Source organism: Nocardia flavorosea NBRC 108225, assembly GCF_001613385.1.
Taxonomy (GTDB): domain Bacteria; phylum Actinomycetota; class Actinomycetes; order Mycobacteriales; family Mycobacteriaceae; genus Nocardia; species Nocardia flavorosea.
The window spans coordinates 1-57,671 of the sequence record NZ_BDCG01000020.1 but is presented as its reverse complement, the minus strand read 5'-3'; the positions used below and the strand labels follow the sequence as shown (position 1 = coordinate 57,671).

At 68.1% G+C, this 57,671-nt stretch carries 45 protein-coding genes and 1 pseudogene (1 of these 46 running past the window's edge); 22 read left to right on the top strand and 24 right to left on the bottom strand.

Going from position 1 to position 57,671, the window contains the following annotated elements:
* Nucleotides 1–862, bottom strand: partial view of a cell envelope lipid trafficking protein PgfA gene (gene pgfA / locus NFL01S_RS26545; protein ID WP_157116961.1) — the 5' portion only. 311 nt of this gene lie to the left of the window's left edge; 862 of the gene's 1,173 nt are visible here — the first part of the coding sequence; it begins with the start codon at nt 860–862; its stop codon lies off the left edge, out of view.
* Between the two features lie 292 nt (nt 863–1,154).
* Between pgfA and NFL01S_RS26540 the strand changes: the two genes are divergently transcribed.
* The gene (locus NFL01S_RS26540) at nt 1,155–2,309 is read left to right on the top strand and encodes an acyltransferase family protein (RefSeq protein WP_062979068.1); all 1,155 of its coding nucleotides are present in this window, start codon (nt 1,155–1,157) and stop codon (nt 2,307–2,309) included.
* Nucleotides 2,310–2,845: 536 nt separating this feature from the next.
* Here the strand turns inward: NFL01S_RS26540 and NFL01S_RS26535 are convergent.
* Together NFL01S_RS26535 and NFL01S_RS26530 are read right to left on the bottom strand one after the other, a co-directional pair.
* Nucleotides 2,846–3,463: a TetR/AcrR family transcriptional regulator gene (locus NFL01S_RS26535; protein WP_062979039.1), complete on the bottom strand. Its 618-nt coding sequence runs from the start codon at nt 3,461–3,463 to the stop codon at nt 2,846–2,848.
* A 215-nt stretch (nt 3,464–3,678) separates the two neighbouring features.
* On the bottom strand, nt 3,679–4,848 hold the full coding sequence (locus tag NFL01S_RS26530; RefSeq protein ID WP_062979038.1) for a glycoside hydrolase family 3 N-terminal domain-containing protein: 1,170 nt from the start codon (nt 4,846–4,848) through the stop codon (nt 3,679–3,681).
* Between the two features lie 104 nt (nt 4,849–4,952).
* Between NFL01S_RS26530 and NFL01S_RS26525 the strand changes: the two genes are divergently transcribed.
* The 4 genes from NFL01S_RS26525 to NFL01S_RS26515 all read left to right on the top strand — a co-directional run bounded on the left by NFL01S_RS26525 (nt 4,953) and on the right by NFL01S_RS26515 (nt 11,724).
* On the top strand, nt 4,953–5,465 hold the full coding sequence (locus tag NFL01S_RS26525; RefSeq protein WP_062979067.1) for a universal stress protein: 513 nt from the start codon (nt 4,953–4,955) through the stop codon (nt 5,463–5,465).
* 331 nt (nt 5,466–5,796) lie between these two features.
* The gene (locus NFL01S_RS26520; RefSeq protein WP_062979037.1) at nt 5,797–6,888 is read left to right on the top strand and encodes an isochorismate synthase; all 1,092 of its coding nucleotides are present in this window, start codon (nt 5,797–5,799) and stop codon (nt 6,886–6,888) included.
* A gap of 328 nt (nt 6,889–7,216) precedes the next feature.
* Nucleotides 7,217–7,387 carry a DUF2613 domain-containing protein gene (locus NFL01S_RS34795; protein WP_084493275.1) on the top strand — a complete coding sequence of 57 codons (171 nt, stop codon included), beginning with the start codon at nt 7,217–7,219 and terminating at the stop codon, nt 7,385–7,387.
* A gap of 68 nt (nt 7,388–7,455) precedes the next feature.
* Nucleotides 7,456–11,724, top strand: coding sequence for an alpha-(1->3)-arabinofuranosyltransferase (locus tag NFL01S_RS26515; protein ID WP_084493274.1), 4,269 nt, complete (start codon nt 7,456–7,458; stop codon nt 11,722–11,724).
* On the opposite strand, the gene NFL01S_RS26510 is transcribed toward NFL01S_RS26515, so the two are convergent.
* Complete coding sequence (locus NFL01S_RS26510; RefSeq protein WP_371851862.1) at nt 11,681–13,033, bottom strand: polysaccharide biosynthesis protein; 1,353 nt, start codon at nt 13,031–13,033, stop codon at nt 11,681–11,683. The genes NFL01S_RS26515 and NFL01S_RS26510 overlap by 44 nt on opposite strands.
* A gap of 77 nt (nt 13,034–13,110) precedes the next feature.
* On the opposite strand from NFL01S_RS26510, the gene NFL01S_RS37150 reads away from it, so the two are divergent.
* Nucleotides 13,111–15,492, top strand: coding sequence for an MmpA family trehalose lipid delivery protein (locus NFL01S_RS37150; protein WP_062979036.1), 2,382 nt, complete (start codon nt 13,111–13,113; stop codon nt 15,490–15,492).
* 344 nt (nt 15,493–15,836) lie between these two features.
* On the opposite strand, the gene NFL01S_RS26500 is transcribed toward NFL01S_RS37150, so the two are convergent.
* On the bottom strand, nt 15,837–17,036 hold the full coding sequence (locus tag NFL01S_RS26500; protein WP_062979035.1) for a glycosyltransferase family 4 protein: 1,200 nt from the start codon (nt 17,034–17,036) through the stop codon (nt 15,837–15,839).
* Between the two features lie 248 nt (nt 17,037–17,284).
* Here NFL01S_RS26500 and NFL01S_RS26495 point away from each other — a divergent pair, with 248 nt between their 5' ends.
* Nucleotides 17,285–18,181, top strand: a complete 897-nt coding sequence (locus tag NFL01S_RS26495) for a class I SAM-dependent methyltransferase (RefSeq protein ID WP_245670896.1) — start codon at nt 17,285–17,287, stop codon at nt 18,179–18,181.
* On the opposite strand, the gene NFL01S_RS26490 is transcribed toward NFL01S_RS26495, so the two are convergent.
* From NFL01S_RS26490 to NFL01S_RS26465, 5 genes are all read right to left on the bottom strand, one after another.
* Complete coding sequence (locus NFL01S_RS26490) at nt 18,178–18,492, bottom strand: hypothetical protein (protein ID WP_062979034.1); 315 nt, start codon at nt 18,490–18,492, stop codon at nt 18,178–18,180. The genes NFL01S_RS26495 and NFL01S_RS26490 overlap by 4 nt on opposite strands.
* A 323-nt stretch (nt 18,493–18,815) precedes the next feature.
* The gene (locus tag NFL01S_RS26485; protein ID WP_062979033.1) at nt 18,816–18,998 is read right to left on the bottom strand and encodes a hypothetical protein; all 183 of its coding nucleotides are present in this window, start codon (nt 18,996–18,998) and stop codon (nt 18,816–18,818) included.
* Between the two features lie 534 nt (nt 18,999–19,532).
* Nucleotides 19,533–21,365: a phosphoenolpyruvate carboxykinase (GTP) gene (locus NFL01S_RS26475; RefSeq protein ID WP_062979031.1), complete on the bottom strand. Its 1,833-nt coding sequence runs from the start codon at nt 21,363–21,365 to the stop codon at nt 19,533–19,535.
* A 243-nt stretch (nt 21,366–21,608) separates the two neighbouring features.
* Complete coding sequence (locus NFL01S_RS26470; RefSeq protein WP_245670895.1) at nt 21,609–23,156, bottom strand: hypothetical protein; 1,548 nt, start codon at nt 23,154–23,156, stop codon at nt 21,609–21,611.
* The gene (locus tag NFL01S_RS26465) at nt 23,143–24,201 is read right to left on the bottom strand and encodes a hypothetical protein (RefSeq protein ID WP_245670894.1); all 1,059 of its coding nucleotides are present in this window, start codon (nt 24,199–24,201) and stop codon (nt 23,143–23,145) included. Before NFL01S_RS26465 ends, NFL01S_RS26470 begins: the two co-directional genes overlap by 14 nt.
* Nucleotides 24,202–24,387: 186 nt before the next feature.
* On the opposite strand from NFL01S_RS26465, the gene trmB reads away from it, so the two are divergent.
* The 3 genes from trmB to NFL01S_RS37685 are packed head-to-tail and all read left to right on the top strand — an operon-like array spanning nt 24,388 to nt 29,691.
* Nucleotides 24,388–25,206, top strand: coding sequence for a tRNA (guanosine(46)-N7)-methyltransferase TrmB (trmB, locus tag NFL01S_RS26460; protein WP_062979028.1), 819 nt, complete (start codon nt 24,388–24,390; stop codon nt 25,204–25,206).
* Nucleotides 25,206–25,934, top strand: coding sequence for an NYN domain-containing protein (locus NFL01S_RS26455; RefSeq protein WP_062979027.1), 729 nt, complete (start codon nt 25,206–25,208; stop codon nt 25,932–25,934). The genes trmB and NFL01S_RS26455 overlap by 1 nt, the downstream gene beginning before the upstream one ends.
* A 1-nt stretch (nt 25,935) precedes the next feature.
* Nucleotides 25,936–29,691: an MMPL family transporter gene (locus NFL01S_RS37685; protein ID WP_062979026.1), complete on the top strand. Its 3,756-nt coding sequence runs from the start codon at nt 25,936–25,938 to the stop codon at nt 29,689–29,691.
* A gap of 231 nt (nt 29,692–29,922) precedes the next feature.
* Here the strand turns inward: NFL01S_RS37685 and NFL01S_RS26445 are convergent, their stop codons facing one another.
* A complete protein-coding gene (locus NFL01S_RS26445; RefSeq protein ID WP_062979025.1) occupies nt 29,923–30,621 on the bottom strand; it encodes a DUF1707 SHOCT-like domain-containing protein in 699 nt (232 codons plus the stop codon).
* A 75-nt stretch (nt 30,622–30,696) separates the two neighbouring features.
* Complete coding sequence (locus tag NFL01S_RS26440; protein WP_245670893.1) at nt 30,697–32,094, bottom strand: AI-2E family transporter; 1,398 nt, start codon at nt 32,092–32,094, stop codon at nt 30,697–30,699.
* A gap of 169 nt (nt 32,095–32,263) precedes the next feature.
* On the opposite strand from NFL01S_RS26440, the gene NFL01S_RS26435 reads away from it, so the two are divergent.
* The 3 genes from NFL01S_RS26435 to NFL01S_RS26425 all read left to right on the top strand — a co-directional run bounded on the left by NFL01S_RS26435 (nt 32,264) and on the right by NFL01S_RS26425 (nt 35,426).
* On the top strand, nt 32,264–33,811 hold the full coding sequence (locus tag NFL01S_RS26435) for an adenylate/guanylate cyclase domain-containing protein (RefSeq protein ID WP_210745227.1): 1,548 nt from the start codon (nt 32,264–32,266) through the stop codon (nt 33,809–33,811).
* Nucleotides 33,812–33,879: 68 nt separating this feature from the next.
* Nucleotides 33,880–34,983 (top strand): lysylphosphatidylglycerol synthase transmembrane domain-containing protein, encoded by a 1,104-nt coding sequence (locus tag NFL01S_RS26430; RefSeq protein WP_062979023.1) that lies wholly within the window; start codon nt 33,880–33,882, stop codon nt 34,981–34,983.
* Nucleotides 34,984–35,057: 74 nt separating this feature from the next.
* On the top strand, nt 35,058–35,426 hold the full coding sequence (locus NFL01S_RS26425) for a DUF3054 domain-containing protein (protein WP_371851861.1): 369 nt from the start codon (nt 35,058–35,060) through the stop codon (nt 35,424–35,426).
* 12 nt (nt 35,427–35,438) lie between these two features.
* Here NFL01S_RS26425 and NFL01S_RS26420 read toward each other — a convergent pair whose 3' ends face one another.
* Nucleotides 35,439–37,034 (bottom strand): NTF2-like N-terminal transpeptidase domain-containing protein, encoded by a 1,596-nt coding sequence (locus tag NFL01S_RS26420; protein WP_084493273.1) that lies wholly within the window; start codon nt 37,032–37,034, stop codon nt 35,439–35,441.
* Between the two features lie 388 nt (nt 37,035–37,422).
* Here NFL01S_RS26420 and aroQ point away from each other — a divergent pair, with 388 nt between their 5' ends.
* The gene (gene aroQ, locus NFL01S_RS26415; RefSeq protein WP_062979021.1) at nt 37,423–37,896 is read left to right on the top strand and encodes a type II 3-dehydroquinate dehydratase; all 474 of its coding nucleotides are present in this window, start codon (nt 37,423–37,425) and stop codon (nt 37,894–37,896) included.
* Here aroQ and NFL01S_RS26410 read toward each other — a convergent pair whose 3' ends face one another.
* Entirely contained in the window at nt 37,897–38,352 is a 456-nt protein-coding gene (locus tag NFL01S_RS26410) for a nitroreductase family deazaflavin-dependent oxidoreductase (protein WP_062979020.1), read from the bottom strand.
* Nucleotides 38,353–38,864: 512 nt separating this feature from the next.
* Between NFL01S_RS26410 and NFL01S_RS26405 the strand changes: the two genes are divergently transcribed.
* Entirely contained in the window at nt 38,865–39,962 is a 1,098-nt protein-coding gene (locus tag NFL01S_RS26405; protein WP_062979019.1) for a zinc-binding dehydrogenase, read from the top strand.
* Nucleotides 39,963–40,035: 73 nt separating this feature from the next.
* Nucleotides 40,036–40,347 carry a GNAT family N-acetyltransferase gene (locus NFL01S_RS26400; RefSeq protein ID WP_033246526.1) on the top strand — a complete coding sequence of 104 codons (312 nt, stop codon included), beginning with the start codon at nt 40,036–40,038 and terminating at the stop codon, nt 40,345–40,347.
* A 245-nt stretch (nt 40,348–40,592) separates the two neighbouring features.
* Here NFL01S_RS26400 and NFL01S_RS26395 read toward each other — a convergent pair whose 3' ends face one another.
* The gene (locus NFL01S_RS26395; protein ID WP_062979018.1) at nt 40,593–41,354 is read right to left on the bottom strand and encodes a lysophospholipid acyltransferase family protein; all 762 of its coding nucleotides are present in this window, start codon (nt 41,352–41,354) and stop codon (nt 40,593–40,595) included.
* Between the two features lie 260 nt (nt 41,355–41,614).
* Here NFL01S_RS26395 and NFL01S_RS26390 point away from each other — a divergent pair, with 260 nt between their 5' ends.
* On the top strand, nt 41,615–42,274 hold the full coding sequence (locus NFL01S_RS26390; RefSeq protein WP_084493283.1) for a YqgE/AlgH family protein: 660 nt from the start codon (nt 41,615–41,617) through the stop codon (nt 42,272–42,274).
* A 19-nt stretch (nt 42,275–42,293) separates the two neighbouring features.
* Here NFL01S_RS26390 and NFL01S_RS37145 read toward each other — a convergent pair.
* A pseudogene (locus tag NFL01S_RS37145) lies at nt 42,294–42,762 on the bottom strand (ATP-binding cassette domain-containing protein); the annotation flags it as partial.
* Between the two features lie 122 nt (nt 42,763–42,884).
* Nucleotides 42,885–43,397 (bottom strand): EXLDI protein, encoded by a 513-nt coding sequence (locus NFL01S_RS26380; protein ID WP_062979016.1) that lies wholly within the window; start codon nt 43,395–43,397, stop codon nt 42,885–42,887.
* Nucleotides 43,398–43,682: 285 nt separating this feature from the next.
* Here NFL01S_RS26380 and NFL01S_RS26375 point away from each other — a divergent pair, with 285 nt between their 5' ends.
* Entirely contained in the window at nt 43,683–44,477 is a 795-nt protein-coding gene (locus NFL01S_RS26375; RefSeq protein WP_280507302.1) for an SDR family oxidoreductase, read from the top strand.
* 246 nt (nt 44,478–44,723) lie between these two features.
* Here NFL01S_RS26375 and NFL01S_RS26370 read toward each other — a convergent pair whose 3' ends face one another.
* The 3 genes from NFL01S_RS26370 to NFL01S_RS26360 are packed head-to-tail and all read right to left on the bottom strand — an operon-like array spanning nt 44,724 to nt 46,861.
* A complete protein-coding gene (locus tag NFL01S_RS26370) occupies nt 44,724–45,092 on the bottom strand; it encodes an SCO6045 C-terminal-like domain-containing protein (RefSeq protein ID WP_062979014.1) in 369 nt (122 codons plus the stop codon).
* Nucleotides 45,089–45,958, bottom strand: a complete 870-nt coding sequence (locus tag NFL01S_RS26365; protein ID WP_062979013.1) for an MbnB/TglH/ChrH family RiPP precursor modification enzyme — start codon at nt 45,956–45,958, stop codon at nt 45,089–45,091. The genes NFL01S_RS26370 and NFL01S_RS26365 overlap by 4 nt, the downstream gene beginning before the upstream one ends.
* Before the next feature lie 3 nt (nt 45,959–45,961).
* Nucleotides 45,962–46,861, bottom strand: coding sequence for a TIGR04222 domain-containing membrane protein (locus NFL01S_RS26360; RefSeq protein ID WP_084493282.1), 900 nt, complete (start codon nt 46,859–46,861; stop codon nt 45,962–45,964).
* Nucleotides 46,862–47,263: 402 nt separating this feature from the next.
* On the opposite strand from NFL01S_RS26360, the gene NFL01S_RS26355 reads away from it, so the two are divergent.
* Nucleotides 47,264–48,022, top strand: a complete 759-nt coding sequence (locus NFL01S_RS26355) for a glycoside hydrolase family 25 protein (RefSeq protein ID WP_062979011.1) — start codon at nt 47,264–47,266, stop codon at nt 48,020–48,022.
* A 141-nt stretch (nt 48,023–48,163) separates the two neighbouring features.
* On the opposite strand, the gene NFL01S_RS26350 is transcribed toward NFL01S_RS26355, so the two are convergent.
* From NFL01S_RS26350 to leuS, 3 genes are all read right to left on the bottom strand, one after another.
* Nucleotides 48,164–48,400: a winged helix-turn-helix transcriptional regulator gene (locus tag NFL01S_RS26350; RefSeq protein ID WP_280507295.1), complete on the bottom strand. Its 237-nt coding sequence runs from the start codon at nt 48,398–48,400 to the stop codon at nt 48,164–48,166.
* A 71-nt stretch (nt 48,401–48,471) separates the two neighbouring features.
* Nucleotides 48,472–50,514, bottom strand: a complete 2,043-nt coding sequence (locus tag NFL01S_RS26345) for a PhoX family protein (RefSeq protein WP_062979061.1) — start codon at nt 50,512–50,514, stop codon at nt 48,472–48,474.
* Nucleotides 50,515–50,720: 206 nt separating this feature from the next.
* On the bottom strand, nt 50,721–53,612 hold the full coding sequence (gene leuS, locus NFL01S_RS26340) for a leucine--tRNA ligase (RefSeq protein WP_062979010.1): 2,892 nt from the start codon (nt 53,610–53,612) through the stop codon (nt 50,721–50,723).
* A 458-nt stretch (nt 53,613–54,070) separates the two neighbouring features.
* Between leuS and NFL01S_RS26335 the strand changes: the two genes are divergently transcribed.
* Nucleotides 54,071–54,493 (top strand): SdpI family protein, encoded by a 423-nt coding sequence (locus NFL01S_RS26335; protein WP_062979060.1) that lies wholly within the window; start codon nt 54,071–54,073, stop codon nt 54,491–54,493.
* A gap of 5 nt (nt 54,494–54,498) precedes the next feature.
* Here the strand turns inward: NFL01S_RS26335 and ggh are convergent, their stop codons facing one another.
* Nucleotides 54,499–55,839, bottom strand: a complete 1,341-nt coding sequence (gene ggh / locus NFL01S_RS26330) for a glucosylglycerate hydrolase (protein ID WP_062979009.1) — start codon at nt 55,837–55,839, stop codon at nt 54,499–54,501.
* Nucleotides 55,840–56,034: 195 nt separating this feature from the next.
* On the opposite strand from ggh, the gene NFL01S_RS26325 reads away from it, so the two are divergent.
* Both NFL01S_RS26325 and NFL01S_RS26315 read left to right on the top strand, forming a co-directional pair.
* Nucleotides 56,035–56,736: an SDR family oxidoreductase gene (locus tag NFL01S_RS26325; protein ID WP_062979008.1), complete on the top strand. Its 702-nt coding sequence runs from the start codon at nt 56,035–56,037 to the stop codon at nt 56,734–56,736.
* A 251-nt stretch (nt 56,737–56,987) separates the two neighbouring features.
* The gene (locus NFL01S_RS26315) at nt 56,988–57,635 is read left to right on the top strand and encodes a DUF8020 domain-containing protein (protein ID WP_062979006.1); all 648 of its coding nucleotides are present in this window, start codon (nt 56,988–56,990) and stop codon (nt 57,633–57,635) included.
* Nucleotides 57,636–57,671: the final 36 nt, after the last annotated feature.

The following is a 57,671-nucleotide window of genomic DNA, read 5'->3' as shown; positions in this document are numbered from 1 at the left end:
GCGATTTGAGTGCGGGCACCTCGGGCTTGTCGGCGGAGCGCCCGTAGAAGATGTTCAGCTGCTCGCCGCCCTTGACGACCGTGCCGGTCTGCGGCTCGACCCACAGGTCGCGGACGTTGCTGTAGAAGCGCGACATGGTGATCGGCTCTTCGCCGCCCTCGAGGCCCCACTTGGCGGCCGGCAGGCTCAGCTTGTTGGTGGGCAGGTTGGAGACCTTGGACAGATCGGTCACCGGGACGTTTTGCCGGAAGTGGTAGACCGTGGTGCCGTTGATCTCGGTCTCTTCGACGAACTCCATATCGGTGCTGGTCTCGGCGTAGACGTCGAAGTACGGGTAGTTCTTCTTTTCCGTGCCGATCGGGAATCGGTACTGCAGACCGGTGCGATGGACCGGTTCGGCGATACTCTCACCCTTGCTGTTGGTCGACATCGCGATCGACCCGTTGGGGTCGGTGGATACCGGTTCGCCGGTCTTGCGATCGATGGTGACCCGGTCGACGTAGGCCGACAGCACACCGGTATCGCCCCGCTTGTCGATCCGGCGCAGGGTGTTACCGGCCTGAATCGTCATCTGATCGGCATCGGACGGGTCTTCGATGGTGAGGAAACGCTGGGAGACGAGCGGAACGTTCTCGTTGACCTCTGCGCTGCGCCCCTCTTCGGTCAGCGAAGTCGAGTCCAGGACCAGGCTTTCCTCGTCCGGCTGGTTGACCGCGACGGTGGTGATCTCGAGATCGAGGGGAGTTTTGGCCATTTTGCCGACGGTGTAGGTAGGGATCATCAGCGCGGCAACGATCAGCAACGCGCCGAGACCCACGAGCACGCAGGCAACCGTCCTTCTGGTTCCGGCACTCAGTGCCATGCAATGTCTCCTCGTCGTAGAACACAGGTCGTTCCGCGGGTACAGCGGGGCGCCGCGGCACTCGTGAGCCCTGACACTAACAGCCACGGCGTTTCGTGGGCATTGGCGAGGCCGGAATCGGACCCAAATCGGCAGGAGTCTAGCGCGCATTGTGAAATGCCGCCTTCCCCGCAGCGCGAGCGGGCGGGCAGACTGGGAGCCGATGACCACCACCCCGACCACCGAACCCGGAGCTCAGCCCGATATCGGCCATACCGGACCGGGCGCCTTCAGCGGAGCACCCGCCGCTGTCATGGGGGCTTCCGGGCCCGGGACGACCGCGGCGTCCCCGGCCGCCGCCCGGCAGCGTTCCTTTCTCCCCGCACTGGAAGGTATGCGCGGGCTGGCGGCGCTCGGGGTGCTGGTCACCCATGTGGCGTTCCAGACCGGCGCCACCGCGATACCCGTTCTCGGCCGGCTGCTGGAACGTTTCGATATGGCGGTCGCCGTGTTCTTCGCCCTGTCGGGCTTCCTGCTGTGGCGGCCGCACGCACTGGCGGCCCGCGGTCTCGGCGACGCACCCACCCTCGGCTACTACCTACGTCACCGGGTAGCCCGGATCGTGCCCGCGTACTGGCTCGTTGTGTGTGCGGTGCTGATCCTGGTTCCGGCCGCCGCGGACACCGCCGGCGTGCAGGTGTGGTTGTCCAATCTGCTGCTCCTGCAGGTTTTCATTCCGCTCACACTGACCGATGGACTCACCCAGATGTGGAGTCTGTCGGTGGAGGTGGCCTTTTATCTGGTGCTGCCGCTGCTGGCCTGGCTGCTGCACGGTCTGCGTGGACGCGCGGCCACCGCGCGAGTACCGGCCGTGCTGCTGCTCGGCCTGGTGTTCCTGGGCTGGAACTTCATACCGGTGCCGACCCCGGGCGGCATCCACGCCGACAACTGGCTGCCCGCCTACATACCGTGGTTCGCGGGCGGCATGCTGCTGGCCGAACTGATCTGCGACGAGCCGCGGGCGAGAGGGCGGCGGATCCTCGGCAATCAGCGACTGATGTGGGCGATCGCCGGCGTGACGTTCGCACTCTCGGCCACCGACCTCGGCGGGGTCGCCGGATTGACCCGGGCCGAACCGTGGCAGTACGCGGCCAAAATGGCTCTCGGCACGGTGATCGGTTTCGCCCTGCTCGCGCCCCTGGTCCTCGGTCCGGCCGATAAGAGCCGCCGGTGGCTCACTTCGGCCCCCGCGGCCACGGTCGGCCGCTGGTCCTACGGCATCTTCATCTGGCATCTGGCCGTGCTGTCGGTGATCTTCCCGGTGTTCGGGATTCTGCCCTTCCACGGCGACTTCGTGAAGGTCCTGGTGCTCACGGTCGCGTTCACGCTGCCGATCGCCGCGGCGAGCCACGCGCTGGTGGAGGAACCCTGCCGGCAGTGGGCCCGGCGCTTCGACCGGCGGAGCTGAGTTACGCCGGGTCAGCAGGAACAGTCGCAGCACTCACAGCAGCAGCCGTCGCCACCGCAGCACCGACCGCAATCCCGACAGCAGCCGGCACAGTCACAGCAGCTGCCGCAATCACACCCCCGGGAGGCCCAGGACTTCCGCCGTTCACCGTTGCACGGATTGATGTGCTCGGCACAGCACGCATATCCGGTGCAGTACTGGGTGAGCAACAGCCGGATCGCCTCGCCGGGTCCGGGACGCCGGGGTTTCGGCCTGCGCTTCGGTCAGCAGACTCAGCACTATCGCATCGATCGGTGGCGGCACGGGCGATCTGTCCGCCACCGTCGCGCAGGCCCAGGCACAGGCCACACATATGGGACTGCCAAAGACCGGGATCGATACCGTATTTCGCTGCGCCGCGTCGGCACGGCCGCAATAACCCGAACACCTCGCCCTCCCCGCGGACGTCGTCCTCCGCAACGACCGCTGGCCCGAAACTACGGAGCGTCGGGATCGGTCGCAAGCCGCAGAAAACCACGGCTGCTGGGGAATTCGGACTATTCGCCCGATTCGCCGGCGGTATCGGGTTTGCGGCCGGACAGACCGCGCCAGGCCAGCGCGTCCAGCAGATCCACTGCCTCGGCCACATCGATCCGCCCGCCGGCGACCGTATCGGCGATCGCCTCTCCCGCACCGATCACGGCGACCGCGACGATATCGAAATTGGTACCGGGTTCGGCGTGCTTGGCGCTGGACTCCAGCAGTTTCGCGGTGAGTTCGATAACCCGCTGGCGGGCGTTCTCGATCTCGGAGGCGAACGCTTGCTGGCCGAGCGCCTGCCGGTAGAGGACCTGCCAGGAATTGCGGTGGGTATCGACGAATCCGAGGAACCCCTCGAGCGCGGTGCGCAATTGCTCGTGCGGACTGAGCAGCGGGTTACCGGCCGGGGCGACCGACTCCAGGAACCGCATACCCTCGCGTTGGATACACGCGCGGAACAATTCGTCCTTGGAGCCGTAGTAGAGGTAGAGCATCGGTTTGGAGATCTCGGCCTCGGCGGCGATGGCATCCATGGAGGTTTCGTGGAAGCCTTTGCGCGAGAAGACTTCGACCGCGGCATCGAGCATCTGCTGCTCGCGCACCGCTCTCGGAAGTCTTTTCGTACCGCCCGCCATCACGTCTCCTACCGCATCGAGCCCTTTATATTACTCCAAAGTAAGTTGCCCGGGCCCGGAAACCACCCGGCGGCGCACGTGCGCCGCTCGCGGATCGGAGACGGTCCCGGAACTCCGGGCGAAGGTCAGCACTGTACTCGGATAGCGGTCACCGGCGACGCGTACACCGGACAGCGGTGCGGGCCGGTCGGCACCGCGCGGCCCTCCCCCGGAAATCAGCAGGCGCGCGGGATCTGCTTGTAATCGGCCATCCGCAACACCGACTCGTCCACCCGGTCCATGGGCAGCCGGCCCGCGGCCACTGCCTCCTCCAGGCGGTCCAGCACCTGGCCCACAGCGTCGGTGCTGATCCACAGGGCGTTGTCGGCACCGGCGACCAGGGTTGCCTCGACCGCCTCCGGGATGGACATGCGGTCGGTGATGGCCGCCATACCACTGAGGTCGTCGGTGAAGATCACGCCGTCGAACGGGGCCGCGCCGTAGCCGGAGCCCTGCCGCAGCAGGCTCATGATCTCCGGGCTGATACTGGCGGGCACACCGGGCGTGGTCAGGCCGGGAACATCCAGATGCCCGACCATCACCGCCGAGCCGCTGTCGATCAATTCCCGGAATGGCACCAGATCACGGGCGGCCAGCTGCTCCAGTGGCGCCACCTGGACCGCGCCCAGGTGCGAATCGCCGGTACCGGCGCCGTGGCCGGGGAAATGCTTGAGCACCGTACCCAGCCCCATTTCGTGCATGGCCCGGATATAGGCATCGGCGTATTCGGTGACCACTGCCGGATCGTCGGAGAAGGAGCGGTCACCGATCACCGAATCGTCGGGCTGCGAGCTCACATCGATATCGGGCGCGAAATCGACGGTGATCCCCAGGTCACGCATGGCGCGGGCGCGGTCGAGGGTGGCGTTGTAGAACTGCTCGGCCGTCATCGTCTGCGCGGTCTCCCGGGCCGACGGCGCGGTACCGATGAGGCTGCCCAGCCGCGATACCCGGCCGCCCTCCTCATCAGTGGTGACCATCAGCGGCACCTTCGCCTCGGCCCGTACCTGTTCGAGTTCACCGCTGGTCAACAGCGACAGATCGGTCCAGCTGCCGACGAAGATCCCGCCGACCTGATGGTCGCGCACCACTGACAACGCGTCATCGGTACCGGTGACCCCGACGGTGAGCAGCTGCGCCAGCTTCTCCCGGGTGGTGAACTGGCCGAGGTACTCGGCGGCGCAATCGTCCGGGGTCGTGGTGGTGGGCGCGGGCGCGGCACTCGTCCCGCCCTCCGGGGAGCGCTCCCCGGGCGTGGGGGTTCCGGTGCCACCACCGTCGCCGCCGGCGCAGGCGGTCAGGATCATCGCGAGCACCGCGAGCAGGACGAACGGCAACTTCCGCATCGTTGCACGGTATCCCGAGCGCCACGTACGCAAAAGCTCGGCTCGGTTTCGGGACAGCGGTAATCTGGAATCATCTGCTCGCCGGCTCCGCCTCGGAGGTCGTCATGCCCTGCGATCTGATGCTCATCGCCTACGACGGGTCCGAACACGCCAAACGCGCGATCGAATACGCCGGGCGCTTCCTCACCGCGAACAGGGCGGTGGTGCTCACCGCGTGGGAGCCGATGGTCCGGCAGGCCGCCCGCATCTCGGGAATCTCCGGGATGGTGCAGCCGGAATGGGTGCCGGACGAGGATATGGAAGATATCGCCTATACGACCGCCCGCGAGATCAATGCCGAAGGTGTGCACCTCGCCGGGCTGGCGGGATTGAACGCCGAGGCCCGTACCCAGGAATCCACCGGCAGTATCTGGCACGCGATCGTCGAGGTCGCCGACGAACTCGATGTCGACATCGTCGTCGCCGGCACCCGCGGCGCAACCGGTCTGCGCGCCCTGGTGCACAGCAGTGTGGCGGACGCGGTCCTCAAGCACTGTCATCGACCGGTCTTCCTGGTACCACCGGTGCCGCGGGACCGCACGCTGGGCAACGGGCACAGCCGGCGCGCCGAAACCTGACGATCCGGGCGGCACCCCTGGCCACGGGTCCGGAAACGCATACGGTCGTCCGGCCACGATGGGCGACCACGCCGGACTTCGGCAGTGATCCCGTACCGGCACCGGTCCCGCGCTGTCGGCGATATCCGGATCCGGTGGACCAGCCACTCGGTGGAACAGCAGAGACCCGGTTCTCGTCGCCTTCCCCCGGCCGACGCTCGGCGATCAGACACCCGACCTCATCCGCGGCGGCGTGGAGCAACTTGCAGGCCCATCGGTCCACCGTTGCACGAGATCGGAACCTCGGTGTGGTCATGAGGCCGTGCCCTCTCGATGGAGTTACGGTCGGACCATGACCGGGTTCCTGCTGGCACGACCCGATAGCGTGGTCCGCGCAGACGGCGTGCGCACCACGTTCCGCGATCCGTGGCAGGCCGTCGACGCCCTGCACGGTGGCACCGCGGCGATCACCGGCGCGATCCCGTTCGACCCGCGCCGGGCGTCCGCGCTGGTCGAACCCGAGAAGTTCTCGCATACCGCGGGCCCGTGGCGACCTGCTGCGCTGCCGGAACTCCCCCGCATACGCGTGGTGAGCGAACAGCCCTCCCCGGACGAGCATCGCGAGCGGGTCGCACGGCTGGTCGGCATCCTCGCCGACCCGGCCCCGCCGCTGCGCAAGGTGGTCGCCGCGCGATCGGTGTCGGCCACGGCGGACACCGCCCTCGACCCGCAAACCCTCGCCGCCTACCTGCTCACCAGACATCCGCGCGCGAATGTTTTCGCTGTCGATCTCACCCCTGCCGGAGATACCGGCGCGATCCTGGTGGGTGCGACCCCGGAGACGCTGGTCCAGCGCACCGGGTCGTCGGTCACGGTGTATCCGCTGGCCGGAACGCTGCCACGACTGTCGGACCCCGGAGCTGACAACGCCCAGGCGCAGCGGCTGGCGTCGAGTACGAAGAACCGGGCCGAGCACGCGTTCGTCGTCGACTGGATCACCGAACGGCTGAACCCGGTCTGTGTCCGGCTCACCGTGCCGGCGCGCACACAATTGGTCAGCACCCGCGACGTATGGCATCTCGGCACCCCGATCCACGGTGTGCTGCGGGATCCGGCGCCCAGCGCCCTCGAACTCGCACTGCTCCTGCATCCGACGCCGGCGGTATGCGGCACTCCCACCGCCCAAGCACTCGAATACATCACCACTCACGAGGAAGACCGCGGGTTCTACGGCGGTGCGGTGGGCTGGTGCAATTCGAGCGGCGACGGGTGCTGGGTGGTCGCGATCCGCAGTGCACGGCTATCGGCCGACGGCCTTTCCCTGCGTGCCTGGGCCGGCGGCGGAATCGTCGCGGCCTCGGATCCACAGGCCGAACTCGACGAGACGACGAGCAAACTGCACACCCTGCTCGGCGCACTGGGCATCCCGGAGAAACGCGAGTGAGGGTGCAGATCTCGATGTGGGCCCGCCGCACCGTTCAGCGGGATCTGGATCGAATACTCCTACGTTCGGCACGGGCTCGCCCAGCGGACCGGCGCGGTCGTTGTTTCCCTCGCTGAAATACGGCCCGGCTGCGCGATCGCGTCCGGGCCGTGGTCCATGACGGTTCGGCCGCACAAAGGCCGCAGGTCGCCGCGGGGAGAACACGCCCGGCCGTCGCCGCCGGACGGTGGCACCCAGTAGGGTGAAACGCCGGACTGTACGTTTCCGGACCGGCGCGATACTGCTAGGTTGGCCCGGATACTGCCTGCATCTAGTTTGGAGTGCTGCGATGAAGTTTGCTGTCCCCGGTATTGCGAGTGCGGTGGGCGGTGCCCTGCTGGGCGCGATCGCGGTCTTCGCCATCACCGCCGCAGTACAGCAGAACACCCGCCCCGAGGTGGACCGCAGCGGTAACGCGGACAGTTCGCTGCTCAACAGCGTCGAATACGGCAAGCGCTGAGACCCCTCCCGACCCCGCCACGTCCCCGCCCGGTACTTGCGGCGGGGACGCCGAACGCCTGACCCACGGTGCCCGAGCAGTCCGAAACCGCAGCCTCGCCGCGCGCGGAAACCGGTAGCGAGCCGGAATCGGCCGACCGGCTGGGACCGCGGTGGTTCGCCGGATCGGCCGTTATCGCCTTCCTGCTCACCTTCCTGCAGGCCCCCGGGCTGACCGTCGCCGATACCAAATACGACCTGGCCGAAAACCCACTCGGCTTCCTGGGCCGGGCCGCGCATATGTGGAGCAGCCAAGCTCCGATGGGGCAGGTCCAGAACCAGGCCTACGGCTACTTCTTTCCGCACGGCGCGTTCTTCGCGCTGGGTGATCTCCTCTCGATTCCCGCCTGGGTGACCCAGCGGACCTGGTGGGCGCTGCTGCTGCTCGCCGGGTTCTGGGGTGTTGTCAAACTCTGCGAAACCCTGGGTATCGGCGGGCGCGGAGCGCGGATCATCGCCGCCATCGCGTACGCGCTGTCCCCGCGGGTGCTCACCACCCTCGGTTCCATCTCCTCCGAAACCCTGCCCATGATGCTGGCGCCGTGGGTACTGCTCGCACCCGCGGCCCTCGGTACGGCCTACCGGCGGCGCCGGCACGGCGGAGCGCGGTCGCCGGCCGGAAGTGCGCTGGCCCTGGCGCTGATGGGCGCGGTGAACGCGGTCGCGACGGTGGCGGCCTTCCTGCCCGCACTGTTGTGGTGGGCCAGTTACCGGCCCAACCGGGCCTGGTGGCGGTTCACCATGGCCTGGGTACCGCTGCTGGTGCTGGCGGTTGCGTGGTGGGCGGTGCCGCTACTGCTGCTCGGCCGGGTGAGCCCGCCGTTCCTCGACTACATCGAATCGTCCGGAGTCACCACACAGTGGGCGTCGCTGGGGGAAGTACTGCGCGGAACCGACAGCTGGACCCCGTTCGTCTCGCCGGAACGGATCGCGGGCGCGGTGCTGGTCACCCAGCCCGCCGCGGTCCTGGCCACCGGCCTGCTCGCCGCCGCGGGGATGGCGGGCCTGGCTATGCGTTCGATGCCCGGGCGCGGGCGGCTGGTGTTCATCCTGTGTGTGGGCCTCACCGGTATCTGCGCTGGGTATGTGGGCCAGCTCGGCGGGCCGTTCGCCGAAAACGTCCGCATCTTCCTCGATTCCGGCGGTGCGCCGCTGCGCAATGTGCACAAATTGGAACCGCTGATCCGGCTGCCGCTGGTGCTGGGGCTCGCGCAACTGCTGGCCCGGGTGCCACTGCCCGGTTCGGTACGCGCCGGGCAGTGGCGCAATGCGTTCGCCAACCCGCATCGCGACCGCAGGGTCGCGGTGGCGATGCTGATCCTGGCCGCGCTCGCACTGTCCACCTCGTTGGCCTGGACCGGCAAACTCGCGCCGCGCGGTGCCTACGACGAGGTGCCCGGCTACTGGCAGCAGACCGCCGAGTGGTTACGCGACAACGCCGCCGATACCCGGGCACTGGTGGTCCCGGGCGCGCCTTTCGGCAGCCAGGTCTGGGGTCTGACCAGGGACGAACCACTACAAGCACTGGCCGAGACCCCGTGGGCGGTCCGGGACGCGGTCCCGTTGAATCCGCCGGGAACCATCCGCGCCATGGATTCGGTGCAGCGGCTCATCGCCGACGGCCGGCCCTCGGACGGTCTGGCGGCCGCGCTGCGCGGACAAGGCATCGGAGTGCTGGTGCTGCGCAACGATCTGGATCCGGATACCTCCCGGTCGACCCGGCCGCTGCTGGCGCACAGCGCGGTGGAGGGGTCGCCGGGGCTGCGTAAGGTCGCGGAATTCGGTGAGCCGATCGAACACGGGTCCGGTAACGACGAATTCGTGGTCGACGCCGATCTCCGCCCGGAGTATCCGGCGGTGGAGATCTATCGCATCGAAACTCCGGTGCCGGGAACTCCCGCCGAGGTACGCAGTGGCACCGGTGCGCCCGCCGAATTCCCCGGGGCATACACCGTTCCGCTCGCCTCGGTCCCGAGGGTGCAGGGCGGATCGGAGGTCCTGGAACGGCTCCACCGCGACCCCGCGACCTCGCACGAGCCGACTCTGCTCGCCGCCGATGCCGCCGCCGCGGGCCTGCCGGTGGGCCCGGTGACGGTGACCGATACCCCGATGGACCGGGAAACCGATTTCGGCAAGGTCGACAATCACAACTCGGCCTTGCGCGCCCCCGGCGACGCCCGTCGCACGCACAACCTCGTACCGGATTACGCGGTCCCGGGTGCCGAACCGGTCCGCGGCGACTGGACCGGGGCCACCGTCACCGCGTCCAGTTCGGCCGCCGATGCCACCCAGATCGGTGGTGCCGCGCCGGGTAATTCGACCGCGGCGATCGTGGACGGCGACCCCACCACCGCCTGGATCAGCAATGCGGGGGAATACGCTGTCGGCCAATGGCTGCGGCTCGATATGGACGAACCGTTCAATTCCGGGCTGCTGCGTTTCACCAGCACTCCCGCCGCCATCGGCGACCCGGTGAAATGGGTGGAGGTGCGCACCGACAACGGCAGTGTCTCCGCCCGGATCGGTAAACCCGGCGAGCCGGTTTCGGTGCCGCTGCCGGTGGGTTCGACGGACTGGGTGAAGATCACGGCGCGATCGACCGAACGCGGCAGTACGGGTGGTCAGTTCGGGATCAGCGAACTGGCGGTCGAGGACTACTCGGTACCCGAATTTCCTGTTCCGGTCGAAATCCGGCACCGCACAGTACTTCCGGAACCACCGTCGGGCGCCACGGTGACCGGCTGGGATCTCGGACAGGAATTCCCCGGCCGCAACGCCTGTTTCGACGCCCCCGACCGTGTTCGCTGCGGGAAGGGATTGGCGCTGGCCCCGGAGGAGATGGGTGCATTCAGCCGCACCCTTTCGGTGCCCGCACCGGTGACGGTCGATCCTCATCTCACCGTCCGGCCACGGCAGGGCCCCGCACTGGAGGCGCTGCTGACCGATCCGGCCCGGCCGGTGGCGCGCGGGGCATCCGATGTCGGCGATCTACGCGGCTCGGCCTTCGCCGCTACCGACGGCGATCCGCGCACCAGCTGGACGGCTCCCGAAGAGACCGCCCGCGATACCCGCGGTCCGAAACCGACGCTGACCATCGAACTCCCCGAACCCACACTGGTGACCGGGCTCGAACTGTCCCCCTCGCTCGGCGGGCTGCCCGCCGCCCCGACCTCCGTGGCGGTGAACCTCGGCAACGGGCCGCAGATCCGCGAACTCGACGACCCGGACGCGATGTCCCGCATCGACCTGCACCCCACCGTAACCGATCGGATCGAACTGAGTATCCGCAGCTGGGAATCGGTTCTGGACCGGACCGCCCTCGGCTACCACCAGGCTCAGCCCGCCGGGCTGGCCGAGGTGAACGTGCTGGGTCCGCAGTATCCGCCACCCGCACCGGACGACCGGATCGTCACCATCGGCTGCGACATCGGGCCGACCATCGCGGTCGGTGGCCGTCTGGTGCACACCAGTATCACCGCCACGGCCGGCGAACTACGTTCCGGCGCACCTATTGCCGCGCAAGCCTGCCCGGACTCCGCCGCGCCGCCGGTACCGGAGACGGACCCCGAGACAGCCCAGCCGGTTTCGCTTCCGGCGGGCGAGGTCGATGTGCTGGTCGCACCGACCGAACTGTTCTTCGTCGACCGATTACGGCTGGCCGGTACACCGCCGGCGCCGCCCGTCGCCGACAGCGGAACCCAACTGCTCACACTTCCGCTCAGCACGAATATCGGCTGGCGGGCCCACACCGCTGACGGGCAGGAACTCGATCCCATCGTGGTGAACGGCTGGCAGCAGGGTTGGCTGGTCCCTCCCGGTACTACCGGACCGGTGACGGTGTCGTTCCCGATCGACACCTGGTACCGGGTCGCGATCTTCGGTGGTCTGTTGCTGCTGATACCCCTGCTCGCCCTTGCCGTTCCGCGCGGACCCCGCGACGATCCGGCCAGTCCGGTGCCGGCACGGCGCACTCCGTGGACAGCCGGCGCTCTGGCACTGACCGCCGCGACCACGGTGATCGCCGGACCCACGGCCACCGTGCTCACGGTGGCGGGCCTGGCGGTACTGCGGTTCGCGCCGCGGCTGCCGCGGCGCGCCCTGGCGGCCGTCGCCGGAATCGGTACGGCGGTATCGGCCGCCGCACTGTCGACCGGGCCGTGGCGGATGCCGGGCGGCTATATGGGTGATTCGCTGTGGGTCCAGGTGCCCGCACTCGTCGCGGTGATCGCGGTGGGTCTGGCGGCGCTGCCGCCGATTACGCGGCGGCCACGGCGGGACGCTGGGCCGCCGCCCGAATGACCAGCAGCGCCACCAGAGCGGTGGTCGCGCCGGCGACGAGCGCGGCGGTCACGATGAGGGCGGTGACGGAATTCGCCACGACCAGCATCAACACCACCTCGAGCACCAATCCCACCCAGGCCAGCGCGGCCGACGCGGTCCGGTTCACCGCGATCGCCGAGAGCAGCGCGCCCTGCAGAACAGCCAGGATCGCGCCGTGCAGCGCGAACAACCACAGCAATCCCTGGATCGGGGCATAGTCGTGACCGGCCAGTAACGGCGCGAGCGGAGCCGCCACCGCCGCACCGAACACCGCAACCACACCGATACCGGCGAGCACCGCGAGCGCCGAACGTATCGCCGAACCGGACGACGCCGGCTGCGCCATCCGCGGATACAACACCACACCCACTGCCTGCGGTAGCCAAAACGCGATCTTGGTAGCAATGGTGCCCAGCGCGTACCGGCTGGCATCGGGTTCCTCGAGCACCATCCGGACCACGATCAGATCGGCCGACGACAGCGCCATCAACGCCGCCTGCACCTGCGCCGCCCGCAGCACCGCGGCCACATCGGCCAACCCCGGTTTCGCACCGGCGCCGGATCCGGCAGATACGGGGATCGTCCCATCGGCTCCGGCCTGCTTCGGCCGTGCCTCGGTCAGCCCGGAATCCACGTCCGGCGAAGTCGCCGGGGAAATGGAATCACCGGGCAAATCCATCCCGCGACCCGCGCCGTGATTTCCGGCCGTCTCCGCATTCCCCGCCACAATCCGCCCGTACCCGGCCGCCGCGGCGACACCACCGGCCGCTGCCCACAGCGCCGCCGTGGCAGCCCCACCCACGGCCAGTACCACCAGCGCCGGAACAACCTTCGCGATACCGGTCACCCCCAGCACCATCGCCAATCCGCGGAACCGCTTCTGCCCTTGCAGCACCCCCTGCTCGCCTGCCAGAACGACCAGGGCGGGCGCCGACCCGAGCGCGGCCGCAGCCGCCGCGACCCCCACGTCCAGCAACACACTGACCACCGGGACCAGCACCGCTGCCGCGGCTGCCACCAGGACCGCACACCGCCAGCGCAGCCCACGCAGCGCCGCGATATCGGATCCGTGCACGAGTTCGCGTGCCACCACGTTCTGCAAGGCCAGCGCCGGCACCGCGCACAGCAACTGGACGGCCAGCAGGCTGGCGAATTCGCTGTACCCGGCCACACCGAGCCAGCGCCCCGCCAGCAACTGGAGCAGATAACTCGCGATATTCGCGGTCATCGCACCCGCCGTGACCAGGGTCATGTCCGCCACGGCGGGAAGACGGCGAACGAACTGCACGCGGGCAAGTCTTTCACCCGTGGCGCCGAGTGGACCGGTCCGCCCCGCCCGGACTCGCGAACGTAGGGTGACTGGCCGTGGGTGCACAACGAGCGGGCCGGTGGACACGGTGGCTCCCGGCCGGATACAGCCTGCTGCTCACCCTCCTGATCACCGCCCCGCTGCTACGGCCCGGCTATCTCCTGCTCCGCGATGCCGTGAGCATTCCCCGCTCCTACCTCACCGATACCGCGCTCGGTCTGGGCGACGCAGCGCCCCGGGCCGTACCGCAGGATGCCCTGCTCGCCACGCTTTCGGTACTCGTCGACGGCGGCGTGGTGGTCAAGGCGATCCTGGTGGCCGCGCTCTGGGCGGCGGGCTACGGCGCCGCGCTCCTGGCCCGCCACCTGCTGCGGGCGCCGCTCACCGCGCAGCTCGCCGCCACCACGCTCACTGTCTGGAACCCCTACGTTGCCGAACGCCTGCTACAGGGGCATTGGAGCCTGCTCACCGGCTACGCGGCACTCCCCTGGATCGCGCTGGCAGCCCTACGGGTCCGCCGCGGCGGGACAACCGCCGAGGCCGGCTCCATAATTCCGCCGGACACCACCGCAACCGAACCTCGTTCCGGTGACCGGGTCGGACCCGATGCGAGACCGGATTCCGGCAATGGACCCGAGCGAGCACCGGAGCCGGCAATCAGGTTCCCGGTGCTTCGGCGAAAGGCCACGGAGCTGACCGGAACCGGCTTCGGGTCCTGCGCCTTCCGGAACTGGGCCGTGCTCGTCGGCCTTCTCGCCGCGGCAGGGCTCACTCCGACCGGCGCGCTACTGGGCGCAATCGTCGCCGTGGCGATTGCCGGTGGGCGACGGTTGGCCGGTGTACTCCTGCTCGTCGTGGCGGCCTGCCTGCCGTGGCTGCTGGCCACCGCCGTTTCCGGGGTCGCGGCCGAACCTTCGGATCCGGCGGGTGTTCCGGCTTTCGCCGCCCGCGCGGAACCCTGGCTGGGCACGGTGGGCAGTCTCGCCGGGCTGGGTGGGATCTGGAACGCCGATGCCGTTCCCGATTCCCGCACCACACCGCTGGCCGCCGCCGCGACCGTCCTGCTGCTGGCCGTCGTCGCATTCGGAATCCGCAGGGTGGCGGCCGCGGACGGCGACCCCGAACGCACCCGCGCCCGCCGAATCCTGCTCGTCCTCGCCGCGGCGGCGGTCGCGCTCCCGGCCCTGGCCGCGACCCCGGCCGGGCTGGCTGTCATGGAGTGGCTGGTCGTACATATTCCCGGCACCGGACTGCTCCGCGATACACAGAAGTTCGTGGCACTCGCCGTCCCCGGATACGCACTGTGCGCCGCGGCCGCCTGCTCTATTGCGACCGGCCGCCGATCCACCGATGACGCAGCTGCGCAATACGAGGATTCCACCCTTGTACCCGGTTCCGCCGGCCCGGCGCCCGTCTCCCCCGCCGACAACCGGCCCGGAATCGACCGGCTCCCCGATCCCGCATCCGGCGGAACGCACCGTGACACCGGCAGCGCCCCCCATGGGCCGGCCTCGCAGGGCATACCGGCCCCGACCTCGACCGAACCGGCTGCGTCCGCCCCCGGCGGCCTGACCGGCTCCCGCCCCGGCGACGCACCCGCTTCCCATTCCGGCGGCGACTCCGGCGGCACGGAAAGTCGCCCGGGCGGCAACGCAACCGGCTTGCATACCGAGCGCGCAGAAGGTTCCGGTGCCGACCGCCCGATCAGCCCCGGCTCGGGTGGCACGGGCGGCGGGCCGGCAGCCGGCGCGTCGGATTCCGTCCCGCCCGAGGAGACGCAGACCACGGGCATCCCCGCCGCCGACCGGCCCGAGCCTGTGCACGCATCGATTGCTCTGACCGTGCTCTTCATCGGAATGCTTCTCCTGCCGCTACCCGACCTGGGCTGGGGTGTGGGCGGGCAGATGCGTGCCGTGCAGTACCCGGATTCCTGGGCCGAGGTGGCCGAACGTATCGACGGCCCCGGTGATATCGCGGTTCTACCCGGCGGCATGTTCCGGCGCTTCCCCTACTCCGGTACGGCGCCGGTGCTCGATCCGGCCCCGCGAATGCTGCCGCGCGATGTCCTGCAAACCGGTGCGCTGCCGGTCCGCGACGAGACCGTGACCGGGGAGGGCACGCGCGCGCAGACCGTGGAAGACCTGCTGCTCACCGGCGGCGATGCGGCCGAACTCGCACGACTGGGTGTCGGCTGGGTCCTTGTCGAACGTGATTCGCCGGGCCCGCTGGGCGAATCCGCGACCACCCTCGCCCAGCTGAATCAGGTTTTCGACAGCGAAGAACTGCGCCTCTACCAGGTCCCGGGCGTGGCACTCCGGCCCGCGCCGGAAGACCGCGCGCTGCTGATCGGCGCACATATCCTGTGGGCGCTACTCCTGGTGACACCGCTGCTCGCGACGCTGCTTCCACGTATCCGGCGCCGCCGAACGCTCGACTGAGACCACAACGGCCGCGCAGCGAATGATTCCGGATGCCTACGCGTGATTCCGAACGCCTATCGGTGCGCAGACCGGCGGCACCCCGGATAGCGGAGACACCGCCACGGGCACTCCTGGCTGCGCGCGGAAGCCGCGGGGACCAAGCAAGAAGCCCGAGTACACCGACACGCGACCCTGCTGTTTTGGTGCACTCCAGCGCGGATCGGACGCGGCACCGCTGATGCTGCTCGAGAGCGGACCGACCGCCGGCAACGGCTCGATGCCTCCCGAGGTTCGGAAATACCGCCGCTGAGCGACCGGTACACGAGTAATCGGTTGACCGGCTCGCCCTGGCAATCGCAGGCTCAGGCACCGACCTCGGTGATCTGCGACGCGCGCTCGTCTCCCGGAGAAATCAGTCCACTGACCCGTCGGCCCGTGGCGGCGGCCGCCAGTACTTCGTGCACGCCCGCGGCCGTATGTTCCCAGGAGAATTCCCGAGCCCGGGAACGCGCTTTCTCGCCCATGATGGTGCGGGCGGCGGCATCGTCGAGCAGTTCGCCGACGATGGTCGCCAGCTGGTCCGCGTCGTCGGCCAGCAGTCCGGTCACCCCGTCGATGACGGAATCGGTGAGGCCCCGGGAGGAGCGATAGCCGACGGTGGGTACCCCGTGCTGCGCGGCTTCGATCACCGCCAGCCCCCAGCCCTCCTTGCGGGACGGCAGCACATGCACCCAGGCCCGGGACAGCAGCTCGTGTTTACGGTGTTCGCCGACATGCCCGTGGAAGGTGACCGCGTCGGCGATGCCGAGGGCCGCGGCCTGATCCTTCAGCTTGTCCGCCCACCAGCCACCGCCGATCACATCGAGGTGCAGGGCGGGGATCCGGCCGCGAAGCCGCGCTACGGCGGTGAGTGCGTCCTCGATCTGTTTATGCGGTACCAGCCGCGACAGCACCACCACCCGCGGTTCGGGCGTACGCACTGCCGCAGTCCCGGTGGCGACTCCGGCGGGAACGGGCTCGGCACCGTTGCGGACGACCGCGATCCGGGACCGGTCGACGCCCAGTGTCGCCAGTTCTTCCGCGGAGGGCAGCGAAACCGTCAGGTATTGGTCGTGACGATGGATGCGCGGCGACAGCGACGATTCGATCCACCAGCCGATCCGCCCCACGAGCTTGCCGGCGACCGGCCATTGTTCCCGGTGCCCGTGATGCACCAGCACCACCGACGGCGCGCCCGTAACCAGCCGGGCGAAGAACGGGATGCCGTTCTGCGTATCGATCACCGCGTCCGGCCGCACATCTTTCAGCGGGCCCAGCCCGAGCCGCCCGAACAGGATCGCGGCCAGCGCCCGGGGATATACGGTGAACCGGCCCCCACCGCGGCTGATATGGATACCGTCGAGCCGCTCACGTTTCGCCGCCCCGGGATAGCGGGCTGTCCGCAGGGTCACCCGCACACCGCGGGCGGCCAGTTGGGCACCGACCTGCTCCAGGTACCGTTCACTGCCGCCACCCTGCGGATGCCCGGTATCACGCCAGCAGAGTAGGAGTACTTCGCGCACGTCGGGGCTTCTCCGGTTGGTCGGGTCCCGCGGACGGGACTGTCGCAGTGGTCCCGCGGACGGGACAGGCATCGCGCTACACCCTAGCGCGCAGTTCTCCCCGGCAGGTCGTCCCACCTGCATGTCTCATGCTTTTGCCAAGGTCGGGCCGCCGGCCCGCCCGCAGGGCAGCAGAAATGTGACCGGAGGTCTCTGCGGCGTGCCGCCGGAGATATTGTGGTCTGCCACAATATGCGAGACTCGGCATCGTGCTCGACGCCGAGGAATCCCCCATGGTCCGGATACCGCCCGCTGCGGCGGACCCCGCCTCCGCAACCGCCGGTGTTCCCGGCCCCCGGGCGGCGGATGGGGTCGTACCGCGGCAGCCACGAAAACGGTTCCGTTTCGCGCGGCGCGCCACCCTGGGCCGCTCGGTCCGGCTGCTGCGCAGTTTCCGATTCGAGCAGACCGACCCCGCCCGGTTCTACGGCGGTATCGCCAGCGACAGCGTGCATCTGCTCGGTGATTTCCACGCCGATCTCACGGGGCGTGATCTTGCCGGAACCACCGTGCTGGACGTCGGCGGTGGTCCCGGCTACTTCGCCGACGAATTCGCCCGGGCCGGCGCCCGGTACATCCCGGTCGAGCCCGACCCCTCGGAGATGCATGCCGCGGGTATCGCTGTTCCGGCGGCAGTGCGCGGCTCCGGGATGGCGCTGCCGTTTCGCGACGATGCCGTCGATATCTGTTTCTCGTCGAATGTGGCCGAACATATCCCGGATCCGTGGCGGATGGCCGACGAAATGGTCCGGGTGACCAAACCCGGCGGGGTCATCGTGCTCTCCTACACCGTGTGGCTGGGACCGTTCGGCGGCCACGAAACCGGGCCCTGGCATTACCTCGGTGGCGAGTACGCGGCGCGCCGGTACCGCCGGAAGAACGGACAGGAGCCGAAGAACCGTTTCGGGGTGTCGCTGTTCGCGGTGCCCGCACGAGACGGTGTGCGCTGGTCCGAGCGCACGCCCGCGACCGTGCATGCGGTGTTCCCCCGATATCATCCACGCTGGGCCTGGTGGCTGGTCCGGATTCCCGGACTGCGGGAGCTACTCGTCAGCAATCTGGTGGTGGTCGCCGAAAAGCCCGGTGGGCCACCGCGGCGCGGCTAGAGCGCGAGTTGCGGGCGATGCCGGCCGATCCGGTCGCGCCAACCGTTGCGTACCACGGGTTCGGCCCGGGTCCAGGGGGATTCCTGGATGGCCAGCCCGACGGTTTCGAGTGTCGTGAGCCCGACCTGATCGGCCAATCCCCCGACCACCGCCACTGCTTCGGCCGCTTGTATGGCGGCCATTGCTTGTTCGGTAGTCAGGGTCCGTCCCGGTAAGAACGAGACGACCCAGCCGCCGCTGCCAACGCTTTTCGCTTGATGGTCGGTCTGGTCGCTGGTCATCAACGCCCGGCCGATCACTTGCACCGCCATGAACGCACTCCCGATTGTGGGTCTTCGGTTCGATGAATGGAGCGAGCTGATACCTAGCTAACATCATGCGCGATCCAGCAACAAATCGCAATAGTGCGTTCGATGAAATACGAACCGAGAGGGAAGGATTCGGCGTCCGGTCGGTCGTCGGCCAGCGGGCAACGCCCACAAAAAGGCACGGACCAGCATCGGAAGCCGTATGAGTCCGGCTGCCGCGCAGCACAAACCCTGCCACAGTCGAACAGCCGGCAACCCGTAATACATGAAATACCCCCCATGACAGAACATCCCGAACGCCCTCGGGAAACCCCCTGGCGAGCAAACTATTCGGTAACCAGCAACGCCCGCAGAATCTGGCCACCATCCGGCGACCCGTCGGCCGCGTCGACCACCTCCACCTGCCAACCCTCCGGCAGCGCCGACTGCAACCGGCCGGCGGCTCGCTGCAGCGGAGTGCTCACCGGAACATCATCACTGGACTGCGGGGACAGCTGCCCTTCGGCCATTTCCAACCACCTCTCGCGCAGTGATCGGCTCGGGCCGTGGATCGTGCGACAGGCGGGCCGATCAGGAGCGGAACAGTCCGGCAATCAGCATTGCGTGAGCATGGGATTCGATACACATCCAGAATAAGGCAAAACCGCCCATACCACCCGCCGCCGCACCGACCGCACCCGGCCACCCGCCCACAAGAAGAGCCGCCTCGTTCGCACACAGGACACGACACCGAACAAACAAAACCGCCCCCCGGTCGCACACCACCCAGGCCAAGCCCCAAATCGTGTCAACCATCCGGCTCTGCCCGCACTCCCCTTCGACACGCGCGGGTGGGGCCCACCCGGTTCTGGAGTGCGGGGGAGCACAGGAGTGAAGACCCGGGCCCACCAGGGCCCCACCGTCGAGACGCGGAGCGCTCCAAAATCACAGCCCAGCCCGCGGATGCTCTACCGCGAGAGACGAACGATCCACCCCGACAGTGAGGTCACAGCATCGAGGGCGAGCGCCGCCGATTCACAGCGCTCTCCCTCGAGCCGCCGATATCACCGAATACGCTGTTTCAGCGCCTCGAATTCGTCCCGCACCCCGGAAGGCAGTTTGTCGCCGACGAATTCGAACCACTCTTCGATGAGCGGGATCTCCGCCCGCCACTCGTCGGCATCCACCGCCAGCGCCGCGTCCACATCGGCCGGATCCACATCCAAGCCCGCCAGATCCATCTGGGCGGCCGTCGGCACATTGCCGATCGGGGTGCTCTCGGCCGCGGCCGTACCCTCGATCCGGCCGACAACCCATTCCAGGACACGCGAGTTCTCGCCGAAGCCCGGCCACAGGAACCGGCCGTCGTCGCCACGGCGGAACCAGTTCACGTAGAAGATCTTCGGCAGTTTGGCGGCGTCGGCGTTCTTACCGACGTTGATCCAGTGCGCCATGTAGTCGCCGACGTGGTAGCCCATGAACGGCAGCATGGCCATCGGGTCGCGGCGCACGGTGCCGACCTTGCCTTCGGCGGCTGCGGTCTGCTCCGAGGACAGGGTGGCGCCCATGAACACGCCGTGCTGCCAGTCGAAGGATTCGGTGACGAGCGGGACCGTGGTCTTGCGGCGCCCGCCGAACAAGATCGCCGAGATCGGCACGCCCTGCGGATCGTCCCATTCGGCGGCCAGCGTCGGGCACTGCGACATCGGGGTGCAGTACCGCGAGTTGGGGTGCGCGGCCAGCGTTTCGGTTTCCCGCAGGTACCAGTCGTTGCCCTTCCAGTCGATCAGGTGATCGGGCTCGCCTTCGAGCCCTTCCCACCACACATCGTTGTCGTCGGTGTGGGCGACGTTGGTGTAGACGGTGTTACCGGCTTCCAGCGTCTCGATCGCGTTCGGGTTGGAGGAGCGGTTGGTGCCCGGGGCGACGCCGAAGAAACCGAACTCCGGGTTCACCGCGTACAGCCGGCCGTCCTTGCCGAACCGCATCCAGGCGATATCGTCGCCCAGGGTTTCGGCGCGCCAGCCCGGGACCGTCGGCTGGATCATCGCGAGGTTGGTCTTACCGCAGGCACTCGGGAACGCGGCAGCCACGTAGTACGCCTTGTCCTCGGGCGAGATCAGCTTGAGGATGAGCATATGTTCGGCCAGCCAGCCCTCGTCGTGGGCCATGGCCGAGGCGATACGCAGCGAATAGCACTTCTTGCCGAGCAGCGCGTTACCGCCGTAGCCGGAGCCGTAGCTCCAGATCTCGCGGTCCTCGGGGAAGTGGGTGATGTATTTGGTGTCGTTGCACGGCCACGGGACATCGGCCTGACCCTCGGCCAGCGGCGCGCCCACCGAATGCAGTGCCTTCACGAACGGCCGATCCGTGCCCAGCAGATCGAGTGCAGCCCGACCCATACGTGTCATCACCCGCATGGAGACCACCACGTATTCCGAATCGGTGAGTTCGACACCCAGCTTGGGGTCCTCGGCACCGAGCGGGCCCATGCAGAACGGCACCACGTACATGGTGCGGCCCTTCATCGAGCCGCGGTACAGCTCGGTCATGGTGGCGCGCATCTCGGTCGGGTCGACCCAGTTGTTGGTCGGACCGGCATCCGATTCGGATTTGGAACAGATATAGGTGCGCGATTCGACCCGGGCCACGTCCGAGGGGTCGGATAACGCGAGGAACGAGTTCGGCTTCTTCTTCTCGTCCAGCTTCTTGAAGGTGCCCGCCTCGACGAGCTGAGTGGTGAGCCGGTCCCATTCGGCGTCGGAACCGTCCGCCCACACGACTCGCTCCGGCTGAGTCAGTTCGGCGACCTCCTGAACCCAGGCGAGCAGTTCGCTGTGTTCGGTCGGCGCGGTGCCGTCGGATCCACGAAGACCGGGAATGGTCGCTGAGGTCATGAAAACTCTCCTGAAATGGGCGGCAATAGCTGCATCCGCCCTGGCCCTCGGGCCCGTGACCAGCGCGAAAACACCTAGCGCCACCATTGGCGGGTGAGGCGCCCGCTACGGCCCGCTGTACCCACCACCGGGTATCCGGGGGTGGGTACCAGGACCAAGCGGACGCCCAGGTTCCTGTCTAGAGGTTAACGCGGTATTGCCGCCCCCATGGAAGCGGGTTGCCTATCAATAGGGGTGGACAAACTAATTTCCGGAATCCGGCGTCCACTGCTCGAGTATCTGCCGGTCACGTGCACAGGCGGCAAGCCGGCCGGGCTGTCCGGAGGTGGCCCGGCGCAACGCGGTTTCGAGCTCGGCGACGCGCCGGTCCACGGCGAGCATCCGATCCGCGGCAGACCGGACCATTTCGTCGGACAGTTCCGTTTCCGCCTCCACCAGCGCGGTGACGGCACGCTGTTCGAGCTGGGCCTTCACATTCGCGACGGCGTCCACGACCCATTGCCGCAGGTGATCCCGGTCAGCGAGCTGGCGGCGGGCGCGTACTACCCAGGCCGCGGCACCCGCGCCGAGCAACAAGGTCACCGGGATCGTGGCCACGTCCAGGGCGGGCACCAACGCCAGCGGTGAGACGAGCAGGCGTCCCAGACCGACCCCGGCCGACGCACCGACAACGATCATGAGGTGATCTTCGACACCCCGGCCACGGGGTTGCGGATCCGGGCCGAGTGTGGGTGCCGGGTCGTGCCGGTAAACCGGGGCCCGGTCCGGCGCGCCGGGCCCGGCGGCCGCCGCGCGCGCCCGCAACTCGGTGAGCCGGGCGGCGATATCGCGGTCGACCGTATCGGTGAGCGCCGCCACGGCGGAACGCAGGCGCTCCGGGAATCTGACCCGGCCCGCACGGTCCAGGCGGTCGAGTTCGGTGCGGGCTTCGGCGTGCAGCGCGCGCACCCGGTGCCCCACCTGGGTCAGCAGATCCATCCGCGCCAAGTTCAGCTGGGCACGCAGCGTGGATACGGCGACCGCCCGCCCGCCGTCGCGTTCGGCGAGCAGACGTGCTCGTTCGGCCCGGAGCATTTCGGCTTCGCTACCGGCGGCGAGCAGCTTCTCCTCCTGTGCGATGCGGTCGAGGGTCTGGGCCACCACCTGCGCGGCCGCGGCGGACCGGCGGGTGTCCACGGTGGTGGTATCGGTGGTGAGTGCGGCCAGCCGGGCATGCAGCGAGGCGAGGCCGGATCGGTCCAGCAGCGCCGAATCCGCGGCCGTCCGGGCGGCGAGCGCCAGCCGGGCGGAAACCGGCACGATCTCACAGTCGAGTCCGGCGGCGGCGAGGAGTTCGGCGCTACGGTCGCGGACCGACTGCCAGTCCAGATGGGCGTGGGTGCCGTTCAGAACCAGCAGCACCCGGCTGCCGGCCGCGCTCAACCGGCGGACGAGATCGACTTCGGTGGCACCGATCACCACACCGGCATCCAGGACGAGCATGGTGACCGAGCCCGAGCCCGAGGCAGCGCCGGCGAGGTCGGCCGACGGTGCGCTCAGATCTATCCGGGGTGCGAAACGGGCGAGTTCGGTGCGTAGCAGGGTGGTGTTCGCGTCGTCGGGGCCCAGCAGCCGGACCTCCCCGTTGTTCCCGGCGACTGTCATGGTGTCGAGCAACGCCATCCCCTGGGGGTTCCAGCGGCGCACCACGGCGGCGACCGGTTCGGGGAACGTCGCACCGTGCGAGGTGGGAGCCGTGGCGGCAGAGCCTGCTCCTGACCCGGTATCCGACCCCCGGTCAGAGTCCGACACTGCTCATCCGTTCCCATACCCGGACGTAGCCGTTGTGTACGCGTACCGCGGCCCGGCGGGCGGCCGGCGACAGGTCGCTGGCGACCACGGCCCGCCAGCGGATGGCGCGGGCCAGGGCGTCGTCGGCGTCCTCGGGTTCGAAACGGGGATAACCGGCGGCCAGATGCGAGACCGCCGGGTCGACCAGTCCGCCGCACAGGCCCAGCCACCTCGCCTCGTCGGTGTCCAGGTATTCGGTGATCAGCGCACGCGCCCGGCTGGTGCCCTGCGGGACAGCTCGCGCCGCCAGCCGGGTCAGTTCGTCGACCAGCCCGCCGGCCCGCCGGGATATCGCCTGTTGATAGCGCAATCCGAGCAGGCTGGCCACCGGCTCGATCCCGCTTACGGTGTTCAGGATCTGTAGCACCGTCTGCGGGGTGAGATCGGGTTCACGTTCGAGCGCCGCCAGCACACAAGCGATGCCGTACAGATCCCAGCGTTCGAGCAGATCCGCCCGCTCCTCGGTATCGGGCCCCGCGGACGGAGAGACGAACGCCTCGGCCGATACCGCCGACAGGGAACGGTTACCGGCGTGCCGGCGCAGCAGCGCCAGATCGGCCTCGCGCAGCGCACCGGCGACCGTTCGCGCGGCGAGACTTCCGACGATCGGGAAGGCCGGCAGCCCGAACGCCCGGGAGAACTGGTCCGCGGCTGCTACCGCATCGGCCCAGCCGGTGCCGATCGCGTCGGATTTGTTCACGACCACCAGCGTGCGCTCCGGCGGTAGCATTCCCAGAATCCGCCGGTCCCCCGGCGACGGAGTGCTGGCCAGGACATAGATGATGATGTCGGCGTCGAGCACGGGGTCCGGAAAACCGGGTTCGTCGACCGGCGCGGTCTCGGCCCCGTGCGCCAGTCCCAGCGCCTCGGCCACCGTGGTGCGCCCGGACCGGGCGCGACCCGCCACCTGCGCCCGCGGTAGCGACCGCCAGCGCTGGACCGCCGCCTCGATCCCGTTCGCGACACCGGTGTCCACTCCGTCGCCCATTCGCAACGTCGAAATCATCCGCTCGAGCGGATCCGCTGCCCCCACCTCCCGCATGTACCTGTCCGATCTTTCGACTCTCACCGTTGGTACCCCCTGTTCCGGTGCGCATTCTGTCAGAAGAGCGCCCACGGCGCGCCGGACCCGGTCCGCGCTCGGCTACCAACGGGTAGCCACGGCCCGGTCCGTTGCGTCCCGGAACCGGCCATGCGGGACAATAGAGCCGTGAACGACGCCGTGCACCCCAGCCCCGAGTCCGTTCCGGTGACCCTTTCGGATACCTCCGGTGACACCGGGGAACCTCGTCGGCACCGGACCGGATCCCGGCTCTACCCGCGGGTCACCAGTTTCCGGTCCCGGCGCGGTGCACTCACTCCCAACCAGCAGAAATCCTGGGATCGCACCTGGCCGCTGATCGGCCGCGAGGTGGCCGACGAACCGCTCGACGCCGACGCCTGGTTCGGGCGTCCGGCGCCGCTGGTCATCGAGATCGGCTGCGGAACCGGCACCGCGACCGCCGAGATGGCACAGGCCGAACCGCATCTGAACCTGATCGGTATCGAGGTCTACCAGCCGGGCCTGGCCCAGCTCGTCCAACGGGTCGAACGCGACGGGATCGGTAATATCCGGTTGCTGCGCGGCGATGCGGTAGATGTGCTGGAGAACATGATTGCTCCCGGATCGCTGACCGGCGTGCGCGTGTTCTTTCCGGACCCGTGGCCCAAGGCGCGCCACCACAAACGGCGGCTGTTGCAGCCGGCCACCCTCGCCCTCATCGCCGACCGGCTGCGGCCGGGCGGAGTACTGCACGTGGCGACCGACCACGCCGATTACGCCGAGCACATCGCGGCGGTCGGCGCGGCAGAACCCCTGCTCGTCGGCTTGAACGAAACCACCGGCGGAGTGAGCGCCCACCATCGCGAATCGGCACCGATCGGGTTCGAACGCCCCGTCACCAAATTCGAGAGCAAGGCACATCGGGCCGGAAGTGCGATCAACGAGTTCATATGGGGCAAGATCGAATGATGAGCGTCAGTGAGATGGCCCCGTCCGGCGGCGAGGTTGCCGAAAGTCTGCACGAACCCGGTGCCGAGGCCACCGGGCCCGATCCGGACAGACTCCGGCGCGTGCTGCTGGTCTGGGACGCACCCAACCTCGACATGGGTCTGGGCGCGATTCTCGGTGGCCGTCCCACTGCCGCCTACCGGCCCCGGTTCGACGCGCTGGGCCGCTGGCTGCTCGCCCGCACCGCCGAATTGTCCGCCGGCGAGAAACAACGGGTGGAGCCGGAAGCAACGGTATTCACCAATATCGCCCCCGGCACCGCCGATGTGGTGCGACCGTGGGTGGAAGCGCTACGCAACGTCGGTTACGCCGTCTTCGCCAAGCCCAAGATCGACGAAGATTCCGATGTCGACTCCGATATGCTCGGCCATATAGCGCAACGCACCCGGGGCGCGGGCCTGGCCGGAATCATTGTGGCCTCGGCAGACGGCCAGGCATTCCGTGAACCACTCGAACAGCTCGCTGCCGACGGAATCCCGGTTCAGGTACTCGGCTTCCGCGAGCACGCGAGTTGGGCCGTAACATCCGATACTCTCGAATTCGTCGACCTCGAGGACATCCCGGGCGTATTCCGTGAACCGCTCCCGCGGGTGAGCCTCGACTCGTTGCCCGACGAGGGTGCCTGGCTGCAGCCGTTCCGGCCGCTGTCGGCGCTGCTCACCTCTCGCCCCGCACAAGGAGTCGCTTAAAGTGTTCACCCGCTGGGGCGATCTGGTCTACCGGCTGCGTTTCGCCGTTATCGGAGTCGTTGTCGCAGGGATGCTGGGGCTGGGTGCCTACGGTCTCGGGCTGGCGGATCACCTGACCTCCAGCGGTTTGTTCGACCCGAATTCGGAATCGGTGCAGGCCGCCGAGATCTCCGATGAAGCATTCGGTCGCGATCACAATGCCGATGTGCTGGTGCTCTATACCGCACCCGAAGGGCAAACCGTCGATTCCGATCCCGCGTTCCGGGACAAGATCGTCGACAGTCTCAACCGGCTGCCGCGGGAACACCCCGACCAGATCGCGAAGGTCAACGGTGCCTACTGGAAGACCGAGACCGGCGAGGCCCAGCCCTCGGTTTTCGGTTCCAAGGACAAGACGAAAACCTTCGCCTCTGTCGCGATCGTCGGCGACAACGACGACGACATGGTCCGCAACTACCGCGCCGTCCAGGAAGCTTTCTTCATCGACGGGGTCGACGTGCAGGTCGCCGGCCTGCAACCGGTGGCGGGCACGCTCAACGACACCATGGCGCACGATACGAAGCGAATGGAGCTTCTCGCCATCCCGGCGGTCGGCATCCTGCTGTTCTTCATCTTCGGTGGTGTGGTCGCCGCCGCGCTTCCGCTGATCATCGGCGGTCTGACCATTATCGCGGCGAACGGAATCCTCACGGGGGTGGCGCAGCTCACCGACGTGAACACCTTCGTCGGTGCCGTGGTCTCGATGATCGGCCTGGGTCTGGCCATCGACTACGGCTTGTTCATCGTCAGCAGATTCCGGGAGGAACTGGCCGAGGGGTACGACACCCCGGCCGCTGTCCGGCGTTCGGTGATGACCGCCGGGCGGACCGTCGTGTTCTCCGCGACCATGATCATCGCCAGCCTCGGCGGACTCCTGCTGTTCCCGCAGGGCTTCCTGAAATCGATGGCCTACGGCACCATCGCCACTGTCGCCTTGGCCGCACTCGGCTCCATCACCCTGCTCCCCGCCATGCTCGGCGTGCTGGGGCGGCGGGTGGACATGCTGAGCTTCAAGAAGATGCGCAAGACCAAATCCGCGGAAGAGGTCGAGGCGAGTATCTGGGGGCGGGCCACCACCTGGGTCATGCAGCATCCCCTCAAGATCGCCATCCCGATCTGCGTCGGGCTGCTGCTGCTGATCATCCCGGTGAAGAACCTGGCCTTCGGCGGTATGAGCGAGAAGTACCTGCCGCCGGACAACGACGTACGGCTCGCGCAGGAGGAATTCGATCGAACCTTCCCGCTGCGCCAGTCCGACCCGATTCAGCTGATCTTCATCAGCGAGAACACCTCCGCGATCGGGAAACTGCTGCGGGAGGCGGATAAGGCGCCCGGTCTGGCCGATGCCGCCGGCTTCGCGGTGCCGTCGCAATCCCCGGACCAGCCGAATGTGTTCCGCACCGACGCGACGCTTGTCGACTCCGACAACTACCGGCCCACCGTGGATTATCTGCGGTCGATCGACGTGCCGGACGATGTGACGATGCTGGTCGGCGGGCAGCCGACACTCCAGGGCGACAGTATCGACGCCCTGGTCGACCGAATACCCCTGATGATCGCCGTGGTGCTGCTGGTCACGACGGTGCTGATGTTCTTGACCTTCGGCTCGCTGGTGCTGCCCATCAAGGCGGCGTTGATGAGCGTGCTCGGCCTCGGTTCCACCCTGGGCATCCTGACCTGGATATTCATCGACGGCCACGGCGCGGACCTGCTGAACTTCACCCCGCAGCCGATCATGTCCCCGGTGCTGGTGCTGATCATCGCGATCATCTACGGCCTGTCCACCGACTACGAGGTCTTCCTGCTGTCACGGATGGTCGAGGCCCGCGCCCAAGGCGCCTCGACCACCGAAGCCGTACGGATCGGTACCGCGCACACCGGGCGGATCATCACCGCCGCCGCCCTCATCCTGCTGGTGGTGACCGGCGCGTTCGCATTCTCCGATCTGGTGATGATGCAGTACATCGCCTACGGCATGATCGCCGCGCTGATCATCGATGCCACCGTCCTGCGCATGCTGCTGGTCCCCGCGACCATGAAACTGCTCGGCGACGACTGCTGGTGGGCACCGGCCTGGATGAAACGGATACAGCAGAAGATCGGCCTCGGCGAACCGATCCTGGACGACGAGCGCCCCGGTGCGGGCGATCTGGTGGACCTGGTCAAGACGACGCCGGTCACCGATCCCGTCACCATGCAGATGCCCGCGCTCGCATCGGAAAAACAACGTAAGACACCGGTGCTCAAACGCAGCCGCGAGGAGATCGAGGCGGCCGCCCCCACCGCGCATATGAGCGCGGTTCCCAAGAGTGCGCGCAAGGGCGCCGACAAACAGGCACCGGCCGCTTCCACACCGACCGCGCCGAAACAATCGATGCCCACGCCACCCGACCCCACCCGGCCACGCGCCACCCCACCGGCGGGCGAGGAGCTCGGTCCGGGCGGGCGCGAGGACGATCCCACGGCGACCGGCCGGCACACCCGCCCGGCGGCCGAAGAGAACCGGGCACCCGCGCGCGGATCCCAGCCACCCCCACCGCACCGCCCTCGGCCGCCGGCCGACGACTCCGCCGGCGGTTCGCGAGCCACCGGTCCCGACCGCGGCGCCACCGACGCCGCAGTTCCCCGGCAGAGCGGTCCCGGGGCGCTTCCTGGCCGTGCACCGGAATCCGGTCGCACTCGGGGCGCCACCGACCGCGGCAACGAATCGCCTCCTGTACCTCCGGGACCCGGTCCCGGTCGGCCGGGCGGCCCAGGCGGTCGATCAGGCCCGGCACGCCCCGGCAACCCGTCCGGGCCGGCCCAACCCGGTAGCCCATCCAGGCCGCCCCGGCCGAGCAACCAGCCCGGCGCAGGCCGGCCGGGGAATCAACCCCGCCCTGACCAGGCCGGGAACCAGGCAGGGCAGCAGACCACGCCGGGTAGTGGTGCGCCCGGCCGCCCGAACGCCGGACCACCGCAGCCGGGTCCATCCGGCTTCGCGACGCCGACCCTGCGTGGGCTGTTCGCCTCCGAACCGGTCGAGGATGCCGAGAGCCGCGAAGTATCAGGCCGCACCGTCTACCCGACCGCCGCGGATGCCCCGCCGCTGCCGCCGACACCACAGCAGGCGCGGATAAACAATGATCCGGCGGCACCCCGGCAGGACAGCTCCCTGCGGCTTCCCGGCCGGCCCCCGGCACCGCCGCGCCCGGCCGGTCCACAACCGTCCGGTGGTAGATCCGAGCCCGGTCCCGGCCGGCCGCCGGCCCCGCCGCGCCCGATTCAGAACCAGCGGCCGCCCGGCTACCCGGACTCGGGTTCCGCACCTGACCAAGGTTCGCAACCACGGCCGATGCCCCGCGTCTCCAACCCGGGCAGCGGATCTCCGGCTGCTCCCCAGTCGGGCCTGCCGGACCTGCCGCGCCGCGTGCCCCGTGGCCTGCCACCGGAAATGCCCGCCCAGTCCCGTAATCCGCAACCGCCGGCGCGGCCCACCCCGCCGGCCCGGCCGCGACCGGACAGCCTGGCCGAACAATCGGCCGGATCGGCGGGTCCGCAACAGGAACCGGATCCCCGGGAACGCAACAGCATCGAATCCTGGATGGCCGGTCTGCGTTCGGCGCGCCGGCAGCAGGCCGGAACACCGCCCACCGCCGATGAGACCGGCAGACACCACGGTGAAGGACGTTCGGTCAGCGTGAACGAATTGCTGCGCCGCCGCGAAAATCCGGAGTAGTGACTGCTCGTCGTGGGGTTGCCGTTGCCGTCGGCGAGGCTCGTGCACACCCGTGACGTCCGCTGTCTCGGGCGCCGGGGCACTGCGGCGCCCCGGGCGATGACCGCGCTGCGGGCCCGGCCCACACCGGCTCGAGCGATCGGCCAGTTGTGCTGTTTTCTCCCCGTGGAACTCGTGCCGCGGCAACACCGCGAATCTCGCCACCGCAACGCCGCGAGTCTCATACACGGTTCACTGGCCGAACAGGCGCCGCCAGTGGGCCATGAACGGTTGTTTGGCGGTGACCGATCCGAACCGGACCCGGCCGTGTACCAGGAGATGCAGCGGACCGATCGGGGGACCGCTGCGGACCTTGTTGTTCACGCTGGACCCGATCAGTTCCAGTCGGTCCAGGTCGACCGTCGCCTCCTGCGGGACGATCAAGGTGAGCGAACTGGCGTAGTCGTCCACCTGGATCTCCACCACCTGGGTGGTCATCACCGCCTGGGTGAAATCCAGGGTTACCCCGGAGAGCCAGCTGTTGACCCGTAACACCGGCGCGACCTGCCAGTCGCCGCGGCGAGTGACCCCCGACATCCGAGGACGGATGATTCCGCCCTGCACCACGCCCGACAGCGGCGCCCGCGCGGTATCGCCGGGTTGCGGCAGCGGTGCGGGTTTGCCCGGGCCCGGCTGCGGCACGCTGGGTTCGCCGATCAACCGCACGCCCGGCAGATCGACGAGCACGGAATTGAGCTCACCGCGGGTCTTGGCGGCAAGCGCGGTATCCATCCGTTCGGTGAACTCGCCCAGCGACAGCATGCCCATACCCACCGCGCGTTGCAGCAACTGTCCGACGTGTTCCCGTTCGGCATCGGAAACACGCAGGTCCCGGTTGCCGACCTGGCTACCGGGACCCGCACCGTCGAATACCGGATCGGGGCCATTCATGGTTTCGAGATTACCCAGCAGCGGCCCCGTCCCGCATCAGGGCATTCCCCGATACGGTGGGCCTTCGCTGCCGAATCAGGCCTGGTGACCTCCCGTTTCATCGGGGTCGGCCGGATCGGCCGGCGGAGTCTTCCCCGGGTGTCCTTCCGGTGGGCCGGGGTCCCCGGCGGTGACGCGCTCCGCAGCGGCGGCCAGGACCGGGTTCGGCACGGATCCCGGTGCTTGCGGATCCAGAGGTTCGGCGTCGGCCGACCGCGGCAGGGTCAGCCTGCGCTGTGCTTCGGCGAGCAGCGCGGCGATAGCGAATCGCCCTGTCCCCTCCGAGCCGGGGGCCGTGGGATGTTCGGGTGAGTCGGGTTCGGCCGCATAGATACCCTTGCGGTCCGCGGCCAATTCCGCGATCAGTTCTTCGGGGTCCTCGGCGAGCAATGAACGGATCGCGGTATTCAGCACCGCCACCAGCGGTACTGCCAGCAGACCGCCCGCGATCCCGCCCAGTACCAGGCCCGCGGCGATCGCCAGCACCACCGCCAGCGGATGGATCCGCACGGCCCGGCCGAGCAACAGCGGTTGCAGGACATGGCCTTCCACCTGCATCACCGCGACGATGATGCCCAGCACGATCAACGCGGTGACGAAACCTTTGGTGACCAGGGCGATGAACACCGCCACGAAACCGGCCAGGAACGCGCCGATGATCGGGATGAACGCGCTGATGAACACCAGCGAGGCCAGCGGTAGCGCCAGCGGGACCCCCAGCAGCGCCAGTCCGGCGCCGATACCGATCGCGTCCACGGCCGCGACGGCGACGGTGGCCCGCACGAAACCCACCAGCGACCCGAAGCCGAGTTCCCCCGCGGTCCGCACCTGTTCGCGGTGCGCGCGCGGCACGATGCGGGTCACGAATTCCCAGATCTGGTATCCGCTGTAGAGAAAGAAGATGAGGATGAACAGCGTGAGGAAGGTGCCGGTGAGGATATGGCCGATCATCGTCGCGGTGGTCAGCGCCCCGCTGGTCAGCGTGTCCTGATTGGACTGGATCGTGCGGATCGCCGCATCGCCGGCCGTACGGATCTGGTCGTCGCTCAGATGCATGGGGCCGTTGATGAGCCAGTCCTGCACCTTGTGGATGCTGCCGGTGAACTCGTCGGACAGCTGCGGCACACCGACCACGAACTGCTCCACGACAAAGGTGACGACCCCCGCCACCAGGCCGAGCGAACCGACCAGGGCGACCACGACCCCGAGCCCCCGCGGCACACCGCGGCGCTGCATCCAATCCACGAGCGGAGCCAGCAACGCGGCCGCCAGCAACGCTATGGCCAGCGGAATCACCACGGTGTCGAGCCGCCGCACGGCCGCCGCGAGCACCGCCACCAGGGCGAAGATCACCAGCAGTCGCCAGGCCCATTCGGCGGTCTGCCGCACGATCGGGTGAACGGCGTCTGCAGCAGTCGGTTTCGGCTCGGTCACCCGGCCGAGCCTAACGAGCGCGCCGGGAACAGGCCCCGCACCGGGCCGCGCCCGGTACGGGGATACCGCGTCCCAGGCCCGCGGGGCCCAACCCGGGAGCGCCAGGGCGTCGGGGCCGGACGCTAAGTTAGTACTTGTGTCAGCGCCATTGGAAGCGGTCAAACAGACCATGCATACGCGCTGGCCGCTGTACCTCACCTCGATGTTGCTCGCCAACGCTTTCGGTGCGGTGCTGGTGTGGGCATTCATCCAATACGGGCTGCCGGTGCCGGAGGGCGAGCAACCCGGAACCCGGCAGATCGGGCTACTCGTACCCGCGGTGGTGTTCGTCACCGGCGGGGTGCTCAGCGTGGCCGCCTCGGCGCTGATGCTGCGGCCGGTGATGCGCTGGCAGGTGCGCGGCGGACCACCCAGCCGGCAGGAACAGATGGCGACGCTGCACGCGCCGCTGCGGCAGGCGATCCTGCATCTCGCGTTGTGGATTCTCGGTGGCGCCGTCCTGGCTACCGCCATCATCTCCGAGACTCCGGCGCTGGCCGGTACGGTGATCATCACCGAATGTATGGCCGCGACCATCGTGTTCGGTTTCACCTACATGCTGGGCGAGCGGATCCTGCGCCCTGTCGCCGCCGAAGCCCTCAGCGCGGGCCGTTTCGATCACACCCTGACGCCCGGCGTCGGTACCCGGATGGCGATGACCTGGGGTATGGGGACCTTCGCCCCCACGATCGCGATCGTATTGCTGTGCGTGACCCAGATCTCGTCCGACGTGAAATTCTCGGCGCAGTCGCTGGCCGTTTCGATCCTGCTGCTGTGCGGGGTGGTGATCATGCAGGCGCTGGCGTTGTCCATGCTGACGGCGTCGAGTATTTCCGATCCGGTCCGCCAGCTCAGTCAGGCCATCGACCAGGTGCAGAACGGTTCCCGCGATGTGCAGGTCGAGGTTTTCGACGGGAGCGAGATCGGGCTGCTGCAGGTGGGTTTCAACCGGATGATGGAGGAGGCCGCGAGCCGGCAGCGGTTACAGGAACTCTTCGGCCAGCATGTCGGCGCCGAGGTGGCGCAGCGGGCCCTGGATTACGGTACCGAGCTCGGCGGGGAGACCCGGTTCGTGGCGGTGCTGTTCGTGGATATGGTCGGTTCCACCGCCACCGCCGCCGAACATCCGCCGACCGAGGTGGTGAATCTGCTCAACGAATTCTTCCGCGTGGTGGTCGATGTGATCGATCGCCATCACGGATTCGTGAACAAGTTCGTCGGCGATGCCGCGCTGGCGATATTCGGTGCCCCGCTGGACCGCCCGGACGCGCCGACTGCGGCGCTGGCAGCGGCCCGGGATCTCCGCGCGGCATTGCGGTCGATTCCGGGCCTCGATATCGGTATCGGGGTTTCGGCCGGGCTGGCGGTGGCGGGCAATATCGGTGCGGCCAATCGATTCGAATACACGGTGATCGGTGACCCGGTGAACGAGGCTTCACGGCTCACCGAACTCGCGAAAGATCATCCGGGCCGGACGCTGGCCTCGGGGTCGGCACTGTATTTCGCCGAGGAGGGCGAGCAGCGGAATTGGACCGCCGGCGAGGAAGTGCAGTTGCGCGGGCGGCGGCGTAAGACGAGATTGTCCTGGCCGAGCGATTCCGTGGACGAAACCGCCACCGCGCCCGCCGCGGCGGCCGGCGAATCGCCCTCCGCCGCCGACGAGGCGGAGCGCACCTAGCAGGCGCTCCCGTGAGTCCCGGCTGCGGGTCCGGGTCGCAGGCCATCGGCGTCCATTAGGCTGGGCTCGTGACTGCCAACGGTGATACAGCGGATACGTCTGCTGTGTCCCGGGTAGGCGATACGCCGGAGAATCGGAAACGCTCCCGGAGATTCCGGTGGCTCAAATGGCTGGCCGTTTCCGTACTGCTGCTGTTGTTGATCGGGGAAGGAGTTTATCTCTATCCCCGGCTGCACGAGTCGTGGCAGAAACTGACCGAAATCCATTGGGGCTGGGTCGCGGCGTGTATCGCATTGCAAATGCTGTCCATGTCCGGTTTCGGCCGGGTACAGAAGCAGTTGTTGAAGGCGGGCGGCGTCGAGGTCAGGCAGCATAGATCGGTGGCCGTGGTGTACGGCGCGACGGCCATGTCGGTCACGCTGCCCGCCGGGCAGGTTTTCTCCACCGCGTTCACCTACCGCCAGACCAGGCGCTGGGGCGCCAGCCCGGTGGTCGCCTCGTGGCAGCTCGTCTTCTCCGGGGTCGTCTCGGCCGCCGGGCTCGCCCTGCTCGGTGTGCTCGGCACGATGCTGGCCGGTGGGCGGATCGGCCCGGTCAACCTCATCGTGTCGGTGGCCGCCGTGGTGGCGCTGGTCTGGGCGGGTAACTACGCATCCCACCATCCGGGCACCCTCGAAGGGGTGTTCCGGCGCGGTTTGGCCCTGGTCAACCACCTGCGCAAACGTCCTGCGGATGCGGGGCGCGAGAAGATCCGGGAGATGCTGGCCCAGGTCGAATCGGTGGATATGGGCACCCGCGACGGCGCCTGGGTCACCGGTTGGGCGGTGGTGCACCGGCTCGCCGATGTCGCCTGCCTGGGCGCCGCCTGTTATGCCATCGGCGGCGATCCCCGGTGGGCAGGTCTGCTCATCGCGTTCGCGGCCGGTAAGGCGGTGGGCTCCATTCCGTTCGCGCCGGGCGGCATCGTCTACGTGGACGCGACCTTGATCTACGGGCTCACCGCGGCCGCCGGGCTGCCGGCGGCCCAGGCGGTCGCGGCCGCGTTCGTCTACCGGCTGGTGAGTTTCGTCCTGATCGCCGTCATCGGCTGGATCGTATTCGCCTTCCTGTTCCGCAATCGCAATGCCGAGGACGACGAATACGAGCAGGAGTTCACCCGGCGCAACGCCTGACCCCCAGCGCAGCGGCCCCGGGGACAGGTCTCCGGACGGAGTTCGCCGGATTGCGACCCATTATGCTGCGCAGTGTGAGATGGCTGGGACCGATCGTTGTCGATGCGCTGCTGGTGGTGCTGTTCTGCATTATCGGGCGCCGCAGTCACGACGAGGCGATACTCGCCGGTCTACTGCGCACTGCGTGGCCGTTCGTGACAGGACTCGCCGTCGGCTGGATCGCCTCCTATCTGCTGTACCGCAGGCGCCGGGAGACCGAACCGTTCAACGGTATGCGCCTGCGGCCGACCGGCCTGGTGATCTGGTCGAGCACACTGGTCGTCGGTATGGCGCTCCGGGTGGCCGGCGGCCAGGGCACGGCGATCAGCTTCGTCATCGTGGCGGCGTCGGTACTGGCCTTGTTCCTGCTCGGCTGGCGTGCGGCGATCCGGGCGCTCGACTAGGGGCGCCGGACCTCACTCGTCGGGTTTCGCGAACGATGCGAGCATCCGCTCCCCCATCCGCACGACCATATCGCCGCTGTCGACATCGGCGATATGGATGGCGAAGGCCAGATCACCCATGGTGGCGATGAGCCAGCCGTCGTCACCGGCCTTGGCGGAATACCCGGTGACATCGCGGAACCCGCGCAAACGCGCCATCTGCGGCGCCTTCATCCCCTCATGCAGCACCCGGCGCGCCGCATCGGCGACCGGCCCGGGCAGCGGCCCTGTCGGGGCGTCGGTTCCGCTCGGACGGCCCCGTTCGATCATCGGTGGCCGCAGGGTGCCGTCACCGATGGCCGCCGCCGCAATCGCCATCCCGAAGGGGCTGGCCAGCAGTGCATCCGAACCACCGCCCTGACGGACCGGTTCGGCGTCGCCGGCGCCCGCCGGTCGACCGGTGACCTCCTCGAGGCCGGGCACCCGGAAGTCCACGCCCACGCCGAGCGTGGCCGCGGCCTCCACCGCCTCGGCATCGGAGACATCCTTCGCGGACTTGCCCTCGGACGCCGCGGCCACCTCCCGGAACAGCTCCATCATGCCGCCCGCCGGATACAACCCGGTGAACGCGACCGGCCCTTGGGCACTGGAGTAGTTGTTCTGGGCCACGGCGACCACGGCGCCGGTGGACGGCTGGGTGACCACGATCGAGGCCGGCGAACCGACGCTCACCACCGCATCCTCGGCGGCGCGTTGCAGCCGCTGGTCCATGGTGCCGGCGATATCCGGCCCGGCCGGACCTTGATGACCGGCCAATTGTTTGACGAATTCCCCGTTTTCGAAAAGTTGGACGGCCCAGCCGGAATGCTTTTCCTGGCTTTCCTCGAAAACGTTGGTCATGGCGTCGAGCATCGGGGAGAAGATCCGGCGATCGGAGACGATCAGCCGCGGCTCCTTTTTCATCACGACACCGGGAATCGGGGCCATCTCCGGTTCCAGGATCGCGAAATCACCTTCGCGCAGGCTCACGGCCGTAATGGGTTGACCGCCGGCCGCGGCCAGCTTCTCCCGCAGCGACGTGCCGGTGATCAACGGGGCGACCGGTTCGATGGCGCGCGACAGTGCGTCGGTGGAGGCCACCTGGTCGGGCATCCGCGCGGGATCGAGCTGGATGACATTGATCGTCTGCTGGGTCATGAGCGGTTTGCCGATATTGTCCACCACGCGCGGCGCCGGATCGGGCGTCGTCCGCACCAACCGGACGCTGCGGTCGTGCTCGAGCTGCGGCATCACCACGGCCGGATCCCAGGAGATCTTCCACCCGTCGGAGAGTTTGCGGATGGTGCCTTCCAGATCGTAGGACCAGTCCTTGCGCTCGCCGAAGTTCCAGTGCACATCCAGTCTGAAGATCCCGGTTTCGGCATCCAGTCCGATGAATTGCGTTTTCTCGTAGTCGACATGGCCGGTTTCGAGCCCGTCGAACATTTGCTCCAGAGTTGCCGACGCCGCCGACGGGTAGGAGGTCAGTTCGGCTGCCGCGGCGTGATCACCCTCGTCGAGCAGTTCGGTGAATTGGTCGACGACCGATTCGGGACCGGCCTGCTCGGTGCCGGACCCGCACGATCCCATTGCAATTGCCAGAGCCGCCACCCCCGTAAGGGCCACTGCGCCCCGGAAGCGAAAGCGGCGGGATCCCCACACATCCATGTCGCCCACTCTTCACTCTTGCCACTCCAGTAACAAGACCACCGTACCTGAAAAATGCCTGCTGGCGCGTGCCCGCAAACCCGAAACCATAGCTTGTTCCACTGTGTGTAGTTGTGGCCGTACCCAACTCGCCGCCGAACCGGCCGTGATCATTTACCGGGCCGTCGGAAGACACCCGGCTTCGCTACGCTACCGATCGGTCCACGACGCTGTGGCGTTACCCCGCAACTCCGGTTCCACTGCAGAGATACCCCGTAACGGTAGCTCAGAACCCTCGGCACGCGTTCGGGGTGTCGGTAAGGTTGCTGCCATGCCCGGCACCTCCTTCCCGCAAACCTCGAGCAGTCCGATCCTCGTTCTCAACGGCCCCAATCTGAATATGCTCGGTACTCGCCAGCCCGAGGTGTACGGCACGGAGACCCTCGAGGATGTAATCGAATTGTGCCGTCGGGCCGCCGCGGCGCGGGGCGGGGATATCGCGCATTTCCAATCCAATTCCGAAGGCGAATTGATCGACCGGATCCACGCCGCGCGCGGGACGACGTCCGGAATCGTGATCAACCCGGGCGGGTTGACCCACACCTCGGTCGCGCTGCGCGACGCATTGGTCATACCGGAGGTACCGATCGTCGAGGTGCACATCAGCAATGTGCACGCCCGTGAAGAGTTCCGCCGCCACTCCTACATCTCCCCCATCGCCGATGCCGTGGTCGCCGGGATGGGCGGCTACGGCTATGTCGCCGCAATCGATTTCCTGCTGGCCCGCAGCGCGGCCGGCGCCTGATCAGCGCACGCGGTCCAACCGGAAAACCGGGAACCCCGGCGCGATTTCGGCGAGCTGCGCATCGGTGGCGTTCTTGGTGACGCCTTCGAAAAACCGGTCGACCTCCCAGCCCCAGCGTTCCAGGTAGTGCCGCAGCAGCGGAATCTTGTCGGCATCTGCGACCTCGGCCGCCGTGAACGTTTCGGTCTTGCGACCGAGCCGCAACTCGCCCGTACCGGCGGCCCGGAGATTGCGGACCCATTGGGTATGCCCGCGGGGCGCGACGAGATAGCGCTCACCGTCGGCGGCGGTCATCACATTGACCATGGTGGTCCGCCATTCGCCGGATTTGCGACCGCGCACGGCCAGCAACCGGGAGCCGGCGATGCTGATCCCCAGCTTGGGCAGCAGGTTGACGATGCGGTTGAAGATCGGGTCGAAACCGGTGGGGGCGAGGTAGCGGGTGGCGGCGGTCATCGAATTCTCCTTAGTGAGCGCTGCTCTCTGTTGTGAACAACGATCGCACTTTGCTGCCGATATGTCAAGAGCAGTGCTCTCCGGATTCGGGCAGACCGCCTTCGGTGGCGTGGGTGGAGAGCCGTTGCCCCTGCACTCGGGGTAGACCATCCGCCTCTCGGCGATGAGAATCCGGCTCGCGAGGTAGACCATCTGCGAAGGGACGGGCTGTAATTTTGGAGGCGCTCCACGTCTCGAGGGCGGGCCCTGTCACCCCCTGCACTCCTCCGCTTCGGCCCCGCTCCGACGCTCCGGACCAGGGGCGGACCCCACCCATGGTTCGTGGGTGGGAAATGTGGAGGAGCACTGAACTTCGCGGCGGCTGGGTTGCCGGGTGGAGCCGAGCCGACCGGCGAGAGGTCGGTGGGGATTTCGCCGAAGCCGGTCCGGCGGCAGGGTAGTTCTGAGACGGTGATCGTGTCCCCCGGAGACGAGTGCGGGGACAACGAGTGAGTTGGCGGAGGAGGAGTGCTGTGCAGGCCGCAGTTTTCTACGGAGGCGAGCCCCGGCTGGTCGTCGAGGACATCCCGGTACCGCAACCCCGGCGAGGCGAGGTGCTGCTGCGGGTGACCGCCTGCGGGGTCTGCCACACCGATCTGCACGTCCTCAGGTCCGAGGTGAAGTTCCCGGCACCCGCGGTACTGGGTCACGAGGTTTCCGGCGTCGTCGAACAACTCGGCGAAGGCGTAGCGAATATCACGGTGGGCGATAACGTGGTGTGCAGCTTCATCATGCCGTGCGGGGACTGTCGGCACTGCGTGCGGGGAGCCGAGGATCTGTGCGAGAAATTCTTCGCGCACAACCGGCTCAACGGCACCCTCTACGACGGCACGAGCAGACTCGCCCGACACGACGGGACACCGCTGGCCATGTACTCGATGGGCGGACTGGCCGAATACTGTGTCGTCCCCGCCTCCGATGTCTTCGCCGTGCCCGCGGAAGTCGGCCTCGACGCAGTCTCGATTCTCGGTTGCAGTTCGTTCACCGCGCTCGGCGCGATCCACACCGCCGAACTCGGTCTCGGTGATCGGATCGCGGTGGTCGCGGCGGGCGGTGTCGGCTCCTCGATTGTGCAATTCGCGGCGGCCGCCGGGGTCGCCCAGATCATCGCCGTCGATATCAGCGACGAAAAGCTTTCCGCCGTCGCGAAACTCGGCGCAACCCACACGGTGAACTCGCGCACCGAGGACGCCGCCGCACGCGTCCGGGAACTCACCGGCGGCCACGGCGTGAACGTGGCCTTCGAGGCGCTCGGCAGTCCCGCCACCTTCGCGACGGCACTGGATATCCTCGACGACGGCGGCCGCGCGGTGGTCGTGGGTATCGCACCCGCCGGCTCCACCGGCAGTATCGACCTGGCCCGGCTGGTCCGGCGCAAACTCGAGATCCTGGGCTCCTACGGCGCGAAAGCCCGCACCGATATGCCGGCCCTGCTGCGGATGGTCGCCGCCGATACGGTGCGGCCGCAGGAGGTCATCACCCGCCGCTACTCGCTCGCGCAGGCCGACGAGGCGTACCGGGCGCTCGCCCGCGGGGAGATCGTCGGGCGAGCGATCATCGAAATGTCCTGACACCGGAGGCGACTTGTCGCACCGGCTACCCGATCGAGGCGAATTTTCGCGGTCGAACGAGTAGCGTCGAGCCATGCCGACGGACGTCCGCAACAACACCGCACTGGAACGCTTCGAGATCACGGTCGACGGCGAGGTCGCGGGCTACATCGAATATCAGGACACCGCCGGTGAACGGGCGTTCGTCCATACCGAGATCGACCCGCGCTTCGAAGGTCAGGGCTATGCCCGTGACCTGGTCGAAGCGGCATTACACGCGACCGGCGCCGAAGGGCTCGGCGCGCTGCCGATGTGCCGGGTGGTCGGGCATTTCATCGAAACCCGGCCGCAGTACCTGTCGATGGTCCCGCACTGGGCCCGCGACCGGCTCGGGTTGCCACAATGATGCCTCGCGTTGCCACAATGATGCGTTGAGCCGTACACGTAGGCGCAGTGGGCCGCTCGGATCCCGAACCGCACCGTTGCGCGGCGGCGATACCGGGCACCACTGAACGCCTTCGCAGGAGACCGCTCCGGTCGACCGGCACCACAACCGGTGCCGGACTCCGGTCGTCCCGCTTCGGCGAGCAGTCGTTCGGCTGACCGGCGGTCCCTCCGACAGCTCGGAACGCCCCCGGCGACACGCTCCGCTCAGTACCCGGCGACGGCTCCGTCCAGCGCCTGCTGGAGATCGGCGCGGACCAGCCGGGCGATCTCGGCCGGGCGGGCCGGGAGCTCGGTGCGAGGGACGGTGAAATGGAAGCTCGCCGATTTCGCTTCCTCCTTGGTCGGCTCCACGGTGGGGCCGGGCCGCGGACCGTAACTCAACCCGAGGCACAGCAGCGCAGGCGCGACGCCGAGCTTGGCGGCCCGGAACGCGATATGACCGATCCCGGTGCCGACCGGCTGAACCTGCGCCGGGTCCACATCGTTGCAGGTGCCCTCCGGGAAAACGGCCAGGCTGTCGCCCTCGGCCAGGCGTTCGGCGCAGATATCCATCATGCGCTGCCCGGCGGCGTTCACCGCCCGCAACCCGTGATCGGTGCCGCGGAACACCGGGATGCCCCCCATCATGTCGATCCGGCGCCGCAGTTTCTCCTCGACGAACAGTTCGTCCTTGGCCAGCACGCGGGTGCGCCCGATAACGGGCCGCAACTCACTGCGCCACGCGGCCGCCGCCAGCGTGTACGGATCCAGCCGGGAGAGGTGGTTGACCGCGATCAGCAGCGGCGTGCGGGCGCGAATCAGTTCGCGGATGGCGGTGCGGGCACCGTCGGCGTAGCCGACCCGCGGCCGGTAACGCCTGCCGAGCAGGGCATAGGCCCCCATCGCCTGGATCCGGTTCTGCCGGTGCGCACGGTAGAAGTCGTACACGTCGTCGCTGTTGCCGAGAAGCACCTCAGGGGGTCGCATACGGCTGACTCTACGAGCATGGGCGAATCACGTCAGGCCGGGCGGCGTGACCACGGAGGGCCCACGCCCGTGCTTCGTGGGGGCGAGCAAGGACCGGCACCGGCAGGCGGCCTGACGGGGAACCGCGGCGGGCGGCGCTCGCAACCACATGCATTCGGGTGTGTCCGGAGGGCCCGGAAACCGACGCCCATCCGAACACCAGGTGAAGCGAACGGGTGATCAGAGGGGCGCAATTGCGCAATAACTGCGATGATGGCCTGGTGGCGCAGGCAGATGACCCCGATGATCGCAAGACCCGGGGCGGCCGCGGTGGCGGGCACGAACCCGGCCCCGGTCGTCGCGGTAGCCGGCAGGACGAACAGACGGTGCGGGCCGGCTCACTACTCGTGTCCTCGACCGACCTGGCCGAGCCGACGTTCCGCCGGACGGTTGTCTACATCATCGAGCACAACGATGCCGGAACTCTGGGTGTGGTGCTGAACCGGCCCAGTGAAACCGCGGTGCACGATGTGCTGCCGCAGTGGAGCGAAGTCTGCGCGCAGCCTCGCACGCTGTTCGTGGGCGGTCCGGTCAAACGCGATGCCGCGCTGTGCCTGGCTACCGTCCGGGTGGGTGCGTCCATCGACGGTGTGCCCGGCGTACGGCGGGTCGACGGCCGGGTGGTGCTGGTGGATCTGGACACCGCCCCGGAGCGGATCGGAGCACTGGTCGAGGGTGTCCGGATCTTCGCCGGGTACGCCGGCTGGACCTTCGGTCAGCTGGACAGCGAACTGGACAACGACGATTGGATCGTGGTGTCGGCACTGCCCAGCGATCCGATCACCAGCCGTCGCACCGATCTGTGGGCCGAGGTGCTGCGGCGGCAGCCGTTGCCGCTGTCACTGCTGGCCACCCACCCGATCGAGGTCGAACGCAACTAGAGGCCGAGATCCCGCCGCAGGGGTCGCCGACCAGGGTCATCGCCAGGTCGAACCGGCGGGTCATATCGCCCGAATAGGTCGAGGCGGGTTTGTCTCCGGCGTCGGTCAGTGCGAAACGGTCCAGCAGTTCCTGGGCGAGTTCTTTGGTGCGCTGCCCGGGCAGGTGGTGCAGATCGCCCATCAGGTGCAGGTTCTCCCGCCCGGTCAGGAGCTCGTCGACGGCTGCGAACTGCCCCGTGACGCCGATGATCGAGCGCACGGCGTCAGGTTCTTCGGTGGGTTCGTATCCGCCGACGCGGATCTGGCGCCGGCGGCGATGAGGCGCTCAGGATCTGCACCGTCGTGGTTTTCCCGGCACCGTTCGGGCCGAGTAGCGAGAAGATCGTCGCCTCGGGAACGGCGATATCGACTCCGCCGAGCACGATCTTTTCCTCATAGGATTTCCGCAGGCCGGTGGCGCGGATCGTGGGACTGCGCCCGTTGTCCATGATGTTCCCTTCCCTGGAATACATATTTGAATGCGAATAAGGGCATGTTTTATCGACACGGCTCCCAGGTTGTGGCGTGAATGGTTCGGCGGGTCAGCGGCGCGCGCCGCGTCCGGAAAAGATCAGATGTCGAGCTCTTCCACCTGGGGCCGATCAGCTATATCGGCGACCCGCCGGTACAGCTCGTCCGGAATCTTTCCCTGCAATTCCTCCAGCGTGTCGGTGACGGTGAGCCGATAATCGCCCCAGTCCTGTTCGATACCGAGCATGCGCCGCCAGTTCTTCATATCGCGGAGCCAGTTCTGCGATTCGGGATAGTCCGACCAATTCGAGTACTGCGCATGTAAGGCGAACTTGCCTTTTCTGCCCCGAAACACCCGCAGGTGCTCCATACGTTCCACGTCGACGTCCCGGTGTTCGCCGAGCAGCGAACCCTGGAATCGCACTTGCCGGACCCCGTTGTGCCCGACCCGCAACACCACTTCGTCAAAACCTTCGAGCCGGCCCTCCTCCAGTTCGATGAACCGCCGCAACGCGGTGACCACCGCACCGGACAGATTGCCGCCGACAAGCTCCTGCGCTCGCTGGAACAGGGGCAGATCGTCATCGGCTACGTAGATGGTCTTATTCGGCATGAACTCATTATATGTAGAAGTATACGTATAGGCAAGCGATGGTGGCGATCGATCGAAAAACCCACCTCCGACAGGGACGAACCCACCGGCTCCGGCCGGGGCGACAACTACTGGATGCAGGTATCCGCCCAACCTCACCCTAGCCGGGTGATCCGCTACCGGGGTCTGCTCCTGGTTTCCTTGGACCCGCAGGGTGGTGACCGGTAGCCCGGCCACCGCAGCACGGCGGAGCCACTCCCGCGCCGTGCGCAACACCGGACACGCAGAGCAACCGACTTCCGTGAAATCCCCCGGCGCGACCGGGGCCATGCCGTGAAAGGCGGGAGAATGAAACACGTAGTCGTAGGCGGTACCGGGCGAATCGGCTCGCAGGTGGTGCAGAAACTGGCGGCGGCCGGCCACGAGGCCGTCGCCGCGGCACCGTCCACCGGCGTCGACATCATCACCGGGAAGGGTTTGGACGAGGTGCTGGCGGGCGCCGATGTGGTGACCAATGTGGCGAACTCGCCCACCTTCGGCGAAGCATCCCTGGATTTCTTCCGCACCTCGATGGACAACCTGCTCGCCGCGGGCGAGCACGCGGGCGTGAAACATCAGATCGTGCTCTCGATCGTCGGCGTGGACAAGGTGCCACAACTGGACTACTACCGCGCCAAGGCGCGGCAGGAGCAGATGGTGAAATGGGGTCCCACGCCGTACTCCATCCTCCGGGCCACCCAGTTCTTCGAGTTCATGGATTCGGTACTGTCCTGGACCGCCGACGGGAATACCGTCCGCCTGCCCGGCACCCGCCTGCAACCGATGGCAGCCGCCGATGTCGTCGACGCGGTGGTCGAAGTCGCCACCCGCGCGCCGCTACAGGGGATCCGCAATATCGCCGGCCCGGAGGTCTTCGCATTGGACGAACTCGGCCGGATCACCCTGGCGGCGCAGCACGACGACCGTCTCGTCGTCACCGACGAATCGGCCGGTATGTTCGCTGCCGTCCCCGATGACGCCCTCCTGGCAAGCCCGGATACCCCGCTGGCCGGTACCCACTACCGCGACTGGCTCCGTGACCACGCCACGGCCGCCTCATAGGCCCGCGGCCGGTCGAACGCCGGCACCGGCCCTCGGGCCGCGGGCCCCGTGCAGATCGCGACATGCCGATCCGCCGGGGCCAGATGCGACCGCCACCTCAGCGAACAGCGCACCATCGCCGGGCGGTCGGGAGCGGACTCTGCGCGGAAGGCATCGAGGCGCATATACGGCCGAGGGACCGCACGGATTCTGCCTCGCTCACCGGCATCGTTCGCGGGAAAGCGTTCTACCATCGCTGCGGGCTGCTCAACTACTACGGAAGTTACTCAGCACGCTGCGGAACCGGGACAACAACGCGGTGCGCCGGCCGGCCGGCTGCGGCTCCGGCGGCCACTGCACACCGTTGTCGCGGGCGAACGCCAGTGCGTCGGTGACGATACCTGCCTTCGGGTGGCCACGAGCCCAATCGACGTAGCGGGCGGTGAAATCGGGGCCGGTGGCGTGGACCAGGGCGGGATAGTGCGCGGCCGTTTCACGGGCACGTTTACGCAGGAGCGCCTCCGCCGTGGCCTGCACCGCGGCCGGATCGAAACCGGGCGGCACAGTCCCATCCGCCACCAGTGCGCGCACCAGCGCGGCCTGCCGCTCGGCCAGACCGGTACCCGGTTCGGTCATTGCCGGACCGCCCGGGCCGTCGCGGTGATCGGGGCGCGGGCCGCGGCATTGCTGATCGCATCGAGTTCGTCGAGCAATTCCTCGTCCGGCGGGTAGCTACCGTCACGTTCGAGCATCAGTGGGACAGGGTGGTCGCGGACGAAATCGGCAACCAGCGTCAGTACCTCGGCCGGGACCGGATGCAGGTGGGTGTCGTGATACCGGCCGCCGGCTTCCACACCACCGGCAATATGACAGTAGGCGATTCGCTCGGCGGGCATCCGGCGCAGTTCGGCCAGCGGATCGCGACCCCGATTACGCGCGTTGGCATAGACATTCGCGATATCGAGCAGCAGATGGACCCCCGTCCGCTCGACTATTTCGGTGAGGAATTCCGCCTCGGTCATCTCGTCGTCGGGCCATTCGAACAATGCGGCGATATTCTCCACCGCCAGCGGAACGCCGATGCCGTCCTGGGTCCGGGTGATATTCGCGGTGAGCACCGCCAGCGCTTCGGCTGTCCGCGGCACCGGAAGTAGATGACCGGCCTCCAGACCGCCGGCCCGTACGAAGGCGATATGTTCGCTCACCAGCGGCGCCGCCAAGGCATCGGCACAGAGCGCCAATCGGCGCACCCGCGCTTCGGCGACCGGCTCGGCACCACCGAGTGACAACGAGACACCGTGCGGCACAATGTATGTGCCGCAGTCCCGGAGTGCGGCCAGTTCTACCGGAACGACAACCTCATTCGCATTCTGCTCGCTCTTCACTGGCAACGATTCGGCGACGACCTCGCAGAAATCGAGTCCGTCCAGTTGGGCGATCACACCGCATATCTCTGGGCGCCAGCCGATTCCGAGTGCGGCTTCCGGTAGCGGGCCGATCACCGGTCAACCACCGCACCCACCGCAGCCGCCGCAGCCGCCACCGTCGCCGCCCCCACCGCCGTCACCCCCGCTTCCGCCGTCATCCCCGCTGCCTGCCGGTTCCGCGCTGGAGCCTCCCATCGCGGTGTTCAACTCGGGATCGATCAGCATCAGTGCCTGCACACCGAACAACGCGACCGCCACACCGGCGGCTGCGGGTCCGAAGGACGGATACGACGGGATAGCCGACGGACGCAGATGAAAGTTCCCGGCGAGCGCCTCCTGCTTCGCGGCCTTACCCCTTCCGGTGACCCGCCCCGCGGTCACTACCCGCCACCAGGCCACGCCCAGCAGTATCAGGACGATCCCCAGGAAGATCACCGGATTGCCGTTGGACAGCCCGGCGATCAACCGGACCACTCCGAAGAGAGCGACCACCACGATCGGCAGGCCCGCCTCCCGTAGCTCCTTCGAAAGCCGCGGCCCGGTCATATATCCGCGGTCCGCCAGGCCTTCGCGCAACCGGTCCAGGTCCGTGCGCATACGGCGTGTCACCTCGATGATGCTCTGCTGCGACCTACCGAGATGACCGGATACCGCGACCGTGAACGGGTCGAGGCCGGAAGGAACCCGTGACCCGGTGGAACGCCCCTGGGCATCGATCAGCTCATGACCGCGCAGCAGCGCGACCGCGGCCATCACCGCACGCTGATCGCTGGTGAGCAGGCCGAGCTCGGGTGCGCTCAGATCCGCCGGGAGAGCGGTCGCGCACGAACGGACGACCCGGTGCCGCAACCAGAACGCGACACCGACCGTGAAGACCGCGACCGGAACATACAGTTGCAGGAAACCGGCGCTGGAGATACCCCAGGTCTGCGCCGCCGACAGCACAACCTCCGCAGCCGGCCAAGAGTCCGCGCGCATACCCACCTCCGGTGTTCCATGTTGTCCGATCAGTATCCGGGCGAATCCCGACCACGCCACGCCGATTCGGTGGCAAAACCGTGAACCGCATATGGCAGCTCGGGTATCAGCGCTGCTCACGCCCGGCGGCGGCCCCAGTCCGGTGGAACGGTCCGCGACGATATCGGTGCCGATTCACGGCGCGGTCTTACCCGGTAGCCGCGCTGACGGTGCATAGGGTCGGTGTCCATGACCCCTGTCCGTTGGAGACCGACTGCATCGTTGCGCCGCCTCCCGCGGCGCGGCCCCGGCGACCCGCACAGCCATCGCACGGCGGCGGGAGCCCACTACCCGGCGGTCTGTGCGCCGGGTAGCGAACGAACCGGGCCACCCCGCACAGAGCCGCCGGCATCCCGAGCCCGGATGGTCCGGAATCGAGCCGGCCACCGAGTAGGAGGGCTGCTACGGAGGGCCGCCGTGGGCGGGGTGCTGGTGTGCGCGGCAGCTTTCGGCGCCTACCCTGCGGCAGCCGCCCAGCCGACCGGCCCCGATGTCTCGTCCTGGCAGCACGACAGCGGGCGGCCCATCGATTGGTTCGCCGTGCGCGGCGCGGGCCACGGTTTCGCCATGGTCAAGGCCACCGAGGGCCTGCACTACATCAACCCGTATTTCGTCCAGGACAGCCTGCACATGCGGGTCGCCGGGATGGCCCGCGGTACCTACCACTACGCACATCCGGACCTCCCGCCGGAACCGCAGGCCGCGCTCTACGCCGCGGTCGTTCTGGGCCAGAACGGCCCGCTGGATCTGCCGCCGGTTCTGGATATCGAGCATTCCGGCGGACTCCCGCCGGCCGCGCTGATCGACTGGACGCACCGCTATCTCGATACGGTCCAGGCGCTGACCGGCCGCGTCCCGATCATCTACACCTACCCGACCTTCTGGAAGACCGCGATGGCCGACAGCGACCAGTTCCACCGCTACCCGCTGTGGATCGCCGACTACCGCGACCGCCCGCAACCGGAGGTCCCCGGCCGCTGGCCGGCGTGGACCTTCTGGCAGCAGACCGATTCCGGTTCCATCCCCGGTATCCACGGCCCCACCGATGTGAACGTGTACAGCGGTGCCCAAGGAGATTTCCGCAGGTTCGCCCGGATGGGCGGTCTCACCGGCAGCGGATAGGCCTACCCGCTGCCGTCGTACACGGGCAACCGCCGTCCGGACCTCTCCGTGGCCGTCCTCACCGTGTCCGCGGCCGCGGGCCCCGGCCTGCCTCCCGCGCCGACGGGTCATGAGCTCGGTTCACCAGCGCCGGCCGGGGACTCACCCCTGTCGCCGATCGTGCCGTTCCTGGGCGTCGGCGACGTCCACCGCATGCGCGCGGATCCAGGCGAGGAGCTGCCCCAGCGATCCGGCCAGGCCGTGCCCGAGCGTCGTGGATTCGTAGCTCACCCGCGGCGGCGTGGTGGGTTCTACGGTCCGCTCGACGAGACCGTCGCGCACGAGAGTCCGCAACGTCTGCGACGGCATCGTCTCGCTGATTCCGCCGAAGCACCGCACCGGGCGGCCCGCCGCGCCGCGCGGGTTCCGGCCGGAAGCGCGGCCCCGCCGGAACCGTTGCGGCGCAACGCTTACTCGACGCCGATCCGGCCGCCACCGGCCTTCCAGACCGCCACCACGGACGGGCGCGGCTGCGAGGTGCCGCCATCCGGCCAGTGCGAGGCCGGTGCCTCCACCGAGGCGTCATCGGTCTCGCCCGGATGCTGAACGCAGACGATGACCCGTTCCTCGGTGATCACCGGACCGCAGGTCTCGCCGCCGACGGGAACCGACAGGAACTGTTTGGTCTCACCGCGGCGATCACCGTCGAGGACCACCGCGAACAGGCCGTCGTTGGCGTCCAGGGCATTGCCGTCGGTGCTGATCCAGAGGTTGCCGTACGGGTCGAAGGCGAGGTTGTCGGGGCAGGAGATGGGGCTGACCTCGGTCTTGTCGTAGCCGGCGAAATAGGTGTCGGCGGCCGCCGGGTCACCGCAGACCAGTAGCAGCGACCAGGTGAATTCGGTGCCCGCGTGATCGTCGGTGATCTCGAGGACCTGCCCGTTCTTGTTCTCGTTGCGCGGGTTGGCCTCGTCGGCTGCGGCTTCGCCGTCGGTGCCGCGTTTGCTGTTGTTGGTCAGCGCCACGTACACCTTGCCGGTTTTCGGGCTGGCCTCGAAATCCTCGGGGCGGTCCATTTTGGTGGCGCCCACCTTATCGCCGGCGAGGCGGGTGAACACCGCCACTTCTTCGGCGGTCATCCCGTCCACCAGCGATTCCCCGCGGCCGTCTTCCCCGGCGCGCAGGATCGGGATCCACTGGCCCTTACCGGTGAAACCCTGATCCGAGGGGATGGTGCCGGAACCGTCGATCCGGTCCGGGTGATCTCCGGTGAGTTTCGCGACGTAGAGGGTGCCGGCATCCAGGATGGTGCGGTTGTGGCGGCGGCTTGCCGCACCGGTGCCGGGTTCGATCTTGCGGGTGGAGACGAACTTGTACATGTAGTCGAAGCGTTCGTCGTCGCCGCTGTAGGCAACCACAGTGCCGTCGGCAGTGACATGGATATTCGCGGCCTCGTGCTTGAATCTGCCGAGCGCGGTGTGCTTGACCGGCGTGGACTGCGGATCCCACGGATCCACCTCGACCACCCAACCGAAACGGTTCGCCTCGTTGGGTTCTGCCGCGATATCGAAACGCTTGTCGAACTTCTCCCAGAAATGGGGGGAATCGGATTCGCCGATGCCGTAGCGGTCCAGCCGTTCGGCGCTCACGGGATCGGCGGCCTTGCCGATGAAATAGGCGTTGAAGTTCTCTTCCCCGGAAAGCACGGTGCCCCAGGGGGTCACCCCGCCGGAGCAGTTGTTTATCGTGCCGAGAACCTTGGTGCCGGTGGGGTCGGCGATGGTCTTCAGCAGGTCGCTACCGGCGGCGGGGCCGGTCAGCTCGAACTCCGTTGTCGCGGTGATGCGCCGGTTGTACTTGCCGAAAGCGGGTTTCAGCTGCCCGGTTCCGGGCTCACCGTGTACCTCGACCACCGATAGGCCGTGCGCGGCCATGGCGATTTCGACCTGTTCTTTGCTGATGGCCTCGGGCTTGTACCCGGGGAACATGAACACCTCGGTGGAGTATTCGTGGTTCACCACCAGCAGGTATTTGCCGGGCTGTCCCTCGATCGGCAGCAATCCCGCGAAATCGTTGTTGTAACCGAACTGCTTGGCCTGGGCGGCGGGAGTCTGGCCGTAGAAATCGAATTCGGGGGCGTCCTCGAACAGCGGGTCGCCCCAGCGGATCACCACCCCCTGTTCGTAGCCGTCCGGGATGACGACCGCATCCTCGGTGTTCGGTGCGACCGGCGCGAACCCGGTCCCCATGCCCTGCCCGCTCTCGGAACTTCCGGCCCCGGCGTCGTCACCGCAGGCCGCGAGGGTACCGGCGGCGCCGATCGCGACCACCGCGGCCGCACCGCCTTGCAACACCCGGCGCCGGGAGATCCCGGCCACGATATCCCCGAAGTAGGTGTTCGACGAGGTGTTGGGTACCTCGTGGAAACAGGCGTTACCGCATTTGTACTGGCAGGTCACGCGCGACCGGGAGCCGGCCGGTTGGTGTGCGACGAAGAGCGCAAGAGGTTTCACAGTGGACTCCTGTTCCGGGCTGAACGCACGCACGCTAGCCGACGCAGGCAAGTCCGAAGAGTCTCGCAGATTAACTACCGGCCAACACGGTAGCCCGGGAATTGCCGAGCCACCGTGTCGGGCGGTCACGAGTCAGGCTGTGTCCAGGCGTATGAGCAGGGCCCGGAGGTGGCAGCGCTGTGCTACCACTGCCCGGCCCGATTCGCTCATGCGACGATATTGACCAGCCGGCCCGGCACCACGATCAGTTTGCGCGGCGCCTTCCCGCCCAGCAGCGCGGCGATCTTCTCGTCGGCCAGCGCAGCCGCCTCGATCGCGGCCTGATCGGCCTCCGGATCCACCTGGATACGGCTGCGGACCTTCCCGTTCACCTGAATCGGGTATTCCACGGTTTCCGCCGTGAGCAACGCCGGATTGGCCACCGGGAACGGGCCGTGCGCCAGCGAACCGGTGTGTCCCAGGCGTTCCCACAGTTCTTCGGTCATATGCGGGGCCAGCGGCGCCAGCATCAGCACCACCGGTTCCACGGCCGAACGGGGCGCGCCCTTCGGATAGGCCTTGGTCAGGTGATTGGTCAGCTCGATCAGTTTGGCACCGGCGGTGTTGTCGCGCATGGCCGCGAGGTCCTCGTCGACCCCGGCGATGGTCCGGTGCAGCAACCGCAGCGTCTCATCGGAGGGATTGTCCTCGGTGACCCGGGTCGCGCCGGTCTCCTCGTCCACCACCAGCCGCCACACCCGCTGCAGGAAGCGGTGCGCGCCGATGACGTCCTTGGTGGCCCACGGCCGGGACGTGTCCAGCGGGCCCATCGACATCTCGTAGAACCGGAACGTATCGGCCCCGTACAGATCGCAGATCTCGTCGGGGGCGATGGCGTTCTTCAGCGATTTGCCGATCTTGCCGTATTCCTGGTTCACCTCGATCTCGGTGCCGGTGGTGTCGGTCCAGTAGAACTTGCCGTCCCGTTCGACCACCTCGGCCGCGGGAACATAGACGCCGCGCGCATCGGTGTAGGCGAATCCCTGGACATAGCCCTGGTTGAACAGGCGCCGGTACGGTTCGCTACTGCTCACCTCGCCCAGGTCGAACAGCACCTTCTGCCAGAACCGGGCGTACAGCAGGTGCAGGACGGCATGCTCGACGCCGCCCACGTACAGATCCACACCACCCGGATCGTCCGCACCGTGCTCGGCCGGCCGCGGGCCCAGCCAGTAGTTCTCGTTCTCCTTCGCGCAGAACACCGCGGAATTACTGGGATCGGCGTAACGCAGCTGGTACCACGAACTGCCGGCCCACTGGGGCATGACGTTGGTATCGCGGCGGTAGGTGCGCGGGCCGTCTCCCAGATCGAGTTCGACCTCCACCCAGTCGGTGGCCTTTGCCAGCGGCGGGGAAGGTTCGGAGTGGATATCGTCCGGGTCGAAGGTGACGGGGGCGAAATCGTCGAGTTCGGGCAGCCGCACCGGCAGCATGGATTCCGGCAGGGCGTGCGGGGCGCCGGATTCGTCGTAGACGATCGGGAACGGTTCGCCCCAGTACCGCTGCCGCGCGAACAGCCAGTCCCGCAGCTTGTACTGCACGGTCCCGGCGCCGCGGCCGTCGGTTTCCAGCCGGGCGATCACGGCGGCCTTGGCGTCGGCGATGGTCAACCCGTTCAGGTAGTCGGAGTTTATCGCCGGGCCGTCACCGGTGTAGGCGTCGCCCTCGAAATCGTCCGGCGGCTGCACGGTCCGGATGATCGGCAGGCCGAACGCGGTCGCGAAATCCCAGTCGCGCTGGTCCTGACCCGGTACGGCCATGATCGCGCCCGTCCCGTACCCGCTCAGCACATAGTCGGCGATGAAGACCGGCACCTGCGCGCCGTTCACCGGGTTGGTGGCGAAAGACCCCAGGAAGACGCCGGTCTTCTCCTTGTTCTCCTGCCGCTCCAGATCCGATTTCGCCGCGATGGCCTTGCGGTAGGCGGCGACGGCGTCGGCCGGGGTGGCGCTGCCGCCGGTCCAGCGGGCGTCGGTATCGGCCGGCCAGGCGGCCGCGGTCAGCGCATCGACCATCTCGTGTTCCGGGGCCAGCACCATGTAGGTGGCCCCGAACAGGGTGTCGGGGCGGGTGGTGAACACCTCCACATCGCCCGCCGGCGTGGCGAACTCGACCCGGGCGCCACGCGAACGCCCGATCCAGTTGCGCTGCATGGCCTTGACGTTCTCCGGCCACTCCACGTGCTCCAGATCGTCGATCAGCCGGTCGGAGTAGGCGGTGATCCGCATCATCCACTGCCACAGCTGCTTGCGGAACACCGGGAAGTTGCCGCGTTCGCTGCGGCCGTCCGCGGTGACCTCCTCGTTGGACAATACGGTCCCCAGGCCGGGACACCAGTTCACCATCGAATCGGTCTGGTACACCAGCCGGTACGAGTCGATCAGCGCGCGCCGCTCGGCGGCGGACATACTCGCCCAGTCCTTGTCACCGGGCACCGGGCGGGCACCCGAGGCGAACTGCCGCTCCAGTTCCTCGATCGGCCGGGCCCGGTCGGCTTCCTGGTCGTACCAGGCGTTGTAGATTCGCAGGAAGATCCACTGTGTCCACTTGTAGTACTCGGGGTCGGTGGTGGCGAAGGAGCGCCGCCGATCGTGCCCCAGGCCCAGCCGGTCCAGCTGGCGCTGCATGGTCGCGATATTGGCCTCGGTGGTGTCGCGCGGATGCGCGCCGGTCTGCACGGCGTACTGCTCGGCGGGCAGGCCGAACGCGTCGTAACCCAGTGCGTGCAGCACATTGCGCCCGTGCATCCGGTGGTACCGAGCGAACACATCGGTGGCGATATAGCCCAGGGGATGCCCTACGTGCAGCCCCGCCCCCGACGGGTACGGGAACATGTCCTGCACGAACAGCTTGTCCGCCGGCACCTCCCCGGCCAGCGGGCCCACCGGGTTCGGCGCGTGGAAGGTACCGCGCTCGATCCAGCGCTGCTGCCACCGGCTTTCGATCTCCCCGGCGAGCGCAGCGGTGTACCGATGGGCGGGCGTATCGTCACCCCGGCCGGGGGCGCCGGTGTCTACCGAGCTCTGCCCGGCCGTCTCGGTTGCGCGGGAGTCCTGCACGGTCCTGCCTTCTTCTAGCTGCTGATGGGGAGAATTCCGTCGTCGAACAGCCTAAGACTTGCCCCCTGACAAGCCCAAAAGGTGGGTGTATCCCGTCGCGCCCAGCGGCCGGACCGAATGAGACACGGCCCCGCCTACTGCGCACAGACAGGAAGTCGGGCACCTCCGACCGGGCCGCGCCGCCGAGGCGACGAGTGCAGCCTGGACCACTGGGTCCGCCCGGTCGGCCCCTCCGAAAACCGCCGCCACCACCGGCGCCGGCGAAGCAAGCCGGCACCTTCCGCTGATGAGAAGGCCCCCTCACTAGCAGTCGCGACCGGTCTGCACAGCACTCAAGTGCATACCGACCGACCTACGCCGACGACCGAGCCTTACGCAAGAGTGTGACCCGGGTCTACTTCCCCGCGGGCGCCCCGCCGAGCTTCGGCCCGGCAAACCCCCTGCGGTATTCTCGGCTGGTGCTTGTCGTCGCGATTCTGCTGTTCGTCCTGGCCCTCGTTGCCCTGACGACGGGCGTGCTCGGCTTCTTCGGCCGTCTGCCCGGCAACCGGTATATCGGTGTGCACACCGAAGCCGCGCTGCGCGACGAGACCGCCTTCCGCACCGCGAACCGGATTGCCGCCCCCACCTCGGTGGTTTCCGGCGCACTGCTCGCCGCGGGCGGGCTGGTGGTGCTGGCCGCGACAACGCTCACCGGCATCCTCGTCACCGTGGGTGTGCTGGTCATCGCCCTGTTCACCCTCGGTGCGGGCGCCAATGCGGGCGCGCGGGCCGCCGAGGCCATCGCCCCGCCGGCGGAGACCGGCGGCTGCGGCGGCTCCTGCGGGGGATGCTCGCTGAAGAGCACCTGCGAACCGGCCGCCAGCTCACAACCGGTCTGATCTCCTCAGCCCAGCCAGTCCAGCACACTGGCCGCCGTCCACGACTGCTGCATACTGCCCAGCGGCTCCCCGGTGAACGGTTCGTAATACTCCGCGAAGCTGCCGTCACTGGCCTGGCGCAACGCTTCGGCGCGTAGCAAGAAGGAACGCTCCGCCCAGCCGCGGTGGGCGAAAACCCAGGAGAACAGCCAGCTCATCACCGGCCAGACCGGGCCACGCCAGTACTCACGCGGACGGAAATCCTTCGATACCGGTGACGTCGAGGGCGGTAGCGCATACCGCAGGTCGGGGTGGCCGCAGAACCGCGGGCCCTCGAAGATCCGCAGCAGGCTGCGCTCGGTGGCCCGCGACAACCCGCCGCTGATGAGGGGCGCGAACATCGCCAGGGTTTCGGTGGTGATCCAGCGGCCCAGCCGGGTGTCGTAATCGCGGGCGGCGCCCGTGCGGGCATCGGTGGTGGCGATCACGCCGGCGCGGAACCGGTCGGCCCACGCGAAAAGTTCCCGGGTATCGGCCTTCGGCTGATGGTATTCCTCGCCGATCTGCCCCAGCACCTCGCAGGCCATAGCGAAAATCGCAGTGACGAATACATCCTCCACTGCGAAATCCATGACCGTACTCAGCTCGGCATCGTCGTAGCGGGAGCGCCGCATCTGCTCCACCAGCCACAGGTACCGGTCGTATTCGCGGTCGCTGGGGCGCTGGGTGGGGTCGTCGATGACGAGCACATCCTCGCGCCGATACGGCGGCAGGTCCGGGCCGGGCGCGACATTGTCGTAGGCCCGGTCCCAGCGCGGCGAATTGTCCATCCCCGATTCCCAGCCGTGATACAGGGTGATCCGGCCGTTGCCGAGCGGGTCACGGGCATATGCCAGCCAGCGATGCCAGCGCACCAGATCGGACCAGCGGCGGTTCAGGAACTCCTCGGCCACGGCGCGCGTGCTGCGGCCGTGCCGGCGCGAATGGTCCAGGATCCGCTGCACCGCGATGGCATGCACCGGCGGCTGGGTGATCCCGGAGGTATCCGGGCCATCGGGCGCCTGAACGGCCAGCAACCGGCATTCCCAGCGGGCCGGCCCCGGGAAATAGCCGTCCACGCCGTTGGCGAACACGATGTGCGGGATCATCCCGTTCTTCCACTGCGCCGAAAGCAACGTGTCGAGTTCCATCACCGCACGTTCCACACTCAACGGCGCCAGGCCCACCGCGACGAAGGCCGCGTCCCAGCTCCACATATGCGGATACAGTCGCGGGGCAGCGCTGGTCATGGTTCCCAAATCGTTGCCACGCAGCAGGTATGCCGCGCGGGCAGCGAGCTGCGTCGGGGTGAAGCCGGGATGTGCCATTTCTACATCTTGCTCGTGTTCCTGGCGCCGGTATCGCGGCGCGGGTGACTTCCGGGTTCGGCGGAGCCGGGGCTGATCACAATTTTTACCCAGGCGGGGTTTCACGGGGATGAGGCCGCTGTTAAATTGCCTCGTTCCGGCGCGGCACGCGCGGCCCTGGACCCGCGCAGATCTGCGCGCCAATAGACTTCTGTTGTGCAACGTGGAACTGAAGGGGCCGGCCGGGAACGGCCCGTGGCACTGGTCACCGGGGCCGGGCGCGGGCTGGGGGCGGCGATCGCGCGGGAGCTGGCACCCGACCACGAGCTGCTGCTGGGTGCGCGGTCTGCCGCGGGCCTGGAATCGATCCTGACCGAGCTGCCGGAAGCGACGGGCTGGCCGGTCGAGCTCACCGACTATCCGGCCGTGGCTGCGGCGGCGGCGCCGATCGAGCGGCTCGACGTCCTCGTGCACAACGCCGGTATCGCCGATCTGGGCACTGTCGCCGAATCCTCGGTACGCCAGTGGCGCGAAACCCTCGAAGCCAATCTGATCGCGGTGGTGGAGCTGACCAGGCTGCTGCTCCCCGCCCTGCGCGCGGCGCACGGGCACGTGGTCCTGATCAATTCGGGGGCCGGGCTGCGCGCGAACGCCGGATGGTCTTCCTATGCCGCCAGCAAGTTCGGCCTGCGGGCGTTCGGGGACGCGCTGCGGCTCGAGGAGCCGTCGATCCGGGTGACCTCCGTCCATCCCGGGCGGATCGATACCGATATGCAGCGCGAGATCGTGGCCGGGGAGGGCCGGTCCTACGATCCGGCCCGGTTCCTGCGTCCGGAGACCGTTGCCCGTACGGTCCGGACCGCGATCGATACCGCCGGCGACGGCCATCCCACCGAGATCGTTTTGCGCCCACGCTGATCCGTCCGGACCGCTTCACGCGGCGGAAGCTGGACATTCACCGATCCGCCGATATACAGTGCGGCCCACTGCGCCCGGTACCGCGGTTTTTCCACGAAATCCCGCCACCCACAGGCCCTCCGGAGCGTAGTGTCCCGAATATTCGATTACACCGGTGAACAGGTAATTCATCCCGGAGTAACGGATAGCGTGCTCGTACCGGCTGTAAACCATCCTTTGCGACGAAGTGATCAGATCGGACGTGTGAACTCATGAGGATCCGTAAGTTTGCCGCGGCCGTCGTGCCGCTCATAGCCACCGCGACCTTCGGCGCGGCAACCGCATACGCTGCGCCCGCTACGCCGGATATCGGTTACCGCACCGAACTGGCCGGCGAAACCGTCGTCACCACCCTCACCCACGGCACCTTCGAATTGGACGGCGAAAACGTCGATATCGTCGACGAATCGGGGGCCACGGTGGTCACCCTGCCGCTGGCCGTACGAGAGGGCACCACCGAATATCCTCTACCCCACGAGATCCGGGAAGACGGCCGAGTCCTGGAGCTCACCGCGGTCAAGGATTCCACGAAAGCGCGACCGGCCACCGAATTCGTGGCCTCACCGCAGGAGAATCTGGCGGCCCAGAACTATTTCGCATCGCAGTTCGGAATCGCGACCGCCATCGGCGGATTCGTCGGTACCGCAATCGGCGCACTCGTGGGTCTCACCGGAATCGTCACCGGGCCGGGTGTTGTCGCCAGTGTTATCGCCGGTGCCACCATCGGTGGGATCATCGGCACGATCGCCGTCGGCGGTCCCACGCTGGTCATTGCGGCGGTGGACCTGGTCAACACCCTCAATGCGGCACCGGGCACAACCCAGTGGGCACCGAAGAAACAGGCGACTTCGCAGAACTGATACCCGGAGAGCCGGCCGCCGGACCCACTGCGTATT

Coding starts and splice junctions, on each gene's coding strand:
- NFL01S_RS26540 (WP_062979068.1), top strand. CDS start 1,155: ATGGGGGCTTCCGGGCCCGGGACGACCGCGGCGTCCCCGGCCGCCGCC.
- NFL01S_RS26535 (WP_062979039.1), bottom strand. CDS start 3,463: ATGGCGGGCGGTACGAAAAGACTTCCGAGAGCGGTGCGCGAGCAGCAG.
- NFL01S_RS26530 (WP_062979038.1), bottom strand. CDS start 4,848: ATGCGGAAGTTGCCGTTCGTCCTGCTCGCGGTGCTCGCGATGATCCTG.
- NFL01S_RS26525 (WP_062979067.1), top strand. CDS start 4,953: ATGCCCTGCGATCTGATGCTCATCGCCTACGACGGGTCCGAACACGCC.
- NFL01S_RS26520 (WP_062979037.1), top strand. CDS start 5,797: ATGACCGGGTTCCTGCTGGCACGACCCGATAGCGTGGTCCGCGCAGAC.
- NFL01S_RS34795 (WP_084493275.1), top strand. CDS start 7,217: ATGAAGTTTGCTGTCCCCGGTATTGCGAGTGCGGTGGGCGGTGCCCTG.
- NFL01S_RS26490 (WP_062979034.1), bottom strand. CDS start 18,492: ATGGCGGTGCAAGTGATCGGCCGGGCGTTGATGACCAGCGACCAGACC.
- NFL01S_RS26485 (WP_062979033.1), bottom strand. CDS start 18,998: ATGGCCGAAGGGCAGCTGTCCCCGCAGTCCAGTGATGATGTTCCGGTG.
- NFL01S_RS26475 (WP_062979031.1), bottom strand. CDS start 21,365: ATGACCTCAGCGACCATTCCCGGTCTTCGTGGATCCGACGGCACCGCG.
- NFL01S_RS26465 (WP_245670894.1), bottom strand. CDS start 24,201: ATGATTTCGACGTTGCGAATGGGCGACGGAGTGGACACCGGTGTCGCG.
- trmB (WP_062979028.1), top strand. CDS start 24,388: ATGCGGGACAATAGAGCCGTGAACGACGCCGTGCACCCCAGCCCCGAG.
- NFL01S_RS26455 (WP_062979027.1), top strand. CDS start 25,206: ATGAGCGTCAGTGAGATGGCCCCGTCCGGCGGCGAGGTTGCCGAAAGT.
- NFL01S_RS26445 (WP_062979025.1), bottom strand. CDS start 30,621: ATGAATGGCCCCGATCCGGTATTCGACGGTGCGGGTCCCGGTAGCCAG.
- NFL01S_RS26435 (WP_210745227.1), top strand. CDS start 32,264: ATGCATACGCGCTGGCCGCTGTACCTCACCTCGATGTTGCTCGCCAAC.
- NFL01S_RS26420 (WP_084493273.1), bottom strand. CDS start 37,034: ATGGGATCGTGCGGGTCCGGCACCGAGCAGGCCGGTCCCGAATCGGTC.
- aroQ (WP_062979021.1), top strand. CDS start 37,423: ATGCCCGGCACCTCCTTCCCGCAAACCTCGAGCAGTCCGATCCTCGTT.
- NFL01S_RS26410 (WP_062979020.1), bottom strand. CDS start 38,352: ATGACCGCCGCCACCCGCTACCTCGCCCCCACCGGTTTCGACCCGATC.
- NFL01S_RS26400 (WP_033246526.1), top strand. CDS start 40,036: ATGCCGACGGACGTCCGCAACAACACCGCACTGGAACGCTTCGAGATC.
- NFL01S_RS26395 (WP_062979018.1), bottom strand. CDS start 41,354: ATGCGACCCCCTGAGGTGCTTCTCGGCAACAGCGACGACGTGTACGAC.
- NFL01S_RS26380 (WP_062979016.1), bottom strand. CDS start 43,397: ATGCCGAATAAGACCATCTACGTAGCCGATGACGATCTGCCCCTGTTC.
- NFL01S_RS26370 (WP_062979014.1), bottom strand. CDS start 45,092: ATGACCGAACCGGGTACCGGTCTGGCCGAGCGGCAGGCCGCGCTGGTG.
- NFL01S_RS26360 (WP_084493282.1), bottom strand. CDS start 46,861: ATGCGCGCGGACTCTTGGCCGGCTGCGGAGGTTGTGCTGTCGGCGGCG.
- NFL01S_RS26355 (WP_062979011.1), top strand. CDS start 47,264: ATGGTCCGGAATCGAGCCGGCCACCGAGTAGGAGGGCTGCTACGGAGG.
- ggh (WP_062979009.1), bottom strand. CDS start 55,839: ATGGCACATCCCGGCTTCACCCCGACGCAGCTCGCTGCCCGCGCGGCA.
- NFL01S_RS26315 (WP_062979006.1), top strand. CDS start 56,988: ATGAGGATCCGTAAGTTTGCCGCGGCCGTCGTGCCGCTCATAGCCACC.